Origin of the sequence: Bailinhaonella thermotolerans, assembly GCF_003594875.1 — a bacterium.
Lineage (GTDB): Bacteria > Actinomycetota > Actinomycetes > Streptosporangiales > Streptosporangiaceae > Bailinhaonella > Bailinhaonella thermotolerans.
Genome location: NZ_QZEY01000011.1, coordinates 1 through 54,249, shown reverse-complemented (window position 1 = coordinate 54,249; position 54,249 = coordinate 1). Strand labels below are relative to the sequence as shown.

Annotated in this window: 56 protein-coding genes and 1 pseudogene (1 of these 57 only partly in view); 24 read left to right on the top strand and 33 right to left on the bottom strand. The window is 75.3% G+C overall.

Going from position 1 to position 54,249, the window contains the following annotated elements; genetic code table 11:
* The 6 genes from D5H75_RS43455 to D5H75_RS25130 all read right to left on the bottom strand — a co-directional run.
* On the bottom strand, positions 1-448 hold the beginning of the coding sequence (locus D5H75_RS43455) for an alpha/beta hydrolase family protein (RefSeq protein WP_242454498.1). Its footprint begins 1,787 nt before the window's first position; the window shows 448 of its 2,235 coding nt (coding positions 1-448); the start codon lies at positions 446-448; its stop codon lies off the left edge, out of view.
* Positions 445-1,362: an ABC transporter ATP-binding protein gene (locus tag D5H75_RS25150; protein WP_119929004.1), complete on the bottom strand. Its 918-nt coding sequence runs from the start codon at positions 1,360-1,362 to the stop codon at positions 445-447. Before D5H75_RS25150 ends, D5H75_RS43455 begins: the two co-directional genes overlap by 4 nt.
* Positions 1,359-1,751 carry a GntR family transcriptional regulator gene (locus D5H75_RS25145; RefSeq protein ID WP_202638489.1) on the bottom strand — a complete coding sequence of 131 codons (393 nt, stop codon included), beginning with the start codon at positions 1,749-1,751 and terminating at the stop codon, positions 1,359-1,361. Before D5H75_RS25145 ends, D5H75_RS25150 begins: the two co-directional genes overlap by 4 nt.
* A 519-nt stretch (positions 1,752-2,270) precedes the next feature.
* On the bottom strand, positions 2,271-3,197 hold the full coding sequence (locus D5H75_RS25140) for a helix-turn-helix domain-containing protein (RefSeq protein ID WP_119929002.1): 927 nt from the start codon (positions 3,195-3,197) through the stop codon (positions 2,271-2,273).
* A gap of 153 nt (positions 3,198-3,350) precedes the next feature.
* Positions 3,351-4,187 (bottom strand): NmrA/HSCARG family protein, encoded by an 837-nt coding sequence (locus D5H75_RS25135; RefSeq protein ID WP_119929001.1) that lies wholly within the window; start codon positions 4,185-4,187, stop codon positions 3,351-3,353.
* A gap of 104 nt (positions 4,188-4,291) precedes the next feature.
* On the bottom strand, positions 4,292-5,266 hold the full coding sequence (locus tag D5H75_RS25130) for a helix-turn-helix transcriptional regulator (protein ID WP_119929000.1): 975 nt from the start codon (positions 5,264-5,266) through the stop codon (positions 4,292-4,294).
* A 62-nt stretch (positions 5,267-5,328) separates the two neighbouring features.
* Here D5H75_RS25130 and D5H75_RS25125 point away from each other — a divergent pair, with 62 nt between their 5' ends.
* Complete coding sequence (locus tag D5H75_RS25125; RefSeq protein ID WP_119929157.1) at positions 5,329-6,618, top strand: epoxide hydrolase family protein; 1,290 nt, start codon at positions 5,329-5,331, stop codon at positions 6,616-6,618.
* Positions 6,619-7,635: pseudogene (locus D5H75_RS43450) on the top strand (winged helix DNA-binding domain-containing protein); the annotation flags it as partial.
* Positions 7,636-7,788: 153 nt separating this feature from the next.
* Here D5H75_RS43450 and D5H75_RS43445 read toward each other — a convergent pair.
* The 4 genes from D5H75_RS43445 to thrS all read right to left on the bottom strand — a co-directional run bounded on the left by D5H75_RS43445 (position 7,789) and on the right by thrS (position 11,113).
* Positions 7,789-8,496 carry a hypothetical protein gene (locus tag D5H75_RS43445; RefSeq protein ID WP_242454518.1) on the bottom strand — a complete coding sequence of 236 codons (708 nt, stop codon included), beginning with the start codon at positions 8,494-8,496 and terminating at the stop codon, positions 7,789-7,791.
* A complete protein-coding gene (locus D5H75_RS25115; protein WP_119928999.1) occupies positions 8,493-9,362 on the bottom strand; it encodes an ATP-binding cassette domain-containing protein in 870 nt (289 codons plus the stop codon). The genes D5H75_RS43445 and D5H75_RS25115 overlap by 4 nt, the downstream gene beginning before the upstream one ends.
* A 2-nt stretch (positions 9,363-9,364) precedes the next feature.
* Positions 9,365-9,721 (bottom strand): GntR family transcriptional regulator, encoded by a 357-nt coding sequence (locus tag D5H75_RS25110; protein ID WP_119928998.1) that lies wholly within the window; start codon positions 9,719-9,721, stop codon positions 9,365-9,367.
* Positions 9,722-9,874: 153 nt separating this feature from the next.
* On the bottom strand, positions 9,875-11,113 hold the full coding sequence (gene thrS, locus D5H75_RS25105) for a threonine--tRNA ligase (protein WP_242454497.1): 1,239 nt from the start codon (positions 11,111-11,113) through the stop codon (positions 9,875-9,877).
* Between the two features lie 288 nt (positions 11,114-11,401).
* Here thrS and D5H75_RS25100 point away from each other — a divergent pair, with 288 nt between their 5' ends.
* Positions 11,402-12,982 (top strand): BCCT family transporter, encoded by a 1,581-nt coding sequence (locus D5H75_RS25100; protein ID WP_119928997.1) that lies wholly within the window; start codon positions 11,402-11,404, stop codon positions 12,980-12,982.
* 69 nt (positions 12,983-13,051) lie between these two features.
* On the opposite strand, the gene D5H75_RS25095 is transcribed toward D5H75_RS25100, so the two are convergent.
* Together D5H75_RS25095 and D5H75_RS25090 are read right to left on the bottom strand one after the other, a co-directional pair.
* The gene (locus tag D5H75_RS25095; protein ID WP_340137773.1) at positions 13,052-14,074 is read right to left on the bottom strand and encodes a TetR/AcrR family transcriptional regulator C-terminal domain-containing protein; all 1,023 of its coding nucleotides are present in this window, start codon (positions 14,072-14,074) and stop codon (positions 13,052-13,054) included.
* A 48-nt stretch (positions 14,075-14,122) separates the two neighbouring features.
* The gene (locus D5H75_RS25090) at positions 14,123-14,458 is read right to left on the bottom strand and encodes an ArsR/SmtB family transcription factor (RefSeq protein WP_119928996.1); all 336 of its coding nucleotides are present in this window, start codon (positions 14,456-14,458) and stop codon (positions 14,123-14,125) included.
* Between the two features lie 85 nt (positions 14,459-14,543).
* On the opposite strand from D5H75_RS25090, the gene D5H75_RS25085 reads away from it, so the two are divergent.
* On the top strand, positions 14,544-16,022 hold the full coding sequence (locus D5H75_RS25085) for an MFS transporter (RefSeq protein WP_202638487.1): 1,479 nt from the start codon (positions 14,544-14,546) through the stop codon (positions 16,020-16,022).
* 139 nt (positions 16,023-16,161) lie between these two features.
* Positions 16,162-16,941: a putative protein N(5)-glutamine methyltransferase gene (locus tag D5H75_RS25080; RefSeq protein WP_119928995.1), complete on the top strand. Its 780-nt coding sequence runs from the start codon at positions 16,162-16,164 to the stop codon at positions 16,939-16,941.
* Here the strand turns inward: D5H75_RS25080 and D5H75_RS25075 are convergent.
* On the bottom strand, positions 16,922-17,929 hold the full coding sequence (locus D5H75_RS25075) for an ArsR/SmtB family transcription factor (RefSeq protein WP_119928994.1): 1,008 nt from the start codon (positions 17,927-17,929) through the stop codon (positions 16,922-16,924). The genes D5H75_RS25080 and D5H75_RS25075 overlap by 20 nt on opposite strands.
* A 58-nt stretch (positions 17,930-17,987) precedes the next feature.
* Between D5H75_RS25075 and D5H75_RS25070 the strand changes: the two genes are divergently transcribed.
* The 4 genes from D5H75_RS25070 to D5H75_RS25055 all read left to right on the top strand — a co-directional run bounded on the left by D5H75_RS25070 (position 17,988) and on the right by D5H75_RS25055 (position 22,392).
* Positions 17,988-19,208 carry an MFS transporter gene (locus tag D5H75_RS25070; RefSeq protein ID WP_119928993.1) on the top strand — a complete coding sequence of 407 codons (1,221 nt, stop codon included), beginning with the start codon at positions 17,988-17,990 and terminating at the stop codon, positions 19,206-19,208.
* Between the two features lie 120 nt (positions 19,209-19,328).
* The gene (locus tag D5H75_RS25065; RefSeq protein WP_119928992.1) at positions 19,329-19,874 is read left to right on the top strand and encodes a TetR/AcrR family transcriptional regulator; all 546 of its coding nucleotides are present in this window, start codon (positions 19,329-19,331) and stop codon (positions 19,872-19,874) included.
* A gap of 87 nt (positions 19,875-19,961) precedes the next feature.
* Positions 19,962-21,377, top strand: a complete 1,416-nt coding sequence (locus tag D5H75_RS25060; RefSeq protein WP_119928991.1) for an MFS transporter — start codon at positions 19,962-19,964, stop codon at positions 21,375-21,377.
* A gap of 112 nt (positions 21,378-21,489) precedes the next feature.
* On the top strand, positions 21,490-22,392 hold the full coding sequence (locus D5H75_RS25055; RefSeq protein ID WP_242454496.1) for an alpha/beta fold hydrolase: 903 nt from the start codon (positions 21,490-21,492) through the stop codon (positions 22,390-22,392).
* Between the two features lie 54 nt (positions 22,393-22,446).
* On the opposite strand, the gene D5H75_RS25050 is transcribed toward D5H75_RS25055, so the two are convergent.
* The 3 genes from D5H75_RS25050 to D5H75_RS25040 form a co-directional block, all read right to left on the bottom strand.
* A complete protein-coding gene (locus tag D5H75_RS25050; RefSeq protein WP_119928989.1) occupies positions 22,447-23,241 on the bottom strand; it encodes an alpha/beta fold hydrolase in 795 nt (264 codons plus the stop codon).
* Positions 23,242-23,401: 160 nt separating this feature from the next.
* The gene (locus D5H75_RS25045) at positions 23,402-24,271 is read right to left on the bottom strand and encodes an NAD-dependent epimerase/dehydratase family protein (protein WP_119928988.1); all 870 of its coding nucleotides are present in this window, start codon (positions 24,269-24,271) and stop codon (positions 23,402-23,404) included.
* A 229-nt stretch (positions 24,272-24,500) separates the two neighbouring features.
* Complete coding sequence (locus D5H75_RS25040) at positions 24,501-25,184, bottom strand: TioE family transcriptional regulator (RefSeq protein WP_119928987.1); 684 nt, start codon at positions 25,182-25,184, stop codon at positions 24,501-24,503.
* Positions 25,185-25,273: 89 nt separating this feature from the next.
* On the opposite strand from D5H75_RS25040, the gene D5H75_RS25035 reads away from it, so the two are divergent.
* Positions 25,274-26,455, top strand: coding sequence for an erythromycin esterase family protein (locus tag D5H75_RS25035; protein WP_119928986.1), 1,182 nt, complete (start codon positions 25,274-25,276; stop codon positions 26,453-26,455).
* On the opposite strand, the gene D5H75_RS25030 is transcribed toward D5H75_RS25035, so the two are convergent.
* The 6 genes from D5H75_RS25030 to D5H75_RS25005 all read right to left on the bottom strand — a co-directional run bounded on the left by D5H75_RS25030 (position 26,448) and on the right by D5H75_RS25005 (position 30,258).
* Entirely contained in the window at positions 26,448-26,675 is a 228-nt protein-coding gene (locus D5H75_RS25030) for an SAM-dependent methyltransferase (RefSeq protein ID WP_119928985.1), read from the bottom strand. The two genes, D5H75_RS25035 and D5H75_RS25030, sit on opposite strands and share 8 nt — an antisense overlap.
* An 88-nt stretch (positions 26,676-26,763) precedes the next feature.
* The gene (locus tag D5H75_RS25025; RefSeq protein ID WP_119928984.1) at positions 26,764-27,816 is read right to left on the bottom strand and encodes a radical SAM protein; all 1,053 of its coding nucleotides are present in this window, start codon (positions 27,814-27,816) and stop codon (positions 26,764-26,766) included.
* Positions 27,817-27,966: 150 nt separating this feature from the next.
* Positions 27,967-28,152, bottom strand: a complete 186-nt coding sequence (gene rpmF / locus D5H75_RS25020) for a 50S ribosomal protein L32 (protein ID WP_119928983.1) — start codon at positions 28,150-28,152, stop codon at positions 27,967-27,969.
* Positions 28,153-28,639: 487 nt separating this feature from the next.
* Entirely contained in the window at positions 28,640-29,323 is a 684-nt protein-coding gene (locus tag D5H75_RS25015; RefSeq protein WP_119928982.1) for a helix-turn-helix domain-containing protein, read from the bottom strand.
* A gap of 162 nt (positions 29,324-29,485) precedes the next feature.
* Positions 29,486-29,776 carry a hypothetical protein gene (locus D5H75_RS25010; protein ID WP_119928981.1) on the bottom strand — a complete coding sequence of 97 codons (291 nt, stop codon included), beginning with the start codon at positions 29,774-29,776 and terminating at the stop codon, positions 29,486-29,488.
* Between the two features lie 29 nt (positions 29,777-29,805).
* The gene (locus tag D5H75_RS25005; RefSeq protein WP_119928980.1) at positions 29,806-30,258 is read right to left on the bottom strand and encodes a carboxymuconolactone decarboxylase family protein; all 453 of its coding nucleotides are present in this window, start codon (positions 30,256-30,258) and stop codon (positions 29,806-29,808) included.
* Between the two features lie 97 nt (positions 30,259-30,355).
* Here D5H75_RS25005 and D5H75_RS25000 point away from each other — a divergent pair, with 97 nt between their 5' ends.
* A complete protein-coding gene (locus tag D5H75_RS25000; protein ID WP_119928979.1) occupies positions 30,356-33,163 on the top strand; it encodes an AfsR/SARP family transcriptional regulator in 2,808 nt (935 codons plus the stop codon).
* An 86-nt stretch (positions 33,164-33,249) separates the two neighbouring features.
* Here the strand turns inward: D5H75_RS25000 and D5H75_RS24995 are convergent, their stop codons facing one another.
* On the bottom strand, positions 33,250-33,879 hold the full coding sequence (locus D5H75_RS24995) for a response regulator (protein WP_119928978.1): 630 nt from the start codon (positions 33,877-33,879) through the stop codon (positions 33,250-33,252).
* Positions 33,819-34,937, bottom strand: coding sequence for a sensor histidine kinase (locus tag D5H75_RS24990; protein WP_119928977.1), 1,119 nt, complete (start codon positions 34,935-34,937; stop codon positions 33,819-33,821). The genes D5H75_RS24995 and D5H75_RS24990 overlap by 61 nt, the downstream gene beginning before the upstream one ends.
* Before the next feature lie 120 nt (positions 34,938-35,057).
* Here D5H75_RS24990 and D5H75_RS24985 point away from each other — a divergent pair, with 120 nt between their 5' ends.
* Positions 35,058-36,113, top strand: coding sequence for a hypothetical protein (locus D5H75_RS24985; RefSeq protein ID WP_147425272.1), 1,056 nt, complete (start codon positions 35,058-35,060; stop codon positions 36,111-36,113).
* Between the two features lie 47 nt (positions 36,114-36,160).
* On the opposite strand, the gene D5H75_RS24980 is transcribed toward D5H75_RS24985, so the two are convergent.
* The 3 genes from D5H75_RS24980 to D5H75_RS24970 form a co-directional block, all read right to left on the bottom strand.
* A complete protein-coding gene (locus D5H75_RS24980; protein WP_202638486.1) occupies positions 36,161-36,529 on the bottom strand; it encodes a DUF1801 domain-containing protein in 369 nt (122 codons plus the stop codon).
* Between the two features lie 106 nt (positions 36,530-36,635).
* Positions 36,636-37,940: an ankyrin repeat domain-containing protein gene (locus D5H75_RS43440; protein WP_242454495.1), complete on the bottom strand. Its 1,305-nt coding sequence runs from the start codon at positions 37,938-37,940 to the stop codon at positions 36,636-36,638.
* Between the two features lie 147 nt (positions 37,941-38,087).
* Complete coding sequence (locus tag D5H75_RS24970) at positions 38,088-39,038, bottom strand: helix-turn-helix transcriptional regulator (RefSeq protein ID WP_119928974.1); 951 nt, start codon at positions 39,036-39,038, stop codon at positions 38,088-38,090.
* Positions 39,039-39,158: 120 nt separating this feature from the next.
* On the opposite strand from D5H75_RS24970, the gene D5H75_RS24965 reads away from it, so the two are divergent.
* From D5H75_RS24965 to D5H75_RS24950, 4 genes are all read left to right on the top strand, one after another.
* Positions 39,159-39,581, top strand: a complete 423-nt coding sequence (locus D5H75_RS24965) for a VOC family protein (protein WP_119928973.1) — start codon at positions 39,159-39,161, stop codon at positions 39,579-39,581.
* A gap of 156 nt (positions 39,582-39,737) precedes the next feature.
* The gene (locus tag D5H75_RS24960) at positions 39,738-40,343 is read left to right on the top strand and encodes a DinB family protein (protein ID WP_119928972.1); all 606 of its coding nucleotides are present in this window, start codon (positions 39,738-39,740) and stop codon (positions 40,341-40,343) included.
* A gap of 85 nt (positions 40,344-40,428) precedes the next feature.
* Entirely contained in the window at positions 40,429-41,334 is a 906-nt protein-coding gene (locus D5H75_RS24955) for a hypothetical protein (protein WP_119928971.1), read from the top strand.
* A 213-nt stretch (positions 41,335-41,547) separates the two neighbouring features.
* On the top strand, positions 41,548-42,870 hold the full coding sequence (locus D5H75_RS24950; protein WP_202638485.1) for an MFS transporter: 1,323 nt from the start codon (positions 41,548-41,550) through the stop codon (positions 42,868-42,870).
* Between the two features lie 274 nt (positions 42,871-43,144).
* Here D5H75_RS24950 and D5H75_RS24945 read toward each other — a convergent pair whose 3' ends face one another.
* Entirely contained in the window at positions 43,145-43,462 is a 318-nt protein-coding gene (locus D5H75_RS24945) for an ArsR/SmtB family transcription factor (RefSeq protein ID WP_119928970.1), read from the bottom strand.
* Between the two features lie 108 nt (positions 43,463-43,570).
* Between D5H75_RS24945 and D5H75_RS24940 the strand changes: the two genes are divergently transcribed.
* The gene (locus D5H75_RS24940) at positions 43,571-44,569 is read left to right on the top strand and encodes a zinc-dependent alcohol dehydrogenase family protein (RefSeq protein WP_119928969.1); all 999 of its coding nucleotides are present in this window, start codon (positions 43,571-43,573) and stop codon (positions 44,567-44,569) included.
* A gap of 161 nt (positions 44,570-44,730) precedes the next feature.
* On the opposite strand, the gene D5H75_RS41905 is transcribed toward D5H75_RS24940, so the two are convergent.
* Together D5H75_RS41905 and D5H75_RS24930 are read right to left on the bottom strand one after the other, a co-directional pair.
* Entirely contained in the window at positions 44,731-45,534 is an 804-nt protein-coding gene (locus tag D5H75_RS41905) for a class I SAM-dependent methyltransferase (RefSeq protein ID WP_202638484.1), read from the bottom strand.
* Between the two features lie 14 nt (positions 45,535-45,548).
* Entirely contained in the window at positions 45,549-46,571 is a 1,023-nt protein-coding gene (locus D5H75_RS24930; protein WP_422674054.1) for an NAD(P)/FAD-dependent oxidoreductase, read from the bottom strand.
* 76 nt (positions 46,572-46,647) lie between these two features.
* On the opposite strand from D5H75_RS24930, the gene D5H75_RS24925 reads away from it, so the two are divergent.
* Positions 46,648-47,241, top strand: coding sequence for a helix-turn-helix domain-containing protein (locus D5H75_RS24925; protein WP_119928968.1), 594 nt, complete (start codon positions 46,648-46,650; stop codon positions 47,239-47,241).
* A gap of 86 nt (positions 47,242-47,327) precedes the next feature.
* Here D5H75_RS24925 and D5H75_RS24920 read toward each other — a convergent pair whose 3' ends face one another.
* Positions 47,328-47,900, bottom strand: coding sequence for a TetR/AcrR family transcriptional regulator (locus D5H75_RS24920; RefSeq protein WP_119928967.1), 573 nt, complete (start codon positions 47,898-47,900; stop codon positions 47,328-47,330).
* Positions 47,901-47,994: 94 nt separating this feature from the next.
* On the opposite strand from D5H75_RS24920, the gene D5H75_RS24915 reads away from it, so the two are divergent.
* Together D5H75_RS24915 and D5H75_RS24910 are read left to right on the top strand one after the other, a co-directional pair.
* A complete protein-coding gene (locus D5H75_RS24915; protein WP_147425271.1) occupies positions 47,995-48,420 on the top strand; it encodes a DUF6463 family protein in 426 nt (141 codons plus the stop codon).
* 99 nt (positions 48,421-48,519) lie between these two features.
* Entirely contained in the window at positions 48,520-49,179 is a 660-nt protein-coding gene (locus tag D5H75_RS24910; RefSeq protein WP_119928965.1) for a response regulator, read from the top strand.
* Between the two features lie 88 nt (positions 49,180-49,267).
* Here D5H75_RS24910 and D5H75_RS24905 read toward each other — a convergent pair whose 3' ends face one another.
* The gene (locus D5H75_RS24905) at positions 49,268-50,059 is read right to left on the bottom strand and encodes an arginase family protein (protein ID WP_202638482.1); all 792 of its coding nucleotides are present in this window, start codon (positions 50,057-50,059) and stop codon (positions 49,268-49,270) included.
* A gap of 240 nt (positions 50,060-50,299) precedes the next feature.
* Between D5H75_RS24905 and D5H75_RS24900 the strand changes: the two genes are divergently transcribed.
* The 3 genes from D5H75_RS24900 to D5H75_RS24890 all read left to right on the top strand — a co-directional run bounded on the left by D5H75_RS24900 (position 50,300) and on the right by D5H75_RS24890 (position 52,385).
* Complete coding sequence (locus D5H75_RS24900; protein WP_119928963.1) at positions 50,300-50,935, top strand: DUF1579 family protein; 636 nt, start codon at positions 50,300-50,302, stop codon at positions 50,933-50,935.
* 178 nt (positions 50,936-51,113) lie between these two features.
* Positions 51,114-51,923 (top strand): NAD-dependent epimerase/dehydratase family protein, encoded by an 810-nt coding sequence (locus D5H75_RS24895; RefSeq protein ID WP_119928962.1) that lies wholly within the window; start codon positions 51,114-51,116, stop codon positions 51,921-51,923.
* 111 nt (positions 51,924-52,034) lie between these two features.
* Entirely contained in the window at positions 52,035-52,385 is a 351-nt protein-coding gene (locus tag D5H75_RS24890) for a DUF1330 domain-containing protein (protein WP_119928961.1), read from the top strand.
* A 10-nt stretch (positions 52,386-52,395) separates the two neighbouring features.
* Here the strand turns inward: D5H75_RS24890 and D5H75_RS24885 are convergent, their stop codons facing one another.
* On the bottom strand, positions 52,396-53,043 hold the full coding sequence (locus D5H75_RS24885) for a CatB-related O-acetyltransferase (RefSeq protein ID WP_119928960.1): 648 nt from the start codon (positions 53,041-53,043) through the stop codon (positions 52,396-52,398).
* 69 nt (positions 53,044-53,112) lie between these two features.
* Here D5H75_RS24885 and D5H75_RS24880 point away from each other — a divergent pair, with 69 nt between their 5' ends.
* The gene (locus tag D5H75_RS24880; RefSeq protein WP_119928959.1) at positions 53,113-53,850 is read left to right on the top strand and encodes a TetR/AcrR family transcriptional regulator; all 738 of its coding nucleotides are present in this window, start codon (positions 53,113-53,115) and stop codon (positions 53,848-53,850) included.
* Positions 53,851-54,249 lie beyond the last annotated feature (399 nt).

The window sequence follows — 54,249 nt, the reverse complement described above, 5'->3', positions numbered from 1 at the left end:
CGCGGGCGTCCACGAACTCGACGCCGGGCGTGGTGGTGCCGATCATGAGCGTGTTCGGCCGGCTGGTGAGGTCGACGGGGACCGCCCACCAGGTGATCAGGAGGCTGAGCAGCCCGGCGGCCGCCACCGCCGCCAGCCCGGCGACCGCGAGCTTGACGATCAGCCAGCGGGGCCGGGTGACGCCCTGGTTCCAGACCAGGCGGTGGGTCCCGGCCTCCAGTTCCCGGCTGACGAGCGGCGCGCCCCAGAAGACGCCGATCACGGCGGGCAGGACGTACATCGCGGCGATTCCGGCGTAGTACAGAGTTTTGTCGGCTGCCTCGATGGCCGGCGCCCCGGCGCCGGCCGCGGGCCGCCCGACGGTCAGCAGGGCGGCGGCGAGCGCGATGAGCACGGCGTACACCACCGCGGCCTGGGCGCGGAACTGCCGCCAGGTGAGCCAGATCATCGAACGACCTCCAGTCCGGTACGGCGGGCGGCGCCGGTGGCCGCGCCGCCGGGCGAGCCGTCATCAGGGGAACTCATGTAGGCGAGGACGAGGTCCTCCAGCCCGAGCGCGCCGACGGACCAGGCCGGGTCGAGGACGGGCGACTCCGTGCGCACGATGAGGGTGCTCTGCCTGTCGGTGTGGGCGGCGGAGACGACGTGCTGGTCGCCGGGGAGCGTGCTCACGTCGCGGCGGGGCCCGGTCAGCCGGTGGTGCGTGGCGAGCAGGTCCTCGACGTCCCCGGCGATCCGGACCCGCGCGCCGACGAGCACGACGAGGTGGTCGCAGACGCGCTCCAGGTCGGCGACCAGGTGGGAGGAGAGGACGACGGTGAGCCCGTGCTCGGCGACCGTCTCCATCAGGTCCCGCATGAACTCGCGCCGCGCGAGCGGGTCGAGCGCGGCGACCGGCTCGTCGAGCAGCAGCAGCTCCGGGCGCTTGGCCAGGCCCAGGGTCAGCGCGAGCTGGGCCCGCTGGCCCCCGGACAGCCTCCCGGCGCGCTGGCGGGGGTCGAGGCCGAGCCGTTCGACCCGCCGGCGCGCGAGGTCGTCGTCCCAGGCGCGGTTGAGCCGGGCCCCGAGCCGCAGGTGGTCCTCGATGCTCAAACCCGCGTAGACCGGGGTGTCCTGCGCGACGAAGCCGACCTTGGCCAGTTGCTCCGGCCCGCTGCCCGGCACCCCGCCGCACACCTCGATCGTCCCCGAGGTCGGCTCCAGCATCCCGGCGGCCAGGTTCAGCAGCGTGCTCTTGCCCGCGCCGTTGGGGCCGACCAGGGCGCTGACGCTGCCACGCGGGATCTCCAGGGTGCAGTCCTCCAGCGCCGTGCGCCGCTTGTACGTCTTGCCCAGGCCCTGGGCGCGTAAGGCCGCGGTCACGCTATGTCCTCCTGTGCGGCGGTCCGAAAGGTGGTCATGAACAGCGCCTCGATGCTCTCGTCGTCCAGCCCGGCCTTGCGGGCCTTGGCCAGCCAGCGCCGCAGCTCGGTCCGGAGCGCGGCGTGCGCGGCGAACGAGGCGTCGGTCAGCGTCCGGGTGACGAACGTGCCGACCCCCGGCCGCGCCGCGATCAGCCCGTCGTGTTCGAGCTCCCGATACGCCTTGAGCACCGTGTTCGGGTTGATCGCCAACTGGGCCACCACCTCCTTGACCGTCGGCAGCCGATCCCCCTCGCGGAGCAACCCCAGCCGGAGCGCGTGCCGTACCTGCTGCACGAGCTGCAGGTACGGCGACACCCCCGACCTCGCGTCCAGATGGAACTCGATCACCATTCCTCCATTTATCTAGTGTCATAAGACTATAGAGGAGTAGTGATCTAGATCAAGACGGCGGGTACGGCGTGCCGCCGGCGCACGGCGTGCCAGAGGCGGACACGACGCCGGGACGGGCAGGAGAGGGCGGGAGAGGAGGGGGTGAGACGGGCGCGCCGGGCGCGCCGCGGATTTCCGGTGGCGCGGGGGTCTCAGGCCCGGCGCGCGGCGAGCACGGCGGCGGCCGGGGCCCGGATCGCGGCGGGCATCGCGGGGACCGGGAGCCGCGCCTGACCGGGCAGCGGGGCCACGGTCGCGGGCGGCATGCGGAAGCCGCCCCTCGCCGTCAGGGTGATCCCCCGGCGGCGGGCGCGGCCCAGGACGGCCCGCTCGTCGTGGTCGGCGGGCGGCCCGGCGATGGCGCCCGCCCCGGGGGCGGCGCCCCGGACGGCGGACCCGGGCGGACGACCTGGGCGGACGACCTGGGGCGGGGCACGCGCCGGCCCGCCGTACGGCCGCGCGGGCCGTGCGGCGGGGTCAGCGGGAGTGGGGGGCCCGGGCGGGGTGGCCGGGGAGGGGGCCCGCGCCCCAGCTCGCGAGGAGGCGGAGATTCTCCGCGTCGGGCGTGGACGGCACGGCGTGATAGATGGTCAGGGACTGCTCCGCGTCGTCCGGGAGGCGGAAGGTCTCGAAGACGAGGGCGAGCTCGCCCACCAGCGGGTGGCGGAACCGCTGCTCGCCGTGGTTCCACTCGGCGACGTCGTGCCTGGCCCACAGCACGCGGAACTCCGGGCTCCGGACCGACAGCTCGCCGACCAGCGCGGCCAGCTCGGGGTCGTCCGGATAGCAGCCCGCGTAGAGCCGGAGCGCGCCGACGACGCCGGCGGCCCTGGCCTCCCAGTCCGCGAAGAGCCGGCGGGAGCCGTCGTGCAGGAACGTCAGGCGGGCCCAGTTGCGCTCCCGGGCGGGCAGCCGGTCCCAGTCGCCGAACAGGGCCGCGGCCAGCGGGTTCCAGGCGAGGATGTCGGTGCGCGGCCCCGTCACGTACGCCGGGACGCCGTCCATCGAGGCCAGCATCGTGCGCAGGGCCGGGCGGGCCCGCTCGCCGTACGGCGGCGCGGCCGTCTTGCGGCGCTGGCACTTGAACAGGTGCGTGAGGTGGACGCGCTCCGCCTCCGTCAGGCGCAGCGCGCGGGCGAGGGCGTCGACCACCTCGGCCGACACGTTCGCGCCCTTCCCCTGTTCGAGCCGGGTGAGGTAGGCGACGGAGACCCCGGCGAGCTGGGCCAGTTCCTCGCGCCGCAGCCCGGGCACGCGGCGGTACCGGCCGAAGTCCGGCAGCCCCACGTCCTGCGGGCGCAGCCGGGCCCGCCGGGTGCGCAGGAACTCCCCGATCTCGGCGCGCGGGTCGAATGGCCGCTCGCCGAGGCCGGCCGCCGCGTCCACCGCTGACAAATCGCCCATATCGCTCACGTTTCCCGATCGTACGCGTGAACGTAAGCCCCATGCTGACCCTGGTGGTACCAGGCACCGCGCCGGCCCGCCGTCCGGGACCGCGCGATCGGGGTGGCGGTGAGGTGCCGCCGAGCGCGGCGCGCCGGGCCCGGGAGGCGGCGGTCAGGCCAGGGCGGGACGCAGCCGCCGGGTCAGGAACCGCTCGAAGGTCAGCAGCTCCGGGTGGCGCCGGCGCAAAGCCGGGATGTCGGCCTGGTAGCCCTCCTCGGCGAACCACTCGAACATGCGCTCCTCGATCGGCAGCGTCTCCAGCCTGGTCGGGGTCCCGGTGACGCGCTCGTAGATCCGGGCGACCTCGGGGAAGGTGAGCTCGTCCCCGGCGATCTCGATCTGCCGGCCGATGAAGTGGTCGGGATGCTCGAAGGCGTCGGCGGCGAGGAGGCCGATGTCGTCGCTGGCGATGAACTGCATCGGCCGGTCCGGCCTGACCGGCAGGGACAGCAGCCGCTCGCCTTCAGCGTCGGCGTAGTGCAGCAGGTTGTCCATGAAGAACACCGGCCGCAGGATGGTGGCGGGCACGCCGAGGGCCAGGATGTGCCGCTCGATCTCGGCCTTGCTCTCGAAGTGGTCGATGCCGGTGTGCCGGTCGGCCCCTCCCACGGAGCTGTAGACCAGGTGGGCGACGCCGCTGTCGCGGGCGATGTCGGCCACGGTCTTGCCCTGGCGCACCTCGGCGGCCAGGGTCTCGGGCTCGTAGGCCAGCGCCTGGACGCTGAACACGCCGTGCGCGCCGAGCATCGCCTCGCGCAGCGAGCCGGGGTCGTCGAGATCGCCCCGGACCAGCTCGGCGCCCTGGTCGCGCAGCGCCCGCGCGGCGGGCCCGGCGGGATCGCGCACCAGCGCGCGCACAGCCCGGCCCCGGTCCAGCAGCGCGCGGGCGGTGGCCCCGCCCTGCCTTCCGGTGGCGCCGATGACGAGGACGACACGTGAGTCAGACATGGTGAAAGGACACCTCTCATCCGGAGCGATTTACTCCGCCAAGCTATACCGGAGCGAAACGCTCCGCAAGTCAGGTGCCCGGAACCACCTGCGGCGACCCGGGCTCAGGCCGTACGGCCCGCGCCGTCGCCCACGGCGCGCAGACAGCGGGCGGCCTGGGCCCGGATGGCCTCGGCCAGCTCGGGCGGGCCGCTCACGAGGGTGAAGTCCGCGTTCACGGAGGTGATCATCCAGACCAGGTCGGCCGGGGAGTCGGCGCCGACGTGGAGGAGGCAGCTCGACTCGCCCTCGGCCTCGACCGCGCCCATGCCCGGCCAGATCCGGTCGGCGATCGCCCCGGCGGACTCGTGCAGGCGGACCACCGCGCGCCAGGGCCAGGTGTGGGACGAGAGCTGGTGGGACAGGTAGGTGGCCGCGTCGCCGTACGGCGGTTCGCGGGGGGTGAAGCGGGCGCCGTTGGGGGTGAGCGGGCGCAGGCGGTCCACGCGGAAGCTGCGCCAGTCCCGGCGGGCGGTGTCCCAGGCGACGAGGTACCAGTGGCGGCTGAAGCTGACCAGGCTGTGCGGCTCGGTCTCGCGCCGCGACTCGCCGCCGCGCGGGCTGGTGTAGTCGAAGCGCAGGCGCTCGTGGCGGCGGCACGCCTCGGCGATCGTCATCAGTGTGTCGGGGCTGACCCGCGTGGTGGGGGCGCCGACGCGCACGGTCGCGGTGTTCAGGGCGTTCACCCGGTGGCGGAGGCGGGAGGGCAGGACCTGTTCGAGCTTGGTGAGCGCGCGCAGCGAGGTCTCCTCGATGCCGGCGACCGACCCGCCCGCGGCCGTCCGCAGCCCGACCGCGACCGCCACGGCCTCGTCGTCGTCGAGCAGCAGCGGCGGCAGCGACGCGCCCGCGCCCAGGCGGTACCCGGCGGTCCCCTGGGTGGCGTGCACCGGGTACCCCAGCTCGCGCAGCCGGTCCACGTCGCGGCGGACCGTGCGGGTGGTGATCCCCAGCCGCTCGGCGAGCTCGGCGCCGGACCACTCGCGGTGGGTCTGGAGGAGGGACAGGAGTTTCAGCAGCCGCGCGGAGGTTTCCAGCATGCCTCCAGATTGCCCGAAGCTTAGGACCGAACCCGTCCTAAGGGCTTCCTAACGTGGGGGTCATGACGAAGACGCAGGAGATCCGCCCGTTCCGCATCGACATCCCCCAGGCCCTGATCGACGACCTGAAGGCGCGGCTGGCCGGCGCCCGCTGGCCGGACGAGCTGCCGGGCGTCGGCTGGAGCCGCGGCGTCCCGGTGGGCTACCTCAAGGAGCTGGCGGAGTACTGGCGCACGGAGTACGACTGGCGCGCGCACGAGGCCGAGATCAACGAGCACCCGCAGTTCGTCACCACGATCGATGGGCAGAACGTGCACTTCCTGCACGTCCGGTCGCCCGAGCCGGGCGCGTTCCCGCTGCTGATGCTGCACGGCTGGCCGGGCAACGTCACCGACTTCCTGGACGTGATCGGCCCGCTCGCAGACCCCCGCGCGCACGGCGGCGACCCGGAGAACGCCTTCCACCTGGTGATCCCGTCGCTGCCGGGGTTCGGCTTCTCCACGCCGCTGGCCGGCCCCGGCATGGGCGCGGCGCGCATGGCCGGGGTGTTCACCGAGCTGATGGCCCGCCTCGGCTATGAGCGGTACGGCGTGCAGGGGTACGACACCGGCTCGTGGGTGGCCCCGGAGATCGGCAAGCTGGCCCCCGAGCGCGTCGCGGGCGTCCACGTGAACGCGATGCTCACCTTCCCCGCCGGGCAGGACGGCGAGCTGGACGGCCTCAGCGAGGCGGACCAGCGCCGCTGGGACGCCATGCGGGACTTCAACGACGGCTACCTGCAGTGCAACTCCAAGCGCCCGCAGACGGTGGCGTACGGGCTGCACGACTCGCCGGTCGGCCAGCTCGCCTGGATCGTGGAGAAGTTCAAGGAGCTCACGATGCCGGAGGAGGGGCTGCCGGAGGACGCCGTGGACCGGGACCGCATGCTCACCGACGTGTCGATCTACTGGTTCACCGGTACGGCGGGCTCGGCCGCCCAGGTCTACTACGAGGAGATGACCGCGAACGACTGGAGCCAGGCGGGGGACTGGGACCAGGCCGGGGACCGGGGGAGCGCCGCCGCGGACGGGTCCGCGGGCCGGGGCGGGGACCCGTCCGGCGCCGCGGGGGAGGGCGCGGGCGAGGGGTCCGGCTGGGACTCCGGCGGCGAGGACTGGGCGGCGGCCGCGCGCGGGACGGTCCCGACCGCGGTGCTCGTCTCGGCCCACGACAAGACCGTCCGGCGCTGGGCCGAGCGGGACCACAACGTCACCCGCTGGACCGAGCTGGGCGAGGGCGGGCACTTCCTGTCCATGGAGCGGCCGGACCTGCTGGTCGCCGACGTGCGCGAGTTCTTCGGGAAGGTGCGCTAGATGGGCGCCCGGGGATCGGCGCGGCGGTCCGGGACGCTCGGTCCCCGGGCGCTCAACCGGGCCGCGCTGCACCGGCAGCTCCTCCTGGAGCGGGCGGAGCTGCCGGTGGGCGAGGCCGTCGGCCGGCTGTTCGGGCTGAACGCCCAGGACCCGAACCCGCCCTATCTGTCCCTGTGGTCCAGGATCGAGGGGTTCGAGATCAAGCGGCTGACCGCCGCGATCGAGGACGGCACGCTCGTCCGGTCCGTCTCGCTGCGTGCCACCCAGCACCTGCTCACGGCGGGGGACTTCGGGCTGGTGCGCCCGCTGCTCGCGGGCATGCTCCGCCGGGTCCAGCGCAACGTGTTCGGCCGCCGCACCGAGGGCGTGGACCTGGACGCGCTGGCCGCCGAGACGCGGGACCTGCTCGCCGGCGGCCGCGTGATCACCCGGCCGGAGCTGGGGCGGCTGCTCGCCGCCCGGCGGCCGGGCGCGGACGCGCAGGCCCTGGGCTGGTCCGCGCAGTATCTGGAGCCGCTGATCCACCCGGCGCCCAGCGGCACCTGGAACGTGCGGGGCGCGACGCCGTACGCCCTGGCCGACGGGACCGGGGCGCGCCGGGAGGCCACCGCGCGGGACGCGGCCGAGCTGGTCCGGCGGTACCTCGCGGCCTTCGGCCCGGCGAGCGCGTCCGACGTGCGGGCCTGGTCCGGGGTGCCGGGGCTGCGCGAGGTGATCGACGGGATGCGGGGCGAGCTGCGGGTGTTCGCCGACGAGTCCGGGCGGGAGCTGTTCGACCTGCCGGACGCGCCCCGCCCCGCGCCCGACACGCCGGCGCCGGTCCGGTTCCTCCCCGAGTTCGACGCGGCGCTGCTGGCGTACTCCGACCGCACCCGGATCATGACCGACGAGGTCCGCCGCCGGGTCTGCGTGGGCGACGCCATCGCCGCGACCGTCCTGGTGGACGGAACGGTCGCCGCCACCTGGACCCGCTCGGCCGAGAAGGGCGTGGTCACGATCGCCGTCCGCCCGTTCCGCCCCCTCTCCGCCGGGGACCGCGCGGCCGTCGGGGACGAGGCCGCCCGGCTCCTCGCCTTCACCGACCCCGCCGCCGCCCACGACGTCCGCCTCCTGCCCCCCCGACTGAGCCCGCCGCCCCGGCCGTACGGCCCGGGCGGAGTCGCGGGCCGGTCAGGCCAGGCGGTTGCGGAGGGGCATGTCCCGGATCAGGGTCCAGGTCAGGCCGGTCGCGACGAGGAAGGTGAGCAGGGCGACGCCGAGCGCCAGCGCCGGGTAGACCGCCAGGTCGACGCGCAGGCGCGAGGCGAGCATCGGAAGGTTGGCCGGGGCGCCGACCGAGCCCTCGGCCAGCAGGATCATGGCCGCGGCCGGAGGGATCATGAGGATCCCGCCCGCGCCCCACCGGTAGAAGGCGGCCCCCAGCAGGCAGCCCACCGAGGTCCACGCCAGGATCTCCACGAGGTACTCGGCGAAGACCAGGTGGACCTGCGTGGGCGAGGAGTACAGGTGCGCCCGGTCGAGCGCCTGCGGCCACCCGGCGGCGGCGTACACCAGGGCCTCCAGCAGGAAGCCCAGCGTGACCAGGGCTGCGGCGTACGGCGCGTACGCCAGCACGGTGAGGGCCAGGTGACCGGTGAAGCGGCGCCGGGTCTGGCCGTGCGCGATGTAGAGCGGGAGGTACTCCCGGACCATGAAGACCCCGACGAACAGCGTGAACCACCGCGGGACCTGGGAGGCCTGCTCCCACACGCTCTGCCGGGGCGGGCCCGCGGCGAGGACGACCGCCAGGACGATCACGGCGATCACCCCGGCGAGCACGAGCCAGGCCATGGCCGCGAACCAGGCCTGGGCGGCGAACAGGCGGCTGGGGAATCTCATCGGGAGGTCCCTCCGGTGAGGTGCACGAACAGGTCCTGCAGGGAGATGGGGCCGAGCTCCAGCCCCGCCTCGGCGGCCTTGCGGCGGCGGGCCTCGTCCAGCTCGCCGTAGACCGCGGCCGACCGGGTGGGGCCCAGCTCCTTGGTCCCGAGCACGTTCATGCCCGCGGTGAACGCCTCGACCTGGGCGGCCGGGCCGGTCACGGAGGTGCCGCGCGACAGGAGCGTGTCGCGGTCCTCGTGAACGACCAGCCGGCCCCGGTCGATGATCAGCACGTCCTCGAAGAGGGCGCCGATCTCCTCGATGAGGTGGGTGGACAGGATGATCGTGCGGGGGTGCTCGGCGTAGTCGGCCAGGAGGGCGTCGTAGAAGGCGTACCGCGAGGGGGCGTCCATGCCCAGGTACGCCTCGTCGAACATGGTCAGCGGCGCCCGCCCGGCCAGTCCCACCACCACGCCCAGGGCCGAGCGCTGGCCCTTGGACATGGTCTTGACGTTCATCTTCGGCTTCAGCCCGAACAGGTCCAGCAGCTCGCGGGCGAAGGCGCCGTCCCAGCGCGGCCGCAGCCACTCGGCGAAGTAGAACACGTCGCCGACGGTGCCGATGTCGATGGTCTCGCCCGCGTCCCTGATGAGGCTGATCTCGCGGGTCAGCGCGCCGTTCTCGAACACCGGCCGCCCGTCCACGCGGACCCGCCCGGAGGTCTCGCGGCGGAATCCGGCCAGCACCGACAGCAGGCTCGTCTTCCCCGAGCCGTTGCGGCCCAGCAGCCCGTAGATCTTGTTCTCGGCCAGGCTGAAGGTCATGCGGTCCAGCGCGGTCGCCTCGCCGTACCGTAACACCAGGTCCTCGACGTCGGTGCGCATCGTCAGTCCTCCAGCTCCTGAATGCGCGCGATGATCTCCGTCAGGGGGATCCCGATCGCCCGCGCCTCCGTCACCATCGGTTCGACCACGTCGGCGAAGAAGGTCTCCCTGCGCGCCTTGCGCAGCCGGTCCCGCGCGTCCGGGCTGACGAACATGCCGATCCCTCGCTTCTTGTAGAGCACGCCCTCGTCCACGAGCTGCTGGAACGCCTTCGCCGCCGTGGCGGGGTTGATCCGGTAGAAGGCGGCGTACTGGTTGGTGGACATCACCTGCTCGTCGCCCTTCAGCGCCTCGCTGAGCACGTCGGCCTTGATGCGCTCGGCGATTTGGCGGTAGATGGGGCTCCGGTCGTCGAACATGCCACCCACTTCTATGGTTCCTTACTCCACTAACTAACCCTAGAAGGGTACCGCCCCGCCCGTCAACGCCCCGTCCGGCACGCCGCCGCCCCCCGCTCCTGCCGTACGGCGTGAGCGGGGGGCGGCGTGGCCGGGCCGGCTGCCGGGGCGCCGTCAGGCCCAGAGCTCGTGGGAGCGGGAGGCGGCCACGGCCGCCACGCGGTCCACCAGCTCGGGGACGGGGAGCGCGCCGGGGCGGCGCCCGTCGCGCAGGCGCGGGGCCGCCAGCGAGTCCACGGCCTCCCGCGGCCCGATGACCGCCTGGTACGGCACGAGCCGGGCCTCGCGGATCCGCGCCCCGAGGGTCCCGCGCGAGGGGTCGGCGAGGTCGGCGCGCAGGCCCCGCTCGGCGCACCGCCGTACCAGCTCCAGGGCGGCGGGCACCTCCTGGTCGGTGACGGGCAGGGCCACGAGCTGGAGCGGGGCCAGCCAGGCCGGGAACGCGCCCGCGTGCGCCTCGATGAGGTGGGCGACGGCGCGCTCGACGCTGCCGATGATCGCGCGGTGGACCATGACCGGGCGGTGCCGCGCGCCGTCGGGGCCGATGTAGGACAGGTCGAAGCGCTCGGGCTGGTGGAAGTCCACCTGGACGGTGGACAGGGTGGACTCCCGCCCGGCCGGGTCGGCGACCTGTACGTCGATCTTGGGGCCGTAGAACGCGGCCTCGCCCTCGGCCGGTTCGTACTCCAGTCCCGAGGCGTCCAGCACCTCGGTCAGCATGGCCTCGGCGCGGCGCCACATCCCCGGGTCCGCGACGTACTTGCCGCCGCCGCCGGGCAGCGACAGCCGGAACCGGGCCGCCTCGATGCCCAGGTCGGCGTACGCGCGCCGGATCAGGCCGAGCGCGGCGGCGGCCTCCTCGCCCACCTGGTCCAGGGTGCAGAACACGTGCGCGTCGTTGAGCTGGATCGCGCGCACCCGGGTGAGCCCGCCGAGCACCCCCGACAGCTCCGCGCGGTACATCGGCCCCAGCTCGGCCATCCGGTACGGCAGCTCGCGGTAGCCGCGGGCGCGCGACCGGAACATGACCGCGTGGTGCGGGCACAGGCTGGGCCGCAGCACCACCTGCTCCCCGCCGAGGTCCATCGGCGGGAACATGTCGTCGCGGTAGTGCGCCCAGTGCCCGGAGATCTCGTACATCTCGCGTTTGCCGAGGACGGGGGAGTAGACGTGCCGGTATCCGGCCTTCCGCTCCACGTCGCGGACGTACTCCTCCAGGCTGTGCCGTACGGCGGCGCCGTCGGGCAGCCAGTACGGCAGGCCGGCGCCGATCAGCGGGTCGGTGCCGAACAGTTCCAGCTCGCGGCCGAGCCTGCGGTGGTCGGTCAGATGGTCGGTCATCTGGTCGGTCATGGTGGCCTCCGGGCGGGGCGGACGCCGCCGGGAGACGCCGAAGCCCCGGGGCGTCTGCCCCGGGGCTTCGGTCTGGTCAATGGTCAGCGCGCCGGGACGGTCTCCGGCGTCGTCGTCACGAAAGCGCGCTGCATACCGCCAGGCTACCAGCCGGGCCGGGCCGCTGATCGGAGAACGGCGAAGGCCCGACGCCGCGACGCGCGCCGACGGCGTCCCGCGCGGCGTGATTAGCGGGATTCACTCTGGGGATCATTTGTCTCACTCTCAGTAGCGATTCCTGGAGGTGTGGTGCGCCGGCTGAGACTCGATCTCCCTCTGCTGGCGGTCGCCGTGGGCTCGCTGCTGGCGGTGGTGCTGTGCGCGGCGGTCTTCACCGGGCCGGTCGCCCGGGGCGGGGACGCCGCGCTCGGCTGGGTCGTGGGCAACTTCGGCTGGCTGTTCGTGGTGGCCGCCGACCTCTTCCTGGTCCTGGCCGTCGTGCTGGCGCTCAGCCGGTTCGGGCGGATCCGCCTGGGCCGCGACGACGACGTCCCCGAGTTCGGCAACCTCGCCTGGACGGCGATGATGTTCAGCTCCGGGATGGGCATCGGCCTGATGTTCTACGGCGTGGCCGAGCCCATGACCCACCTGCTCAGCCCGCCGCCCGGGCTCGGCGTCAAGGCGGGCTCGCCGCAGGCCGCGCAGACCGCGATGGAGTTCTCCCTGTTCCACTGGACCCTGCATCCCTGGGCCATCTACGCGGTCACCGGGATGGCCCTGGCCTACTCCACGTTCCGCAAGGGGCGGGGCAACCGGTTCAGCGAGGCGTTCACCCCGCTGTTCGGCGGCCGGCCCAGGCCGGTCGTGGGGCGGGCGCTGGACCTGCTGGCCATCCTGGCGACGGCCTTCGGCACGGCGACGAGCCTGGGCCTCGGGGCGCTCCAGGTGGAGTACGGCCTGAACGAGCTGTTCGGGCTCAGCGGGCGGCGCCTCGAAGTGATCGTCATCATCGCGCTGACGGCCGCGTTCGTCGTGTCGGCGGCCAGCGGGGTGAACCGCGGCGTGCGCGTCCTCAGCACCCTCAACGTCTACCTGGTGGCGGCGCTGACGGTGTTCGTCTTCGTCTTCGGGCCGACCGTGGCGATCCTCGGCATGATCCCGGCCTCGCTCGGCGGGTACCTCGACGACCTGCTGCTGATGTCCTCGCGGACGGGCACGCTCGTGGACAAGGACTGGCTGAGCGCGTGGACGTTCTTCTACTGGGCGTGGTGGATGTCCTGGGCGCCGTTCGTGGGCGCGTTCATCGCCCGGATCTCCCGGGGGCGCACGATCCGGGAGTTCGTGATCGGCGTGCTGCTCATCCCGTCCGGGGCCAGCCTGCTCTGGTTCTCGGTCAGCGGCGGAAGCGCCGTGTGGATGCAGCTCTCGGGCGCGGCCGACTTCACCGCCAAGATCGCCGAGGGCGCCGAGGCGGCGATGTTCGCGCTCGTCGGGCAGTTCCCCCTCGGCACGCTCGCCGTCGCCGTCACCGCGGTCCTGGTGGCGCTCTACTTCATCACCAGCGCGGACTCGGCCGCCCTGGTGCTCGGCTCGCTGTCGGCGCGGGGCTCCCTCCACCCCCCGCGGCCGCTGGTCACCCTGTGGGGCGTGCTGGTGGGCGTGGTGGCGCTGGTGCTGCTGCTGGCCGGCGGGCTGGAGGCGCTGCAGCAGGCCACCATCCTGATCGCGCTGCCGTTCATGGTCGTCATGCTGCTGCTCTGCGTGGCCCTGGTGAAGGAGCTGCGCCAGGACCCGGGCGCGGGAGAGGCCCGCCACCCCCGCCACCGCGGGCTGCCCGACGCCCTCCGCCGGGTCAGCGGGGAGGACGAGGGCGAGCGGGCGAAGGGCTGACCGGGGCCCGGACGGCCGAAGGGCCGGGGCCGCGGCGCGGGCCGGCGGCCGTCCGCGCGGGCGCGCCGGTCAGCCGCCGCCGCGCCGTACGGCCGCCTCGATCCCGTCCAGGACCAGGGCCAGGCCCGCCTGGAAGGCGCGGGCCGCCTGGTGCTCCAGGTACGGCGTGCCGTCCTCGGCGGGGGGAGGGGCCTGCGCGCCCGACTCCAGCCACACGACGCCGGGGAAGCGCTCGGGGAAGGCGGGCTCCAGCTCCTGGAGCAGCCCGGTGCGTGCGTTCCACCAGTCCTCGTCGGACACGCCGGTCGCGCGCCCGGCCTGCCGGGCCTCGGCCGTGGTCCGCGCCGCGCCGGCCACGACGTTGAACAGCGTCGCCACGATCGGCCGCAGGCCGGCCGGGCCGAGGCCGGTGCCGCGCAGGACGGCCACCAGCGTCTCCAGCATGCGGTACTCGTTGGGGCCGAGGACCGGCCGCGCCTGCGAGAGCTGGAGCACCCAGGGATGCCGCAGGTAGAACTCGCGCAGGTCGCGGGCCCAGGCGGTCAGCGCCGCCCGCCAGCCCGCCGCCAGGTCGTACTCCCCGGGCAGCTCGCCCAGCACCCGGTCGTACATCAGGTCCAGCAGCTCGTTCTTGCCGGGGACGTAGGTGTAGAGGGCCATCCCGGTACGGCCGAGGCGCTGGCCCACCGCCCGCATGGACAGCGCCGCGAGGCCCTCCTCGTCAGCGACGGCGACGCCCGCCTCGACGATCGCCTCCACGGACAGGCCCGGCTTGGGCCCCGGGGCGGTCCGCGCCGGTCCGGCCCCGCGCCACAGCAGCTCCATCGAGCGCGCGGTGTCTCCCTGCCCGGCGAACACGGCCATGTCCGACCTCCTGGAGCCCAACGATTTACAGCCTAAAGATATCGGGCGCCGCGCCGGGCCCGCCCGGGTGCCGTACGCCCGGCGCGGCGGCTGGTTGACGCCGAGGGCGGGGGACACCGGCAGCCCGGCCCCGATGGCGGTGGGGTTGACGAAGAGGGGCGGCTCGTCGAGCAGGCCCCCGGCGATCAGGTTCGCGGCCGGCGTCGCGCCGCCGGCCACCCGCTGCACTCGCGCGGCGCGCCAGGGGGCCGGTCCGGGACGCGGCGGAGAGCGGGCTCAGGACGCGGCGGAGACAGGCGGCTCGGCGGCGGCGAGGCTCAGGATGGGGTCGAGGAGACCGGGGAAGCGGCGGCCCAGGTCGTCGGCGCGGGGGCGGATCCGGCGGTTCCTGCCGTCCACGGCCATGCTGATCAGCCCGGCCTCGCGCATGATGCGCCAGTGGTTCGACAGCGTCGACATCGGCACGTCCAGGCCGTCGGCGAGCTCCGAACACGTGGACCCGGGGCTGGCCCAGGCGCGCCGCACCAGCTCAAGGCGCACGGGGTCGCCGAGCGCGTGGAGCACCGGCGCGAGCGTCAGTGACTCGCGGGCGGGTTCGGGAAGCGGTCGCATCCCCTGACGATACCACATTGTTCGACACTTCGGGATTCTCGAACTATGGTGTGCCGGAGCATCCGCCTCACGAGAGGGATCAGTGTTGACCGCACACGCAGATGTGACGAGGACCGGATCGCCGGCCGTCCCGGACCCCCGGACGAACCGCGCGGCGCTGCTCACGGTGGTCTGTCTGGGCCAGTTCATGGTGCTGCTCGACAGCACGATCGTCGGCGCGGCGCTGCCCGACATGCAGCGGCGGCTGCACACCGGGCTGAACGGGCTGCAGTGGATCGTGGACGCCTACGTGCTGCTGGTGGCCATGCTGCTGCTGTCCGGCGGCGTCTTCGCCGACCGCTTCGGCCGCAAGAGGGTGTTCCTGTCCGGGGTCGTGGTGTTCACCCTCGCGTCCGTGGTGTGTTCGTTCGCGCCCTCGCTCGGCTGGCTGGTCGCCGGGCGGGTGCTGCAGGGCGTCGGGGCCGCGGCGCTGAGCCCCGCCTCGCTGGCCCTGCTCTCCGCCGCCTACCCCGTGCCGCAGGAGCGCGTCAGGGCGATCGGGCTGTGGGCCGGGTTCAGCGGGATCGGCCTGGCCGCCGGTCCGCTGGCCGGCGGCGTCCTGGTCGAGGTCTTCGGCTGGCCGGCCATCTTCCTCGTCAACGTGCCCATCGGCGCGATCCTGCTGCTGGCCGGGCTGCGCGTCCTGGCCGAGTCCCGCAACCCGGGCGCGCCCGCGATCGACGTCCCGGGCACGGTCCTGTCCGTCCTGAGCGTGGGCGCGCTGACCTACGCCCTGATCGAGGGCGGCTCCCGCGGCTGGACCTCGCCGGTGATCCTGGGCGGCTTCGCCGCCGCCGCGGCGCTCCTCGCCGCCTTCGTCGTCGTCGAGGCGCGGGTCGCGGCGCCGATGCTGCCGCTGCGGCTGTTCCGGCGGCGGCTGTTCACGGTGTCCAACGTCGCGATGGTCGTGGTGGGGTTCGCGCTGATGGGCTCGTCCTTCTTCTTCTCCCAGTTCTTCGTGTACGTCCAGGGCGCCTCGATCCTGGAGGCGGGCCTGCGGACCCTGCCCGCCACCCTCGCCATGGTGGTCGTCAGCCCGTACGCCGGCCGGCTCGCCGCCAGGCACGGCTTCCGCGTCGTGGTCACCGCCGGGCTGGCGCTGGCCGGGCTGGGCCTGGTCGCGCTGGGCTTCGTCCACGCCGGCACCGGTTACGCGAACGTGTGGTGGCGGCTGGCCGTCGCCGGCGTCGGCTTCGCCCTGACCATGTCCCCGCTGACCGGCGCGGCCATCCAGGCCGTCAGCCCGCGGGAAGGGGGCCTCGCCTCGGGCGTCAGCAGCACGACGCGGCAGATCGGCGCGGTGCTCGGCGTCGCGGTGCTCGGAGCCGTGGTGCACACCCGGGAGGCCGCTGGCGCGTCCTTCGCGGCCGGGCTCAACGCCGCCTTCCTCACGGCCGGCGCCGTCACCCTGGTCAGCGCCGTGTTCACCGGCCTGCTGATGACCAGGTCCGGGCCCGCGGCCGAATCCACGCCCCCGGGCCGGCCCGGCGGCCCCGGTTCGCGCGGGGCGGAGGCGGTCGGCTAGGGTTGCCGGGCCGTACCACGCGCGACCGAGGAGGTGAGACCCATTCCGCCATGTCAGGCCGGGTGCTCACTCCCCGCGCCGCCGCGTCAGCGAGGCTGAGCCGGGGGAGCGCCCGTCGGTCGATCCGAAAGGCTTCCCCATGTCATCAGTCACCGAGCTGACCGAGCCCGCCGTCACCGCCCGGCTCCGCGCCGCCGGCTGCGTCTTCGCCGAGGACGAGGCGCGGCTGATCCTCTCCACCGCCCGCACCGCCGCCGAGCTGGAGACCATGGTCGTACGGCGGGCCGCCGGCGAGCCCCTCGAACACGTCCTCGGATGGGCGGAGTTCCGCGGGCTGCGCGTCGCCGTGGAACCCGGGGTGTTCGTGCCGCGCCGCCGTACGGAGTTCCTGGTGGAGCGGGCGGTGGCCGTCGCGCCGCCGGACGCCGTGGTCCTGGACCTGTGCTGCGGAACCGGCGCGCTGGGGCTCGCGCTGGCCGCCGCGCTGGGGCCGGTCGAGCTGCACGCCGCCGACATCGAGCCCGCCGCCGTCCGGTGCGCCCGGCGCAACCTGCCCGCCGGGCGGGTGTACGAGGGCGACCTGTTCGAGCCGCTGCCGGCCGCGCTGCGCGGGCGGGTGGACGTGCTGCTCGCCAACGTGCCGTACGTGCCCAGCGCCCACGTCGCGCTGCTGCCGGCCGAGGCCCGCGACCACGAGCCGCTGGTCGCGCTGGACGGCGGGGCCGACGGGCTCGACGTGCTGCGCCGCGTGCTCGGCGGCGCGCCCTCGTGGCTGGCCCCCGGCGGGAGCCTGCTGTTCGAGACCGGCGAGCGGCAGGTCGCCGCCGCGCTGGAGGCGGTGGCCCGCGCCGGGCTGACGGCGCGGGTGGACACCTGCGAGGACCTGGGCGCCACGGTCGTCACGGCGCGGAGGGCCTGACCGGCCGCTCCGCCCCGGGTTCCGGGGACGCCGCCGCGACCAGCGCGTCGCCCGCCGCGGTCCGGTAGTACAGGACCGACCGGCCGGCGCGGCGGCGTCCCGCCAGGCCCGCCTCCAGGAGGATCCTCACGTGCCGGCCGACGGAGCCGAGCCCCAGGCCGGTCAGGGCGACCAGGTGCGTCGTGCTCTTGGGCGTGGCCAGCAGCAGGAGCACGGCGGCGCGCCCGGCGCCGAGCAGGCGGGCCAGGGCCCGCGGGACCGGCGCCGGGCCGGGGTCCGCCAGCGCGCCCGAGCAGGGGTACACGATCGCGTACCGCGTCCCGGGCTCCCAGGCGGCCCAGCCCTGCCGCGGCGTCACGGGGACGAACAGGAGCTGGGCGCGGCCGATCTCGCGGGGCGGGTAGTCGTGGGTGTTGATCTGGAGGCGGTCGCCGCCCAGCCAGCGCATGCCCGGCCGCATGTCGTCGATGGCGGCCGCCCACCCGCCCTGCCCGAGCTGCCGCGTCCTGGCCACGATGTCCGCCTCCAGGACGCGGCGGCGGCGCTCCCACGTCGGCGCGACCGTGCGCGTCCACACCCACTCCAGCAGCCCGGCCGCGCGGCGGGGCAGGTCGGGCCGGTCCAGATCCGGGGGGACCGGCCCGCGCAGGGCCACCGCCAGATCGGCCAGCGCGGTCTCGGGAGGGGTGTCCCGGATCAGCGCGACCTCCTCTTCGAAGGTCCGCGCGACGTCTCCGGACGGGGCCGGGGTGAGGAAGTCGGGGATCCAGTTCCTTCCCCGCGCGACGTCCGAGAGCCGGGCCGCGACCGGGTCGGCGGCGAGCCGCGCGCGGTAGGCGGGCAGGTGCGTGTCGAGCCAGTGCCGCTCGCCCGGGTGGGAGGCCGCCGCCTCGCGCAGCGTGAACAGGCAGGCGGTGGCCTCGGCCAGCGGCGATATCACGAACCTGCCGCCCGCCAGGGTGTCCGCGCTGACCTGCCACCAGCCCACGTTTCGCCTCCCGGCGAAACAATAACGCCCGCCCCCGGCCGCCTCGCAGACTTCGCGCATGCGGACGTACAAGGATCTCTTCCGAGCCCGGGAGTACACCCCGCTCTTCGCGGCGGTCTGCGCGCAGGGCGCCGGCACCACCGTCAGCGGGCTGGCCCTCGGCGTCCTGGTGTACTCCTCCACCCGGTCGCCGCTGCTGGCGTCGCTGAGCATGTTCGGCTCGGCCTTCGCCCAGCTCTTCGGGGCGGTGTTCCTGATGTCGGCGGCCGACCGGCTGCCCCCGCGCGCCACGATGACCGGCCTGGGACTGCTGTTCGCCGCCTGCACCGTCGTGCTCGCCGTGCCCGGGTTGCCCCTGTGGGCGGTCTTCGTGATCATCCTCGGCGTCGGGGTGGCCTCCTCCGTCGGCGGGGGAGTGCGCTTCGGGCTGCTCACCGAGATCCTGCCCGCGGAGGGGTACCTGCTCGGCCGTTCCGTCCTCAGCATGGCGAGCGGGATCCAGCAGGTCGCCGGGTTCGCCCTGGGCGGCGTGCTCGTGGCCGCGGCGTCGCCGCGCGGCGCCCTGCTCGTCGCCGCCGCCCTGTACCTCGCCGCGGGCCTCATCTCCCGGTACGGCCTGAGCCCGCGCCCGCCGCGCGCCTCCGGGCGGCCGTCGGTGCGGGAGACCTGGCGGACCAACGCGGAGCTGTGGTCCTCGCGTGCGCGCCGCCGGATCTACCTGCTCCTGTGGGTGCCGAACGGGCTGATCGTCGGCTGCGAATCGCTCTTCGTGCCCTACGCGCCCGCCCACGCCGGGCTGCTGTTCGCCCTGGCCGCGCTGGGCATGCTCGCCGGGGACACCGTGGTCGGCCGGTTCGTGCCGCCCGCCCTGCGCCCCCGGCTGGGGCCCGCGCTGCGGCTGCTGCTGGCGGTGCCGTACCTGGCCTTCGCGCCGGCGCCGCCGCTGCCGGTCGCGGCGGTCCTGGTCACCGTGGCCTCGGTGGGCTACTCGGCGAGCCTGCTGCTCCAGGATCGCCTGGTCGCGCTCACCCCGCAGGAGATGAGCGGCCAGGCCCTCGGCCTGCAGTGGTCGGGCATCTTGACCATGCAGGGCGTCGGCGCCGCGATCGCCGGGGCCGTCGCCCAGTTCACGTCCCCGGCCACGGCGATGACGGTCATGGCCGCCGCCTCCGTCGCCGTCACCCTCGCGCTGGCCCCCGACCTGCGCCGCGACCCCGACGACTGCTCGGCCGCCCAAGCCGGTACGGCCCGGCCGGCGCGGACCGGCACCGGCACCTGAGGGCGGAGCCGCGCGGGAGTCCGCCGGGGGAGGGGCGCCCGCAGGCGGCACGCGCCCTGGCCGGGCGTCGAACCCGGGTGCCGGTTTGACCCGGAAAAGTGTGAGTGGTTTATTACTCACATGAAGACGGGCACTCGGCAGTTGTCCACCGCGGAGGAGCGGCGGCACACCGTGCTGCGGACGGCGATCGCGGCGTTCGCGGCGCGCGGCTACTACGGCACGACCACGACGGAGGTGGCCAAGGCCGCCGGGATCTCCCAGGCGTACCTCTACCGGCTCTTCCCGGACAAGGAGGCGCTCTTCGTCGCCGTGGTGGACCACTGTTCCGAGCGCATCCGCGAGTGCCACGCCGAGGGCGCGGCCCGGGCCGCGAGCGGCGACCCGGCCGAGGTGCTGCGGGCGATGGCCGAGGCGTACCAGCACCTGATCGCGGACCGCGACCTGCTCATGGTGCTGCTGCACGCCGCCTGCGCGGGCAGCGAGCCGGCGATCCGGGAGGCCGTCCGGGCCTGCTACGCCCGCCAGGTGGAGTACGTCCGCGCCGCCTCGGGCGCCTCCGACGAGCAGATCCGGCGCTTCTTCGGCGACGGGCTGCTGGCCAACGTGCTCGTCGGCATCGACGCGGGCGCGGTGGACGCCCCCTGGTCGCGCACCCTGCTCGGCTGAGTCCCCGTCACCGGGCCGCTCCGGCGGCCCTTTCTCGTCCCTGCTGAGTGAGTGGTCAACCACTCACACTTCCGAACGGAGTCCCGCATGCCCCGATCGAGGCGGCCGCACGCCGGCCCCGTCCTCGCGCTGCTGGCGTTCGCCCAGTTCATCAGCGCCATCGACTACAACATCGTCTACGTCGCCCTGCCCGCGATCGGCCGCGAGCTCGGCTTCACCCCGCAGACCCTGCAGTGGGTGGTCAGCGCCTACGCGGTGGCCTTCGGCGGGTTCCTGCTGCTGGGCGGGCGCGCGGCCGACATCCTGGGCCGCCGCCGGGTGTTCGCCCTGGCGCTGGCCCTGTACGGCGTCGCCTCGCTGGCCGGGGGACTGGCCGCGTCACCCGGCCCGATGGTCGCGGCCCGGGCCGTCCAGGGGCTCGGCGGCGCGCTGCTGCTCCCGGCCACGCTCTCACTGATCAACACGATGTTCGCCGAAGGCCCCGCGCGGAGCCGCGCCCTCGCCGTCTGGGGCGGCGCCGGCGGCGCGGGCCTGGCACTCGGGTCCCTCCTGGGCGGCGTCCTGACCAGCGCGTTCGGGTGGGCTTCGGTGTTCTTCGTGAACGTGCCGCTGGCGCTGGCCGCCGTGGTGGCCGCGTTCGCCCTGCTCCCGGCCGACGCGCGGGCCGCCCGGGGCCGCTTCGACCTGCCCGGCGCGCTCACCGCCACGCTGGGGTCCACGTCGCTGGTCTTCGCCCTGGTCCAGGGGCCCGAGGCGGGCTGGGCCAGCGGGCTCATCGCCGGGGCGTTCCTCGCCGGGATCGCGTTCCTCGGCCTGTTCGTGCTGGTCGAGGCCCGGTCCGCCGAGCCGCTGATGCCGCTGGCGCTGTTCGCCAACCGCAGCCTGACCGCCGCGATGGCGATCACGTTCATCTTCATGGGCACGTTCGGCGCGCAGTACTACATCCTCACCGTCCACCTCCAGGAGCTGAAGGGGTACGGCGCGCTCGCCACGGGGCTGGCGTTCCTCCCCGGCGGCCTGATCGGGCTCGTGGGCACCAAGGTCAGCGAGCGCCTGCTGATCCGCTGGGGGACGCGCGCCACGCTGCTGACCGGGATGACGCTCGGCGCCGCGGGCATGGCCGTGTTCGCCCTGGGAGTGTCCCCGCAGGCCGGCTACGCCTCGCTCCTGCCCGGTCTCCTCATGATCGGCCTCGGGCAGGGGATCGGCTGGACCGCCATGTTCGTCGCGGCCTCGACCGGCGTCGCCCCCGAGCGGCAGGGCATCGCCTCGGCGATGGCCTCCACCACACAGCAGATCGGCAGCGCCGTGGGCCTGGCCGTGCTCGTGGCCGTCATCAACGGCGGCGCGGCCGGCGCCCCGTCCGCCGGAGGGCTGCGCCTGGCCGGGCTGATCGCGGCCGCCCTCACCCTGGCCGGCGCCGCCGTGGCCCTCACCCTGCGCGGACCCCGCCCCGCGCCCGCCGTGCCCGGGGACCTGGCGGCGGCGGGCGCCCGCGACTGAGGGAGGGGGAGCGGAATGTTTATGGCGTAAGGTATTGTTGTCCCTAGATAGTTTACGCCGTAATGAATTAGGCCGCCCGGAGGCGAGCCAGAGGGGAGACACCGTGCCCGAGGTGAAGACACACGACGGGAGCGTCCTGGAGGCCGAGGTCCTGGGATCGGGGCCGGCGCTGCTGCTGCCGGTGAGCCCCAAGCCCGCCGAGGGCCCCCAGGCCGAGGAGATGCGCAAGTGGGGGATGGACCCCGCCCTCGGCCGTACGCTCATGGACGGGCTCAGCGACGCCTTCCGGGTCGTCGCGTTCGACTACGAGGGCCATGTCATGGCCCACCCCAAGCCCGGCACCCTCACCCCGGCGAACGTCGCCGCCGACTTCCTGGCCGTGGCCGACGCCGTGGGCGCGGAGCGGTTCGCCTACTACGGGTACTCCTGGCTGGCCCTGAGCGGCCTCCAGCTCGCCATCCGCACCGACCGCCTCTCGGCCCTGGCCATGGGCGGGTTCCCCCCGCTCGGCGGGCCGTACGCGGAGATGCTGCGGGTGACCGAGGCCACCCACGAGCTCTCGCTCGCCGGTGCCGCGGGCCAGGGCGGGGAACAGGGGCAGGCCCAGGGTGAGGCCCAGAACGAGGCTCAGGGCGAGGCCCGGGGTGAGAATTCGGGAGAGAAGGGCGGGGACGAGTTCGACTGGTCCGCCGTCGAGGTGACGATGTCGCCGGACCAGACACGGCAGTTCCTCACGCTGTACCGGGCCCTGGACGGGTTCGACGACGCCTCGGTCCAGGCGGGCCTCACCTGCCCCCGGCTCTGCTTCGCCGGGTCCGCCGACGAGATCCCGTACGGCGAGCGGTGGGGCGGCGTGCACGTCAGCATCGGCGGGCCGGTCATGCGCCGCCGGGCCGAGCTGGAGTCCCTGGGCTGGACGGTCCGGGTCCTCGACGGCATGGACCACACCCAGGCCATGCAGCCGCCGAACGTGCTCCCGGTCCTCCGCCCGTGGCTGGAGTCCGTCCTGCTCTGACGAGGGGCACGGCGTGAGCCCGCGCGCGGGCTCACGCCGTGCGGCCGCACCGGGTCAGGGCAGGGCCGGGGCGTCCAGGAACGGGGTGACGACGGCGGGGAGCAGCGGCGAGGCGGCCACGTCGTAGTGGGTGGCGCCGGGGATGATCGCCAGCCGCGAGGCGGGGCGGTCGGCGCCGTCCACGCCCGGGTCCCGCAGCCCGCCCCCGAGCAGCCGGTGGAACTCCAGCACGTGCTCGGGGCGGATCGAGTCGGCGTCCGCGAAGACCAGCAGCGTGGGCGGCCGCAGCTCGGCCACCTCCGCCGTCCAGTCGTAGTCCTTCCCCAGCAGCTCCGCCGTCTTGGCGATCAGCGCCGGCCAGTCGTCCGGGCGCGGCGCGAGCCGGGCGTAGCTCTCGTAGACGGGGGACTGCTTGAACGGCTCCGCCAGGTGCGGCCCGAAGCCGTCCATCGCCGCCAGCACCTCGGGGAAGTTGCCGTCGCGGCGGAAGGTCACCGAGACCAGGACCAGCCGCCGGACGACGTCCGGGTGCTGGATCGCGGTGCGCAGGGCCACCTCTCCGCCCAGGGAGTACCCCAGCAGGTCGATCCGCTCCGCGCCGAGGCGCCCGGCGAGCGCCGCGACGTCCTCGGCCATGGTCTCCGGGCGGAACGGCCGGTCGGCGTCCGCCGTCCGGCCGTGGCCCTGCAGGTCGACCGTGACCACCCGCCGCTTCTCCGCGAGGGCGGGCAGGATCGGCGCGAACATCTCGCCCGACCCCAGCCCGCCGTGCAGCAGCACCAGCGGGATCTCGCCGTCGCCGCTCTCCTCGAAGTAGAGCGACAGCCCGTTCACGTCCGCGTAGCCCATCACGCCGTCCTTTCCGCTCGGCGCGAGACCGCACTCGCGCTTCTCGCGTGTCTCACATGTCTCGCGTGCTTCACGGATGAGGACGCCGCCCGGGCCGCCGGCTCATCGCCGCAGGCCCGGAACGGGTGATCGTCACGCGCGCCGCGTGACGAAAAGGATGTCACACGCCCTGGGCGGCGAACCCCGTCCGCCAGGTGGGCCGCTCGGGCCGCCAGCCGCGCGACCGGGCGAGCGCGTTGAGGGCGCCGCGCTCCCAGGGCCGCCGCCCGGCGGTCCGCGCGGGGGCCGGGGCCCCGAGCGCCTCCGCGAGCACCGGGAGGTACTCGCACGCCGGGGCCGGCTCGTCGTCCACCACGTTCACCGGGCCCGCGGGCCAGTCCAGCGCCGCGACCGCCGCCCGCGCCGCGTCGGCGACGTGCACGAACGAGGCGACCCCGTCGTCGGCGACCACGTTCCCCAGGAACGGCGGGCCCGGCCTGCCGGACAGGGCGGCGGCGACCGGGCCGCCGGGGGCGTACCAGGTGCCGGGGCCGTACAGGAGGCCGTACCGCAGGATCACCGCGTGCTCCAGCTCCGCCGCCGTCTCCTCCAGCGCCTTCACCGCCGCGACGGTCCGCGCCCGGGGCTCGTCCGCCGTGTCGTCGAGCGGCACGGACTCGTCCGCGGGGCCCTCCCCCGGGGCGTACGCCCAGGAGATCGACTGCGCCACGATCCGCCGCACCCCGGCCGCCGTGGCGGCGTCCACGAGGTTGCGCGTCCCCTCGCGCCTGACCCGGCCGTTGGCGGCCCCGTCGGCCGCGGACAGGTCCGTCACCTGGTACATCACGACGTCCGGCGCGGCCTGCGCCACCACCCGCCGCAGCCCCTCGGCGTCGAGCACGTCGGCCCGCACGGCCTCGGCGCCCCGCGCCCGCAGCCAGTCGGCCCCGGCCGGGGACCGTGACGCCCCGACGACCTCGTGCCCCTCGACCAGCAGCGGAACGAGCTGCCGGCCCACGGCCCCGGTGGCGCCCGCCACGAACACCCGCATCGCGATCCCCTCCCCTCCGGGCACGGCCCCGAGCCCGCCCGGACAAGAGATCTTCGGCCCCGCCCGCGCCGGAGGGCAAATCGCGTCGCCGCTCCCGGAATCCCGGGGAGCGGGCGGGCGCCGGCCGTACCGGATGACGGAGAACGGCCTGACGCCCTGATGGCCTGGCGTCCCCGACACCGGCGCGGCGGAGGGCGGCCTTGAGGGCGGTGTTCTCCGGCGGGGAGGTTCAGGCGTCGCGGTCGCCGAGGTAGGCGTCCAGCGCGGCGGCGCCCCTGAGCATGGCGCGGCCCCGGTCGGACAGGCGGGCGCCCCAGTCGCGCAGGGTCGACTCCAGCGGGGCGACGCCCCCGGCGGAGCGGACCTGGGCGAGCAACGGGGCGATCTGCTCCAGCAGGTAACCGCCCCGCCTGAGCTGGTGGGCCAGCCGGGCGTCCCGCACGTCGGCCGCGCTGTAGACCCGGTAACCCGTCCGCGGATCGCGGCGCGGCCGTACCAGCCCGGCGCTCTCCCATTTGCGCAGGGTGGCGGGGCGGATGCCGAGCCGCCTGGCCAGCGGGCCGATGAACGTGTCGCCGCGCTCCTGCGGCACGGGGGCCAGGTCGCGGAGGGCCGCCTCGACGGCCTGGAGGGTGCGGCGGTCGTCGAGGAGCAGGCCGTGGCTCTCGTCGATGAGCCGCAGCGCGTCCTCGACCGCCCCGCGGTTGACCGCCCGCATGATCGCCGTGGCGGTCTGGTGGCCGTGCCCCGGCACGAGGGCGAGGAACGCGCGCAGGGCCCGGGCGTGCCGCGGCGTGTAGGTGCGGTAGCCGTGAACGGTGCGCTCGGCGGCGGGCAGGATGCCCGCGTCCTCGTAGTTCCTGATCGCCTGCGTGGACAGGTCGTGCTCGCGCGCCAGGTCCACCGGCCTCATGAGTGCATCACCGATTGAGGGTTCCTCGGGTAAGACAGGGGAATTCGCGCGGAAAGTCTACACCGAAGGTTCAACGATACCGTTTAAGCATGGACATCACGGACATGGCCTGGCCGCTCGACGGCACGGGCATCTCGGCGTTCCTCCGGTCGCTTCCCGCCCGGCCCCTGCTCCTCGGCCTGGGCGAGGCCCGGCACTTCGTCGGGGAACTGGGCGAGGCGCGCAACGAGGTCTTCCGGCATCTGGTGGAGCACGAGGGCTACCGGTCGTTCGCCATCGAGAGCGACTGCCTCATGGGCCTCCTCGTGGACGAGTACGTCACGACGGGCGCGGGCACGCTCGACGACGTCATGGAGCGCGGCTTCAGCCACGGCTTCGGCAAGCTCCCGGCCAACCGCGAACTCGTGCGCTGGATGCGGGCCTACAACGAGGAGCATGAGGAGAAGATCCGGTTCTTCGGGTTCGACGGCCCCCTGGAGTACTGGGCGGCGAGCCCGCGCCAGGCGCTCACCGGCCTGCGCGACCTCCTCGCCGGCCCGCTCGCGGACGCCGTGGTGACCAGGGAGACCCTCGACTCGCTGCTCGGCGCGGACGACCGCTGGTCGAACGAGGCCACCGCGATGGACCCGTCCCAGTCGATCGGCAGGTCGGAGGAGGCCCTGCGGCTGCGGCTGATCGCCGACGACCTGGTGGCGCTGCTCGAAACGCGGGCGCCGCGGCTGAGCGCGGAGGACCTGGAGCTCGCGGAGCTGTACGGACGCACCGCCGTGGGCCTGCTCCGCTACCACCACTGGATGGCCGACGCCTCCCCGGCGCGGTGGAGCCGCCTGTCGGCCCTGCGCGACGCGATGATGGCCGCCAACCTGCGCGCCATCGCCGAGCGCGGTCCCGCCCTGGTCTACGCCTCCAACCTCCACCTCCAGCGTGACAAGACCCGGATGTCGTTCGGCGACCACACGCTGGAGTGGTGGAGCGCGGGCGCGATCGTCGCCGCCCACCTGGGCGACCGCTACGCCTTCGTGGCCTCGGCCCTGGGCCGGACCGGCGACGACGTCCCGTCCCCCGACACCATCGAGGGCGCCCTCTCCGCCCTCCCGTGGGACCGCTCCCTGATCGAGGCCCGCCGCCTCCCCGAGGCCCTCCCCGCCCCCACCCCCCGCGCCTCCGCCGACTTCGCCTACTTCCCCCTGAACCCCGCCCACCTCCCCGCCACCGACGGCGTCCTCTTCCTCAGGCAGGCCGTCGACCTGGGCTCCCTCCCCCTCACCTAACCCCGCCACCACCCCACCGCCCGGCGCCGCGAGGGCGGCGCTTGCCGATGGCCGGCGCCGGGCGGGCCGGCGTGGCCGATGACGAGGTGCTTCCGGGAGGGTCAGGGCCGCGGTAGCGGGCGACGCCGCCGTACGGATCATCGGCGTCGGGGACGAGGTGCAGCACGGCGAACAGCGGGATCGCCACGGGGCGGGAGAAGCCGAGCGCGTCCACGGCCATCGGAACCCCTGCGGGCGGGGGTCGTCCGCCCCATCCCAGCCGCGCGAACCCCCGGGGAGGATCCCGACTCGGGACCCCGGGTCTCGCGCTACCGCCGGGCGGCCGAGTAGCCCGCGTGCAACTGACCGCAGGCGGCCTCGGCGTCGGCGCCGAACTGCTGGCGGCGCGCGGCGCGCACGCCCGCGTCGCGCAGGGCCGCCAGGAAGGCGCCGGCCCGGCGCGGGGGAGGGGGACGGTAGTCCGGGTTCACGCCCGCGGCGTGGTTGTAGGGGATGACGCTGACGTGGAACAGTCCCGGCCTGCGGCGGGCCCGCACCAGGCCGGCCAGGTCGCGCGCGTGCGCGACGCTGTCGTTGACCCGGTCGATCAGCAGGTAGGCCAGGTACACCTTGCGGCGGTTGACCTCGGCGTGCTCGTCCAGCACGGCGAGGCACTCCTCCAGGGGGAAACGGTGCTCCAGCGGGATCAGCGCGGCCCGCTCGGCGGGGTCGGGAGAGTGGACGGACAGGGTGATGACGACGCCGGGCCGTTCCCGCGCGAGGCGGCGCAGCCCGGGAAGGAAGCCGACGGTGGACACGGTGATCCGGCGCGGGCTGATGCCGAACATCAGGGGATCGGTCAACTGGCCGAGCGCCGTGAACGTGTGCGGGTTGGCCAGCGCCTCGCCCATCCCCATGAAGGACACGCTGCTGACCTGGGTCTCGCGCCGGAAGTGGAGGACCTGGTCGCAGATCTCGTCGGCGGTGAGGTTGCGGACCAGCCCGATCGCCCCGGTGGCGCAGAAGCCACAGCCGAGCCCGCATCCGGCCTGGCTGGAGACGCACAACGACGTCCATCCGGCGCGGTATCTGGAGAAGACCGTCTCGAAGCGCACCCCCCGCTCGGCCTCGAACAGGACCTTGCGCACCTGGCCCCGCCGTTCGGAGGCGACGGCGCGGATGCCGGGCCAGGAGGGCCCGAAGCGCGCGGCCAGGGCCGAGCGCAGGCCGAGGGGCAGCGCGGTCATCCGGCCGAACTCGGTGACGCCGCGGCCGAAGAGCTCGTGGAGTAGCTGCTGGAAGCGGTAGGGCGGCGCCCCCTGCCGTTCGAGGAACGACCGGACGCGGTGGGCGCGGGTGTCGGCGGGCCCGGGTGTGAGCATGTCGATCTCGACTCCGATGGGGAGGGAAGCGGGAGGAGGCGATGCCGGAGAGGAGTCCGGCATCCCCGGGGCCGGGTCACCGCGCGCGGAAGACGCCCCTGGTGGGGGGCCGTTCCAGGTGGCGGCGGTGATCCGGCGGGACGCCCCGGCTCAGGAGGGCCGGATGACCTGGCGTCCTCGGTACGTGCCGCAGGCCGGGCAGGCGGTGTGCGGCGGGGTGGGCGCGCCGCATCCGGGATTGCGGCAGGCCGTCAGGGTCGGGGCTTTCGCTTTCCACCGGGAGCGGCGGGCGCGGACGTTCGCGCGGGATTTCTTGCGAAAACCGGAAGAGGCCATTGTTCACCTTCGATCCGCTGGCTCGACGAACCTTGCGATGCCGTTTCAGGCATGACTCGGCCGCGGGCCGGCCCAGGAAAAAGGCCGGTCCGTGAATTCGGCGGCGGATCTATAAGTCGGAGACGGGCATGGTGCGACGCTCCCCGGGAGAAGAATCCTCAAGGACGGCTGTTCAGGGCGGGGCCGGCGGGCGGAAGGAACCGCAGGGCCGGTGCGGGGACCCGGCTCGCGGGCCGGGTGGGAACGCGCGGAATCCTCCGGACACGGGAGCAGTGCTCAGACCGTGCCGGAGCGTCGCTAAACGGCGTACTGAGCCGCGGGCCGCCTGTGCGCCAACATGCGGGCATCGTAACAACCGTCACCGCCGTGCGCCCACTCAATATTCGCCGCCGCGGTTATCGCTCCGTTCCGGCGCCGGATCGTGGCGTCCGCCGGACGTTTTTCCGGCGCCGGGAACGCGGCGTCGCCGAATGCGACGGCGCGGCGGTCAGAGGTGGTGGAGGCGGTGACCGATGACGCGGGCCGGGGTCAGCCGGAACCGGACGCCGGAACCGGGGCCTGGGCCGGAACCGAGGCCGGAACCGGAATCGGGACCTGGGCCGGAACCGGAGCCGGCGGCGGGGTCCGGGCCGGTGCCGGGGTCCGGCGCGCGGTCGCCGGGCTCCTGGCGGGCGGGGCCCTGGATCAGGACCGTCCAGCCGGCGTGGGTGGAGTCGTCGATGTGGTCCACCTGCAGGGCGAGGCTCGGAACGGCGCGGAGGGCGTCGTCCACGCCGGGCACCGCGCGGAAGACGACGGCGCCGGGGAGGACCCGGTAGGCGACGGGGAGGACCGTGGGCCCGTGCGGTCCCGCGAACGCGACGCGCGCCACGCCGCCGGGGGAGATGAGCCCCAGGCACTCCTCGCGGCCGAGCTCCTCCGGGTCACGGTGCACGGCGGGGCCGGGCGGGACCTCCGTGCGCTCGCCGAGGAGGTCGCCCACGGTGGTCCTGAGCGCGTCGGCCAGCCGGCGCAGGGTGGGCTCAGCGGGCCGGGCGGCGCGTTCTTCCAGGTAGGCGAGGTAGGCCGGGGCGATGCCCGCGCGCTCGGCGAGCTCCCCGCGGGTCAGCCCCAGGCGCGCGCGGCGGTGGGCGACGCGTCGCCCCAGGTCCCCGGATGATCCCATGCTCATGGCCGGCGCCTCCTCCCCTTCGAGCGTAGGCGGGAACCGGGAACCGCGCGCCGGCGTACGGCACGGCCACGCGATCACGTGCGCGACGCGCCGTACGGCCCGGGCGAGGCGTGGCCGCCCGGGGGCCGTACGGAATCCGCGGCGGGGCGGGGAGGCGGCGGCTCAGTGCTCGTCGACGACCTCGCCGTTCAGGGCGGTGTGGTCCGCGGTGAGGGCCATGGTCAGCGGGGCCTCCGGGAATGTGGGGATCGAGGCGAGCGCGGCGCCCATCTGCTCGGCGCTCTCCCAATGCCAGATGTCGGTGTAGGTGCCGTCCTCCAGCCGGATCAGCACGGCGTGGGTCAGGCCGGGGTGGCCCTCCCGGACGGTCGCGATCAGCGACCCGCGGCGGGCCAGGAACTCCTCCAGGTCGGCGTCGGCGACGGAGTAACGGTGCGAGCGTACGGCGGACATCGGTGTGTCTCCTCGTCGTGGGGGTTCGGTCACCAGGAGCCGGCGATCTGCCGGATCGGGGCGTTCAGGCGGTTGAAGAGGTTGGTGGTGGCGATCATCAGCAGGATCGAGGCGAGCTGCTTCTCGTCGAAGTGGTCGGCGGCGTCGTCCCAGACCTCGTCGGGCACGGCGTCCGCGCGGTCGGCCAGCCGGGTCGCGGCCTCGGTCAGCGCCAGCGCGGCCCGCTCGGCGTCGGTGTAGTACGGGGCCTCCCGCCAGGCGGCGACCAGGCCGACCCGGTCGTCGCTCGCGCCGAGCTTGCGCAGGTTCTTCAGGCCGGCGTCCACGCAGAAGGAGCAGCCGTTGATCTGGCTCACCCGCAGGTGGATCAGCTCCATGAGCTCCTGGGGGAGGCCCTGCGACTGCGCGGCCCGCATCAGCTCCATGATCGGCTTCATGGCCTCGGGGATGATCGTCGCGGGGTTCTTCATCCGGGGTTCCATCGTTCACTCCTTCGTCGCGGTTGGCGTGAGATCAGAGTGAATGTCGGGATTGATAGATTCGCGATGCGCGGACGATGTGGCGGCGATGGGGAGACCGATGCTTCGCTTCACCCTTCTCGGCCCCGTCCAGGTGATCGTGGACGGTGCGCCGCTGACCGGCATCGCCCCACGTCATCGGGCGGTGCTGGGGTACCTCCTGCTCAACGCGGAGCGGGTGATCGGCATCGAGCGGCTGATCGACGCGATGTGGGGCTACGACCGGCCCGACACCGCGCGGTCCCAGATCCACGCCTCGATCACCGCGATCCGCAAGGTGCTGCGCGGCGCGGGGGCCGCCGGGCTGCTGGAGACGCGCGCCGGCGGCTACGTCGCCCATCCCGGGCCCGGGCAGGTGGACGCGCTGGAGTTCACCGAGCTGGTGGCCGCGGGAGACCTGCGCGAGGCCCTGGCGCTGTGGCGCGGGGAGGCGCTGGAGGACGTGCACGCGCACTACGCCGGCGGCGTCCGCGAGCTGTGGAACGACCGCCGCCTGTCGGCGTACGAGCGGCTGGCCGAAGGCGAGCTGGCCGCCGGGCGGCACGCCGACCTCCTCGACGAGCTGGCGGCGCAGGTGGCCGCGAACCCGCTCCGCGAGAGGCTCAACGGGCACCTGGTCCTGGCCCTGCACCGCGCGGGCCGGCAGGCCGACGCTCTGGCCGCGGCGCGCGCCTACCGTACGGCTCTCGCCGAGGAGCAGGGCCTCGACCCCGGGCACGCCTTCACCGAGCTGGAACGGGCGGTCCTGACGGACGACCCCGCCCTCCGCCTGGCGGACGGCCCGGCCCCGCGCCCGGCCGCGCGGCCCGCGCCCGCGCCGCCGCGCCGCTCCACCTACCTGCCCTACGACATCCCCGACTTCTCCGGCCGGGACGCCGAGCTGGACCGGCTCGCCGGGCACGGGCACGGGGCGGCGGTCGTCACGATCGACGGCATGGCCGGGGTCGGCAAGACCGCCCTCGCCGTCCACGTGGCCCACCGGCTGGCCGACCGCTACCCGGACGGCCGCCTCTTCATCGATCTGCGGGCCCACACCGCCGGCCGGGAGCCGGTCGACGCCTCCGCCGCGCTGGAGGCCCTCCTGCGCCAGCTCGGGGTGCCCGCCGACCGGATCCCGGTCTCTCCGGCCGAGCGGGGCGCCCTGTGGCGCGCCGAGCTGGCCGGACGGCGTGTGCTCGCCGTACTGGACAACGCCGCCGGCGCCGAGCACGTGCGGCCCCTGCTGCCGGGGCGCTCGGAGACCCTCGTCCTGATCACCAGCCGGCGGCGGCTCGTGGACCTGGACGGCGCCCACGCGCTGTCGGTCGACGTGCTGGACGAGGACGACGCCGCCGCGCTGTTCGAGCGGATCGTGGGCGAGCGCGCCCGCCGGGAGCCCGGCGCCGTGCGCGAGGTGCTGCGCCTGTGCGGCCGCCTCCCGCTCGCCATCCGGCTCGCGGCCGCCCGCCTCCAGCACCGCCCCCGCTGGACCGTGGCGTACCTCGCGGGCCGCCTGCGCGACCACCGCAGGCTCCTGGACGGGGTGTCGGCGGCCTTCGCCCTCTCCTACGAGCAGCTCGACGAGGCCGAGCAGCGCCTGTTCCGCCTGCTCGGGCTCGCCCCGGGCCGCGACATCGACGCGTACGGCGCGGCGGCCCTGGCGGGGATCCCGGCGGACGAGGCCGAGGAACTCCTCGAGGCCCTGCTCGACGCGCACATGCTCCTGCAGCTCGAACCCGGCAGGTACACCTTCCACGACCTGCTGCGCGAGCACGCCCGCTCGCTCGGCGAGGACGACGACGCCCTCCTGCGGCTGCTCACCTACTACCTGCACCGCTCGCGCGCGGCGGTGGACCTGCTCTTCCCCGACACCCTGCGGGAACGGGAGGGCATCCCCCGGCCGGAGGCCCCGATCCCGCCGTTCCGCGACGCCGCGGAGGCGTCCGCCTGGCTCGACGCCGAACGCTCCAACATCATCGCGACCGCCGTCCACGGCCCCGAGATCTGCCTGGGCATGCTCGGGCTGGCGCTGCGGCCGTACCTCGACCGGCAGGCGCACCACGACGACGCGCTCACCCTGCACACCCTGGTGCTCCGGCGCAGCCGCAAGCTCGGCCCCCTCCACCGCGAGTTCGAGGAGCAGGCGCTCACCAACCTGGCGTGGACCCACTGGCGGCTCGGGGAGTACGAACGGGCCGAGGAGCACGCCGCCGCGGCCCTCGGCATGTGCGAGGCGCCCGGCGAGCGCGCCCGGGCACTGCTCACGCTGGGCAGCGTGGCCCTGCGCCGCCGCCAGGACGCGCGGGCGGAGGAGCACCTCCGGCGGGCGCTGGACCTGGCCAGGATCGGCGCCGACACCTGGGGCGAGGCGCAGGTGCTCGGGGCGCTCGCCCTCGCCCTCGACCGGGCGGGCCGCTCGGGGGAGGCCCGCCGGCACCTCGACCTGGCGCTCGCGCTCCACCGCAAGGTCGGCAACCCGGCGGGGGAGGCCATGACCCTGGACCACCTCGGCGTCGTGCTGCGCCACCAGGGCGACCTCGCCCAGGCGCGCGCCCGCCACGAGCGGGCCGCGGCCCTCTGCCGCGCGCTCGGCGACACCGCCGCCGAGGCCGCCGCGCTCAACGGCCTGGCCGAGGCCGCGGGCGACCCGGCGCGGGCGGCCGAGGAGCACGCCGCCGCGCTCGCGCTCGCGGACCGGACGGGGAACCGGCCGGAGCAGGCGCGGGCCCACCACGGCCTGGCCCGCGCCCACCTCGCCCTCGGGCGCCCGGAGCGGGCCGCCGAGCACGCGCGGCCGGCCCTCGCCCTCTACGAGGAGCTGGGCGTCCCCGAGGCCGGGGAGGCGCGCGCCTTCCTGGAGCACACCAGGGCGCCCGGCCGTACGGCCTGAGCCCCGCGGCCCCGGACCCGCCGCGTCACGACCACGTCACGACGCGCGGCGCCGGCGCGGGCTCCGGCGCGGCGTCGCGGGCCGGGTCAGGGTTCGGCCCTGCCGGTGGCCCAGGCCCAGGCGGCGATCGCCACGCGGTTCCTGGCGCCGGTCTTGCGCTGGATCGCGGCGACGTGGTTCTTGACCGTGCCCGGGGACAGGAAGAGCTCGGCCGCGATCTCGGCGTTGGTCCTGCCCTGCGCGACCAGGGCCACGACCTGGTCCTCCCGCTCGGTGAGGACCACGTCGGAGACCTCGCGCCGGCGGCCGCGCTCGCGCAGCAGCCGGACGGTGAGCTGCGGGCTGATGAGCACGTCGCCGTTCATCGCGGCCCGGACGGCCTCGACGAGCAGCGCGGGACCGGAGCGCTTGAGGATGAACCCGGCCGCGCCGTGGCCGAGCGCGGCGTGGACGTATTCGTCCAGGCCGAAGGTGGTCACGACCACGACGCGGATGCCGGTGCCGGCCAGGGCGCGCGTCACCTCGATCCCGTCGGCCCCCGGCATCCTGATGTCGGCCAGCACCACGTCGGGCCTGATCGCCCCGGCGGTCTCGATCGCCGTGCGCCCGTCGGCGGCCTCGGCCACCACGGTCATGTCGGGCTGGGCGTCGAGGATCAGGCGGAAGGCGCCGCGGATGCCTTCCTGGTCGTCGGCGATGAGGATGCGGGTGACCACTCCGGCGATTGTGCCAGCGGCAGCCGCGCGGTCAACGACCACCCCTGCGGCACGGCCCGCGCGGACAGCTCGCCGCCGTGGTCCCGGACGAGCGCGGCCAGGGCGGGCAGGCCGCTGCCGCCCCGCGCGCGGCCCCGCCCGCCGCCCCGCGCGCGGGCCACGCCGTCGTTGGTCATCGCGATCTCCAGGACCCCGGACGAGGCGGTGACGTCCAGCGCCACCCGCCCGGCCTGCGGGGCGTGCCGCCGTACGTTGGTCAGGCCCTCGATCACGATCCGGTACGCCAGGGCCGCGGTCTCCGGGGCGGCCGTCACGTCCGGGTCCATGCGCAGCTCGACCCGCGCGGGGCCGGCGGCGGAGAACCGCTCGGCCGCGTCCCGGATGCCGGCCAGGTCGCCGCCAGGGGCGAGGGGGCGGTCGTGGTGCAGCATGTCCAGCGTCCGGTCCAGCATCGACAGGGCCCGGCGGCCCGCGGCCTCGACGCGCTCCAGCGCCTGCCGCGGGTCGCCCGCGACCTGGCCCGCCTGGGCGTGCGCCACCATCTCGCTGATGTCGTGCGCCAGGTAGTCGTGCAGGTCCCCGGCGAGCCGCAGCCGCATCGCGAGGCGCGTCTCGGCCACCGCGCGCTCCCGCCGTACGTCGAGGACCCGCAGGTAGCCGCCGACGGAGGCGGCCAGCATCGCGCCCAGCCCCCAGAACGCGCACGCGCCGAGCTGTTCGAGCGGCGAGGCGGGCGTGAACACGCGCAGCAGCCAGCAGGCCGCGGCCAGGCCCGCGAGCGGAGCGGCGACCGCGGCCCGCCGGGCCGGCGCGTAGCGGACGGCCAGGCCGGCCAGCGCCATCAGCGCGCCACTCTCGATCATCCCCGGCAGGGCGGTGGCGGGCACCGCCCGCACCAGGCCGGTCAGGTGGACCAACGTGACGGCCGCCGACACGCCCGCCGCCAGCGCCGCCCAGGTGGACAGGCGCCGCCGGAACCGGGGCCGGGCCGCCGCGCTCCCGGCCGCCGCGACGGCCACCACGGCCGAGGTCAGGTCGACAAGCCACATCACGGTCACAGGAGCGACGATACGGGCTCGCGGCTCCGGGCCGGAGATGCCGAACGGCACCCGGGCGGCCCGCGAAAGGTGCCGGACGGCATCTGGCCCGCCCTCCCCACGCGGCGGGAGGCTCCCGGCATGAGCACCTTCACCTCTGATCGTCTCCGATACGCGGCGGTCCTGTGGGCGCTGGCCTACGGCGCGCTCGGGGCCGCCTGGGCGCTGGGCGCGCCCGGCTACCCGTGGGGGGCGTCCGACCCCGACCCGGACGGCGCCCTGTCGATCCTGGGCGCGACCACTCCGGGCTTCGGCTGGGCGATCGCCGCCTGCTGCGCGCTGACCGCGCTCACGGCGCTGGCGCTGCCCCGCGGCGGCGGGCGCCGAGCGCCGCTGTTCCTGGCCTGGCCGATCGCCGCGCTCCTGATCCTGGTGATCCCCGACTCCCGGCTGATGATGGGCGTCGCCTACACGCCGCTGCTGCTGGTCGCCCCGGTCTTCGGCTGGAGCCTCGGGGGCGCGGGCTTCGCCGACGCCTGGCCGTGGCCGGTGCTCAACCAGCTCGTGTGCGTGCTGGGCGGCCTGCTGCTGGCCGCCACGGCGCTGGCCTCCGCGCGGGACGGGGAGCGCATGCGGTGGTTCACCCCCCGGCGGGGGCGCGCCGCGGTGTACGTGGCGGTCGCCGTGCCGCTGTTCTACTGCGCCACCCGGTGGGCGTGGGCGCTGGGCATCCCGCTGGGCGTGAGCGCGGAGTTCCTGGACGCGGGCGAGGACGGCCTGTGGCTGGCGGGCGCGTACCTGGCCACGTTCGGGGCCTTCGGCGGCCTGCTCACCCTCGGCCTGATCCACCGGTGGGGCGAGGTCTTCCCGCGCTGGATCCCGGGGCTGCGCGGCAGGAGGGTGCCGCCGCTCCTCGCGGTCATCCCCGCCGGGTTCGTCTCGATCATCATCACCGTGGCCGGGCTGACCTACCTGCGCTGGACCATCGCCGGCCGGTTCGCCCTGAACGAATGGGGAGCCTGGCTGCCGGAGTGCTTCTGGCCGATCTGGGGCGCCGCGCTGGCCACCGCCACCGTCTCCTACCACCGCCGCCGACGGCACGACGAGAGGGCGGGACGCGCCCCGCGGGCGGCCGGCCTCCCCGGGGCCGCGGAACCCGCCCTCTCCCCGGCGGCGGACCAGAAAGCGGAGGCGTGAGGGTCAGCGGCGGCGGGGCGGGCCGGAGCCCGCGCCCGCCCCGGCCGCTACCCGCGCCGCAGCTCGACGGCGGCGTCGATCAGCGCGGTGAGCCGGTCCTCGGGGACCTGGCCGGGGCGGTCCAGGACGACGGAACGCCCCCGCCGGCCCGAGGGGGTGAGGATCCGCGCGGGATCGGGCAGGCGCTCGCCGTACTCGAAGAACAGCGAGACGGCGCGCTCACGGGGGAAGACGCCGCAGACGTAGCCCGCCCCGGGATGGTGGTAGCCAAACCCGTGCCAGCCCGGCCAGACCTTCTCCTGGGCGTCGGGCATCGCCGCGCGCACCACCCCCCGCACCCACAGCGCCGTCTCGACGACCCCGGCCTCGTGCCCCCGCAGGAGCTCCTCCACCTCGGCCCCACTCGCCTCCGGCATGGGCTCTCCTCCACGTGTTCGCGCCTCGGCGGCGCCGCTGAGCCCGCCTCCCGAGCGGGCCGCGCCCTCCATGATGCCGCCCGCCCCCGCCGGTCCGCCGTGGGGATCAGGGGGGTGGGGCGGTGGTGAGGGCGGTGTCGAGGGCGGGGTGGCCGGTGGGCGGGGTGAAGGAGGTGGGGGCTCCGGCCCGGGCGAGGGCGGCGACGGTGGCGGGGTAGTCGCCGTCGTCGGCGCGGTTGTGGGTCGCGCCCCACACCGCGCAGTCCAGGGGCGTGGGGCCGTCGTCGGCGAAGGCGTGGTCGCTCAGGTCGGCGCCGCGGTCGATGAGGAGGCGGACCACCTCGGCGCGGCCGTGCATCGCGGCCTGCTCCAGCGGGGTGAAGCCGCTCCAGCCGCGCGTGTCCACGGGCAGGCCGGCGTCGAGGAGGGCGCGCACGACGTCGGTACGACCGAGCAGCGCGAACTGGCCGAGGATCCACCCGTAGCCGGTGTCCTCGGGGATGCCCAGGGCGGGCGGCGGCGCGGCGGGCAGCCGTACGGACTCTCCCCGGGCGACGGCCAGTACCGCCTCGTCCACCGGGTCCAGGGCGGCGGTGGCGCCGTGGGCGGCCAGCAGGTCGTAGGCGGCCAGGTGCCCGCAGCGGGCGGCCAGCGCGAGCGGCCTGCGGCCGGTGTCCCACCGGTCCCAGGGGCGGTTCACGTCCGCGCCCGCCGCGAGCAGCATCGACAGGACGCGCACGCCCCGGCCCCTGGCGATGGCGTGGTGCAGGGCGCAGACCTCGTCCACGTCCACGCCGCGCTCCAGGAACCAGGCCAGCCCGCCCGCGTCCTCGAAGTCCAGCTTGTGGAGCACCATGCGCTCGAACCCCGGCCGGTGCAGCAGGTCCAGGAAGCCCGTGTCGGCCTGCTCGCACGCGTGGTAGAACGCGTCCGCGTCCGGCGTCGCCCCGTGCTCGACCAGCGCGCGGGCCAGCGCGAGGTCCCGCCGTTCGACCGCGTCGTACAACGCGCTGCGGACGTACTCCCCGTCCCCTTCCACGGTGTGGGCCCCCGGGTCGGCCCCCGCGCCCAGCAGCAGCTCCGCGCACCGCCGTACGGCCGGCGCGGGCGCGTCCGCGCGGCGCAGCAGGACCAGCAGCGGCGCGAGCCCGCCGATCGGGGCCGTGACCACCTCGGGATCGGCGGCGAGCAGGCCCGCCAGGGCGCCGGGGTCGGCCAGGACGAGGGCGCGCTCGGGCCCTTCGAGCCCGGCGGCGCGCACGTGGTGGACGAGGCGGGGCCAGCTCGCGAAGCCGTGCTCGCGGGCCAGCTCGAACTGCGCCCGGCTCAGCGGGATCCCGGCGGCGCGGGCGCGCGACTTGGCCCTCTTGCGCAGGAACGCGAGGGACGGGCGCGCGGGAAGATCAGGCATGGCGAACCTCCGTCGGCCCGGGTCCGCGAGCGCGGGCGAAGGTCCGTCGGCGGACGACGCTCATGCTGCCGGTGGGATGATCCCTTCCCCGCGGACCGGGCGCGCCCGGCGGCGCGCATCCGATCCTAGCCGCCGGGACCGCGCGGCTCATTCGACCGCCCGCTGGAAGCGGTCCGTGAGCGCCCGCAGGAAGTCGGCGAACTCGGGCGGGTCCAGGACGGTGAAGTCCACGTCCAGGGTCCCCAGGAAACCGGCCAGGTTCTGGTACGAGCTGCCACCGGACTCCAGCAGGGACGTGTTCTCGTCCACCGCCGTGAGGACGCCCGCCGTGGACGGGATGCGCGCGGCGATCGTCTCGGCGGGCGCGTGCAGCCGCACCCGCACCCGGTGGCTCCAGGCGCGGGAGCCGACGCCGCGCAGGACGTGGGTGGCGGCGTCCTCGGGCGGCTCGCGCGGGGTGAAGCGGGGGCCGTTCGGCGTCCTCGGCCGGATGCGGTCGGCACGGAACGTGCGCCAGTCCCGCCGGTCGACGTCCCAGGCCAGCAGGTACCACCGCCGCCCGGTGTAGACCAGGCGGTACGGCTCGGCCCGGCGCGTGCTGTCGTCGCCGTCGTGGCCCAGGTAGTCGAAGCGCAGTTGCTCGTGGTCGCGCGCGGCGGCGGCGATCGTGGTCAGGATCTCGGCGTCCACGGTCGGCCCGCCCCCGGCCGCGGAGATCGTCGCCGAGCGCAGCGCGTCCACCCGGCGGCGCAGCCGGGACGGGAGGGTGCGTTCCAGCTTGGCGAGCGCGCGCACGGAGGTCTCGGCGATGCCGCTGACGGTCCCGCCGGCGGCCGCGGCCAGGCCCAGCGCGACCGCGACCGCCTCGTCGTCGTCCAGCAGGAGCGGCGGCACCTCCTTGCCGGGGACGAGCCGGTAGCCGCCGGTGACGCCGGTGCTGGAGTCCACCTGGTAGCCCAGGATGCGCAGCCGTTCGACGTCGTTGCGCACGGTGCGGGTCGTCACCCCGAGCCGGCCGGCCAGTTCGGCCCCGCTCCAGTCCCGCCGCGTCTGGAGCAGCGACAGCAGCCGCAGGAGCCGTACGGAGGTTTCCAACATCTTCCGATTCTGGCAGATATTGCGGAAACGGAGGTTCCGCAATGGTCTGTAGCGTGATCAGTGGAAAGGGCGGAAGGACCACGGGGAGCCCGGACCGCCCGCGGCGACGAAGGAGGACTCATGCTCCGCGGATTCACCACGATCAACTACTGGGCCGACGACCTGAAGGCCGCCAGCCGGTGGTACGCCGAGGTCCTCGGCGTCGAGCCGTACTTCGAGCGCAGCGGCCCCAACGGCGAGCCCGGATACGTCGAGTTCCGCGTCGGGGATTACCAGCACGAGCTCGGCCTGCTCGACCGCCGCTGGGCGCCGCCGGGCGCCGCGGCCGAGCCGGGCGGGGTGGTCATGTACTGGCACGTGGACGACATCGAGGCGGCCTTCGCGCGGCTGCTGTCGCTCGGCGCGAAGGAGTACCAGCCGATCACCAACTGGGGCGATGGCGGGTACATCACCGCGTCGGTGCTCGACCCGTTCGGCAACGTCCTCGGCATCATGTACAACGAGCACTACCTGGAGATGCTGGAGACCACGGGCAAGGCGTGAGCGGGCACCGAGGCCCCGGGTGCCGTCCCGGGGCCTTTGCGCGCGCGGGGCGGGCCCCTGCAGCCCCGCCCCGGGCAGGACCTCGTCACCGGGGCCTTTGCGCGCGGGGCGGGCCCGCCGTGCGGTCGTGCCGGTCCCGCGTGGGAGACTGCCGCGATGAACGAGCCCGCCGACGCCAAGGCCAAGTCCGACCTGCTCCGCTACCTCCAGGCCGCCCGCGAGGCCCTGGTGTGGAAGCTCGACGGCCTGTCGGAATACGACGCCCGCCGTCCGCTGACGCCGACCGGCACCAACCTCCTCGGCCTGGTCAAGCACGCCGTAGGAGTCGAGACCGGCTACTTCGGGGACACGTTCGGCCGCCCGTTCTTCGACGTGCCGCCGCCGTGGCTGGCCGCGGGCGCCGAGGACAACGCGGACATGTGGGCCACCCCTGACGAGTCCCGCGAGGAGATCGTCGATCTGTTCCGCCGCGCGTGGGCGCACTCGGACGAGACGATCGCGGCGCTGCCCCTGGACGCGGCGGGCGCGGTGCCGTGGTGGCCGGAGGAGCGCCGCGCGGTGACGCTGCACCAGGTCCTGGTCCACGTGATCTCCGACCTCCAGCGCCACGCCGGCCACGCCGACATCGTCCGCGAGCTCATCGACGGCGCGGCCGGCCTGCGGCCCGGGGCCGCGAGCCTGGCCGCAGGCGACCGCGCCTGGTGGGAGGCCTACCACCGCCGCGTGGAGGACGCCGCCCGCGAGGCCGGCGGGCGCGCCTGACTCCAAGATCCCGATCCGCGGTCCGGCCGGTATGGTGGGGCGCTTCGCGTTCTCGATCCCCCTTCGTCCCGCCCAGGAAGTGCACGTGCGCCGCTACCGTCACGGCCGGATCGCCGGACCCCTCACGATCCTCTACGCGGCCCTGGCGGCCGCCGCCTTCGCCGCCGGGAACGACGACCTCCTCGCGGCGGTCGCGGATCCGGGCGGCCTGCGCGGGTCCCTGACGGCCGACCCTCCGGTCCTGTTCATGACCGTCCTCGTGCAGACCTGGGCGATCTGGCACATCCTGCGCGGTCCGGTCGCCGGCGTCACGCCGCCCGCCGATCGGCCGGTCCGCCTTCTCCGCTGGGCGTTGTACGGCCTGGCCGCCGACCACGTGGCGCGCCTGCTGCTCCCGGTCCCCTGGGTGATCTCCGGCGCCCTGCGCCTCGCCGTGGTCGTGCTCTTCTTCCGCGTCCTCGCCGCCCCCCGCGCGGCGCGCCTGATCGGCCTGGTGACCGGCCTGCTCGCCGTGCTCCTCACGAGCGCCGTGAGCCTGGTCGAGGAGCTCGCCGCGGAGGGGATGCTCCTGGCCGGGGTGTACGCGCTGCCGTGGATGTTCGTGACGCTGTGGTCCCAGTCCCGCGACGGCCGCCGGACCGTCCTGACCACCCGGACCGGCCTCGCCTGGGGCATGTCCATCGCCCTCGTGATCGCCTGGGCGGCGATCGCCGAGCCGGGGTCGTCATCCGACGCCGACCTCGCCCTGGTCACGGGGCCCGGTGTGTACCCCGAGCCGCCGTCGCCCTCGCTCGCCCCCATCGCGCTCGCCCTCGACGTCCTGTTCGCCGCCTGGGCCGCCCTGTCCGCCCACGACCTCGCCGGCCTCCGCGCGGTCGCCCCGGCGCCCCGCCGTACCCCTGCCGCGGAAGCCGGAGACGCCGCGGACGCCGGAGACGCCGGGGAAGAGGAGCCGGGTGCCGCCCGCGTGCCTCCGCCGCCCGCCCCCTGAGCCGCGGCAGCCGGGACGCGGGCCGGGATCGGGCGCGGCCGGAGAGGGCGGGGGCGGAGAGGGCGGGGGCGGTCAGCCGCCGCGTGCTACCGTGATCGGCATGTTCCTCCTGTTCGCGTAGAAGGCCGCCCCGCCCGCGCCGCCCGCGTGTGGCACTCGCCGGCCTGAGACCCGTGCGCGCCCCGCCGCGCTCCCGACCCGAGGAACATGATCGTGTCTTCGTCCTCCCGGGCTCCGTCGTACGCCGCCGTGCTGCGGACGCCCCATGCCCTGTTCGGCTTCTGCGCCGCCCTGGTGGGGCGGCTGTCCTACGGGACCGTCTTCCTGTCGCTGGCGCTGGCCGTCAAGGAGAGCACCGGCTCGTTCTCAATGCTCGGCACCGTGACGGCGCTGTTCGGGTTCGCCAGCGTGCTCGGCAGCCCGGTCCGCGCCGCGCTGGTGGACCGGTACGGCCCGCGGCGGGCCCTCCCGCCCATGGCGTTCGGCTACGCGGTCGCGCTGGGCGGGCTGGCGCTGGCGACCTCCCGGCCCGGGGCCCCGGGTCTCCTGCTGGCGGTGCTGGCGGCGGTGGCCGGGCTCGGCACGCCGCCGCTCGGGCCGACGATGCGGGCGCTCTGGAGCGACCTCCTGCCCGATCGCGCCCTGCTCCAGCGGGCCTACAGCCTGGACACGGTCGCCGAGGAACTCCTCTACGTCACCGGGCCGCTGCTGGTGGGGCTGCTGATCCAGGTCGCGCCGCCCTGGACCGGGGTCGCGGCGAGCGCGCTGCTGATCCTTTCGGGCTCCCTCGCGCTGGCCTGGTCCCCGGCGCTCCGCGCACGCCCGGCCGGAACCACCGAAACCGCCGGCACCGGTGAAACCGCCGGCACCATCGGCTCCACCGGGGCCGATGGGGCCGATGGTGCCGCCGCAGCTCGGCCGTACCGGGCGCTTTCCAGGCGGCCGCGCAGGCCGTACGGCGCGGCGCTGGGGCGGGCGATCGGCGTGGCCGCGGGGCTGGGCATGGCGCTCGGGGCGGTGGAACTGCTCGTGATCGCGGTCGCCGACGAGCACGGGCGGCCGGGGACGGTGCCGTGGACCATGGCGGCGCTGTCGGCGGGGAGCGCGATCGGCGGGCTGGCCTACGGGGCCGTGCGGTGGCGGGTCTCGACCATGGCCCGGCTGGGGGCGCTCGGCGCGGCGCTCGGGCTGACCCTGGCCGCGATGGGCCTGTTCCCGCACCCCTACCCGCTGATCGCGATGGCGGCGCTCGGCGGGGTGTGCGTGGCCCCGGCGCTGACGACCGCCTACCTGATCGCCGACGAGACCGCCGCCCGTGAGGCGCGCACCCGGGCGATCACCTGGATCGGCACGGCGTTCAACGCGGGGTCGTCGGCGTCGGCGGGCGCGGTGGGCCTGCTGGTCGAGCGGGTCCCGCTGCCCGTGTGCTTCCTCGCCGCGGCGCTCCCGGTGCTCCTGTCCGCCGCGGTCGCCCTCGGCCGCCGGTCCGCCGGGCGAGACCCCGGGCCCGCGCGCCCGGCCGAGGTCTCCGCCTAGGCTCGCCCGCCGTACGGCGGCGCGGGGGTCAGGCGGGGGCGGGACGGCAGGCGGCGGGGAGCGGGCGGTGACGCCCCCGGGGGCGGCCTGGGCCGGGCGGCGTCCCCGGTCAGGCCGAACAGCGGGGGCGGGCGGTCGCGGTGGGATCTGCCAGGCGCACGACGCCGTCATCCGCGCGCGGCTCCAGGCCGGGCGGCGAGGGACGCGCGCACGCCGCCTCGTGGGGGACGTCCGCGCCGGACGGCGGGCGGCCGGCAGGCGGGCGCCCCCTGGATCAGGGCACGGTGGCGTGCCGGGGGATCACGATGTCGAGCAGGCCGGGGAACGCCTCCTCGACCTCGGCGCGGCGCAGGCCGCTCATGCGGGCCGTGCCCACGTAGTACTGGCGGATCAGGCCGGCCTCGCGCAGCACCTTGAAGTGGTGGGTCGCGGTGGACTTGCTCACCGGGATGTCCACGAGGCCGCAGCGGAGATCCTCCCCGGCGGCGTCGAGCTGGGCGAGGATGCTCCGCCGTACCGGATCGACCAGGGCCTCCAGGACCTTCTGGAGGTCGAAGTCGCCGGGCTCGGGCGCGGTGCGGGCGTCGCTCATGGGTCCATCGTACGACAGCGATCGTAGTTCGACGAGATTCGTAGTTTGACAGCGATCGTACTTATGGGCTTAGGTGATCCACGCCAGACGGATCGGGAGGAGCCCCACATGACGAAGGTCGTACGTTTCCACGAGCTCGGCGGACCCGAGGTGATGCGGGTGGAGGACCTGGAGCCGGGCGAGCCGGGCCCCGGCGAGGTGCGGATCCGGGTCGAGGCCATCGGGCTCAACCGGGCCGAGGCCCTGTTCCGGCGGGGCGTCTACATCGAGCCGGTCAGGCGGTTCCCGGCGCGGCTCGGCGCCGAGGCCGCCGGGGTGGTCGAGGCCGTGGGGCCGGGCGTGACCGGGTTCGCGCCCGGGCAGGCGGTCAGCACCGTGCCCGGTTTCTCCCAGAACGACTACGGCGTCTACGCCGAACGCGCGATCGTCCCCGCGTGGGCGCTGCTGCGCCGGCCCGACGGCATGGACGCGGTGGCGGGCGCGGCCGTGTGGATGCCGTACCTCACGGCGTACGGCGCGCTGGTCGAGGTGGGCGGCATGCGCCCCGGCGACGCGGTGGCGCTCAACGCCGCCTCCAGCGGTGTCGGGCTGGCCGCGATCCAGACGGCGAACCGCGTCGGCGCGCGGCCGATCGCCATCACGCGCGGGAACGGCAAGCGGGAGCGGCTGCTCGCGGAGGGCGCGGCCGAGGTGATCGTCGCCGGCGAGGAGGACGTGCCGACCCGGCTGATGGAGCTGACCGGCGGCCGGGGCGTGGAGTACGTCTTCGACGCCGTCGCCGGGCCCGGGGTGACCGACCTGGCGCGGGCCGTCGCGCCCGGCGGCACGCACTTCCTGTACGGCGCGCTCAGCGGCCTGCCGACGCCGTACCCGGGGTTCGACCTGGGCATGCCCGCCCTCAACATGCGGACGTACACCGTGCTGGAGACCATGCGCGACCCCGAGCGTCTGCGCCGGGGGACCGAGTTCGTCGCCTCGGGCCTGCGCGACGGCGCGTTCCGGCCGGTGGTGGACCGCGTGTTCCCGCTGGAGGAGATCGTCGAGGCGCACCGGCACATGGAGACCGGCGACCAGTTCGGCAAGATCGTCGTCACCACGTCCGCGTGACCGCGCCCGCCGTACGCCAGGGGCCGATCTCCCTCGTCGTACGGCGGGCGGGGGCCTGGCCCGGCGGCCCGGGGAGCGGGCGCGGGCCGGGAACGCCCGGGGTCAGGGGCGCTCCGGGCGGAGGCGCTCCGGACCGGGGGCGCCCGGGAAGACGTTCCGGATCAGGGGCGCCTGCGGGCGCGTACGACGGAGTCGTGCAGGACCGTGCCGTGCCCGCGCGGGTTCGTCACGGTCCTCGTCCGGAACTCGGCGGCGACGACCTCCCAGCCGGCCGGGTCGAGGGCGGCCGCGATCTCCTCCGGCGTGAGGTGGACCAGCGGCCCGGAGCCGTGCCCGTGCCCGCCGTGATCACCGTGTCCGCCGTGCGGCCCGGCGCCCGGGGCGTGCCCGTGCCCTCCGTGCGCCCCGCCGCCGTGACCGTGCTCCCCGTGCGCGGCGTCGCCGCCGTCCCCGTGCCCGGCCTGCCCGTCCCCGTGCGTGGTGTGGACGGCGTGCCCGTCCCCGTGCGCGGTGTGGCCCGCGTCGCCGGCGGGGGGCGGGTGGTGGTCCACGATGAGCAGGGTGCCGCCCGGCGCGACCGCCGCCGCCAGCCGCCGGAACAGCGGCCCGGGCCCGGCGGCCGGATGCACGTAGTGGGAGTAGACCAGGGCGAACCCCTCCTCGGCGGGCGTCCAGCCGGTCAGGTCGGCCCGCACCCAGTCGATCCGGTCCGCGACCCCGGACTCCCGGGCGTGCTCACGCGCGTGCTCCAGCGCGGTGTCCGAGATGTCCACCCCGGTCACCCGCCACCCCCGCGAGGCGAGCCAGACGGCGTCGGTTCCGGTGCCGCACCCGGCCTCCAGCGCCGCGCCGGGCGGCAGCCCCCCGGCCGCCTCCGCCAGGTACGGGTTCGGCTCCAGCCGGCGGGACACCGTGTGCTCGCGGTACCGCCCCTCCCAGTACGCCTCGTCGAATTCCTCGGGCATGACAGCTCCTTGCCTCACAGTCCGTGCCGGCGGTCGCCCCCGGCCCCTCGCCCCACCAGTGCCTCCGACTCGGCGGAGAACCCGTCTCGCCGCGCGGCGACCGCCCGGGCCGTCTCCTCGGCGATCAGGTCGGCGTTGATGTGCGCCCCGGCCAGGGCTCCCGCCGCCGCCGACGCACCCACCTGGGCCGACAGGTCGGTGACGTTCCCCGCGGCCCAGACGCCCGGCACCGCCGTACGGCCGGCGGCGTCCGCCGGGATGTGCTCGCCCGCGCCGCTCGGATGCTCGGCCGGCGACAGCCCGATCCCGGCCAGGAATCCGGCGCGCGGCCGCATCCGCGCCCCGGCCGCGACCGCCTGCCGGGGGATCACCCGGCCGTCGCTCAGCCGTACCCCGGTCAGCCGGTCGCCGGCGACCTCCAGGGCCGTCACCTCGCCCTCGATCACCGGGATGCCGCGGGCGGCCAGCCGTTCGGCGTCCTCGGCGGGCAGCCCGGCGGCGGTGTGGGCGAAGAACACCACGTCGTCGCTCAACTGGCGGAACAGCAGCGCCTGGTGCACCGCCATCGGCCCGAGGGCCAGCACGCCGATCGCCTGGTCGCGGATCTCCCAGCCGTGGCAGTACGGGCAGTGCACGACGTCCCGGCCCCACCGCTCCCGCAGGCCCGGGATGTCCGGCAGCTCGTCCACCAGGCCCGTGGCCACCAGCAGCCGGCGAGCCCTGACGGTACGGCCGCCGGCCAGGCTCACCGCGAACCCCTCGTCCTCGCGCGTCACGTCGGCGATCTCGCCGGTGACGACGTGCCCGCCGTACCCGCGCACCTCCGCCCGGCCGCGCTCCAGCAGCTCGGCGGGGCTCACGCCCTCCCGGCCGAGCAGCCCGTGCACGCCCTCGGCCGGGGCGTTGCGCGGCGCGCCCGCGTCGATCACGAGCACGGACCGGCGCGAGCGCGCCAGCATCAGCGCCCCGCTCAGCCCCGCCGCACCGCCTCCGGCCACTACCACGTCATAGCCGTCTTTCACCTGGTCAATCACGATGACCACCTCCGCGCACACTATGGGACACCGCGCGCCGGATTGGCAAAGTCTCTTGCCGATCTGGCAAACTGAAGGCATGGACGACGACCTCGACCAGGCACTCGACGCGGTCGGGCCCCGGCTCCGCGCGCTGCGGCAGCAGCGGGAGATCACCCTGACCGACCTGTCCGCCACCACGGGCATCTCGATCAGCACGCTCTCGCGGCTGGAGTCCGGCGCCCGCCGACCGACCCTGGAGCTGCTGCTGCCCCTGGCCCGCGCGCACGGCGTCACGCTCGACGAGCTCGTCGACGCCCCGCCGACCGGTGACCCGCGCATCCACCTGCGCCCGATCACCCACCACGGCATGACGATGCTGCCCCTGACCAGGCGGGCGGGCGGCATCCAGGCGTACAAGATCGTGCTCGCCCCGGGCGACATGCCCGGCGAGCCCGAGCCCCAGACCCACGAGGGCTACGACTGGGTCTACGTCCTCAACGGCCGTCTCCGCCTCGTCCTCGGCGAGCACGACCTGGTGCTCACGCCCGGCGAGGCCGCCGAGTTCGACACCCGCGTCCCCCACTGGTTCGGCCCCGCCGACGACGAGCCGGTCGAGTTCCTCAGCCTCTTCGGCAAGCAGGGCGAGCGCCTCCACCTCCGCGCCCGCCCCAAGAAGAGACCCACCGACTGATCACCCGCCCCCGCCCGTCCCGCGCCGCCCGGCCGCGGGCGATGACCGCGCGGCGGCGTGAGGGGGCGGGTCCCCGCCTCGGTACGTCAGGACGTAGGGCTCGCGGCGGCCTGGACCAGGGCGCGGAGCGTGGTTTCCACCGCTGCCAGGTCCACCGCTTCGGGGGATACGCGCCACTGGGCGTGAACGCCGATCACGGCTCCCACGAGGAGGACGGTGAGGGCTTCGCGGGTGGTTCCGGGCGGGACGGAGTCGGCGGGGATCCGGGCCTGGACCGCCTCCCGGAGGGCCGCGTGGAGGCGGGCGTAGTGGGCGCGGATGGGGGAGCCGACCTCGACGGCCTCGGCGAGCAGGGTGATGAACAGCCTCGTGGCGGGGCGGCGGATGAAGCCGGCGAGCTGGTCCAGGGGGTCGGGGGAGGGGGCGGCCTCCGGGCCGAAGCCGGCCAGGACGGCCTGGAGCTGGTCGTCCACGACGGCTTCGAGCAGGCCCGGCTTGTTGCCGAAGTGCCACGGGATGGAGCCGCGGCTGATCCCGGCGCGTTCGGCGATGTCGATGAAGCTCGTCTGCCGGTACCCCTTCTCGGCGAAGAGCTCGGCCGCGGCCGTCACCAGCCGCCGGCGGCTCTCCTGGGTCTGCTCCATGCGTCGCGTGGCCATGCCGCCCATCCAATCAGGTATGCCGTTCAGCATAGCGAATGCCGACCGGTATAGCCTATGTTGGTCAACACAGGAATCGGCCGGAGGGACCCCCATGAGCACGACGACAGCGACCCGATCGGGAGTAAGGCCCGCGGCCCTCACCAGGTGGGGCGGCTGGAGCTGCGTGGTGATCGCCGTCGGCCACTCCGTCCTGGGCGCGATCAAGGGCGCGGAGCACTGGGCGGGCTGGGCCGCCGGGGAGCTCCAGGGCGGGCTGGGGGCGGCCAAGCCGGTGTACTCCGAGCTGTCCTTCTGGGCGGTGCCCGGCGGCTTCGCCGTGCCGCTGCTCCTCCTCGGGCTGCTGGCGGTGGGACGCGCGCGCGAGGGGCGGCCGCTCCCCGGCTACGTCGGATGGGCGCTGCTGGCCTGGGCCGCCTTCGGCGCCTACGTGACCTTCCCGTTGTTCGGGTTCTTCCTGGTGTTCGTCCCCGCCGCGCTCTTCCTCCTCGCCGCCCGCGAGGCACGGCTCGCCTCCTGACGCCCGCGGGGCGAACCGGATGTTCCCGGCGTGGTCGGTAGGCTGGCCGCCGGGCCTCCGTACGACGGGGTGGGGGCGGGCGGGGAACGAGGTGAGCCGGTGATCCGGGTGGTGCTGGCCGACGACGAGGCCATGATCCGGGCGGGGGTCCGGTCGATCCTGACCACCGATCCCGAGATCGACGTCGTGGCCGAGGCGGCCGACGGGCGCGAGGCCGTCGAACTCGTGCGGGCGCACCGGCCCGACCTGGCGCTGCTCGACGTGCGCATGCCGCGCCTGGACGGCCTGGCGGCGCTGGCGGAGCTGCGCGCCGCCGCGCCCGAGGTCGCGGTGATCATGCTCACCACCTTCGACGAGGACGAGTACGTCTCTCGGGCGCTCGGCGAGGGCGCGGCGGGCTTCCTCCTCAAGGCGTCCGACCCGCGCGAGCTGCTCATCGGGGTCCGGGCGGTGGCCGGGGGAGCGGCCTACCTGTCCCCCCGCATCGCCCAGAAGGTGATCGCGCGGCTCAACTCCGGCCGGCTCACCAGGGCCGACGCCGCGCGGGCCCGGGTGGAGTCGCTGACGCCGCGCGAGCGCGACGTCCTCGGCCTGGTCGGCCGCGGCATGTCCAACCAGGAGATCGCCCGCGCGCTCTTCCTGACGGAGGGCACCGTCAAGGCCCACGTCAGCTCGATCCTGCTCCGGCTCGGCCTCGCCAACCGGGTCCAGGCCGCGATCCTGGCCTACGAGGCCGGCCTGGCGCACGAGCGCGCCTGACCGGCCCCCGCCGCACGAGCGCGCCTGATCCGGCCGCCGCACGAGCGCGTGACCCGGATCTCACCGCGCGAGCGCGCCGGCCCGGGCGTCAGCGGGCCAGCGCGGCGGCCAGGCCGCGGATGACCTCGGCCTCGCGCGGATCGGGCTCGTCGCCCGCCGGCGCGTGCTCGGTGATGGCCGCCCCCACGATCTCGTCCACCCCGCAGACCAACTCGGCCAGGAGCTCCGGCCGTACGCCGTCCGGCTCGGGGTAGCAGGTCGAGCCGAAGGCCGCCGGGTCCAGCACGTCGAGGTCGATGTGCACGTACACCGGCCCGCGCAGGCCGTCGAACGCCCGCTCCAGATCGGCGACGCCGTGCCTGCGCAGGCCGGTCTCGGCGAGGTAGCGGTGCTCGGTCGCGTGGCCCGCCCGCTCCCCGGCGATGATCACCTGCCGGGGTGCCAGCGGCCGCTCCGGCGTGAGCCCGGGCGGCCCGTCCCCGAGCAGGGCGCGCACCACCATGCCGTGGAACGCGCCGGACGGCAGGGTCCGCGGGCTGTGGACGTCGGGATGGGCGTCGATCCAGAGCACCGTCAGCGCGTCGCCGTACCGGGCGCGGGCGGCCTCGATCGGCGCGATGTCGACCGCGCAGTCCCCGCCGACCGTGATCACCAGGTCGCCGATCCCCGCCAGCGCCTCCCGCGTCAGCCGCTGGTTCTCCACGAGCGCGTCGTACGCGCGGATCCCGGCCGTCCTGCCCCCGCCGGTCTCCAGCACGGGCACGGTCACCACCGCGCTCGCGGGCACGAGCGCCGCCGCGGTGCGCGCCCCCGCCACCAGTCGCGGCGCCCCGTCCGACGCGGACCCCTGCCACTGCGGGACACAGAGCACTGTCGTCACGCCGCGACCCTACAGGGATCAAGGCCCCGATCCCGGAGGATCCATGCGGAATGCACATCCGTCCCATGACCGGGGAACTATCGGCACTTGCCGGGCCGCTGTCACGATCGTCGTGATCACGATCCGCCGGACGGCGTCCACCGCCTCCCGGGGTCACGGCCGTTCCCAAGTCCCCGGCGCGGGCGCGTGCCCCGCCGGCGCGGCGGCGGTTCCCCCGGCGCCTCACCAAGGGAGACCACCATGCCGAAGAGACCGTCCCTGCTGGCGGCCTCGGCCGCGGCCGTACTGGCCCTGACCGGCGCGCCGGGCGCCTCCGCCACGGTCGCGGCCGCCGCCCCGCCCGCCCGGGCCGCGTCCCAGAACGTCCTGGAGCCGGGGCCCTTCCATCGGCGGCTCGACCCGCTGGTGGGCACATGGAAGGCCGTCAAGTACAACTACCTCCTCGGCCGCGACGGAGAGCCGGTCGTCTCCCGCGACCTCACCGTCAGGACGCGCTGGATCGCCGAGACCGGCGGGCGCTTCCTGCGGGAGGAGAGCGAGGGCACGCTCGGCGGGAACCGGTACTACCGCCTGGGCGTCCTCGGCTTCTCCGGCATCGACCGGCGCTATGAGTGGACGACCTTCGACAGCGTCACCCCCACCTCCATGACCTACCGGGGCCCGGCCCTCGCCGAGGGCGCCGACGTGCTGACGCTGCCCGGCTCCTTCACCGACCCCGGCGTGCTCGGCCCCGAACACGCCGGCAGGACGATCCCGATGCGCACGGTGATCACGATCAGGCCGGGCGGCCGCCACACCTTCGACCTGTACTTCACCCCGCCCGGCCAGGCCGAGCGCCTGGTGGACCGCGTCGTCTACCTGCGCCGGACCGCCTGACCGCCTCCACCCGCGCGGGAGCGCCCAGCCCGCGCCGGGCTCCGGCCGTACGGCCGGAGCCGCGATCACCTACGACCCGCCGCGGGCGATCACCCGCCCCCGGCTTCCATCCGGCCGCCCGCCCGTCGGCGGGCGCCATCGACCGCGCCGCCGAGCCCGGCGGCGGGGAGGAGACAGCGTGAACATCCTGGTCATCGGGGCCACCGGCTACATCGGCGGGGCCGTGGCGGCCGCCGCCGCGCGGGCCGGGCACGACGTGGCCGCCCTGCGTCACCCCGGCGGGCACGGCCTGCCGGACAACCGGCGCCAGGTGGAGGGGGACCTCCGCGACCCCGCCTCGCTGACGGCCGCCGCCGAGGGCTTCGACCGCGTGGTCCACGCCGGGCCGCCACTGGGCGAGGAGATCGATCTGGCGGGCGTGGACGCCCTGGTCGCGGCCGGGGTGCCGCTGGTGTACACGACCGGCGCCGCCGTGCTGGGCCCGGGATGGTCGGACGAGGACAGCGACCCCGATCCGCACCCGCTGATCTCCTGGCGGGGCGAGGCCGAGCGGCGGGTGCTCGCCGCGGGCGGGCACGTGGTCAGGCCCGGCCTGGCGTACGGCGACGGCGGCGGGCTCGTCGCCGGCCTGCTCGCCCGCGAGGCCGCGGAGCGGGGGGTCGGCGTCTACATCGGCGAGCCTGGCGTGCGCCTGCCGGTCGTGCACGTCGAGGACCTGGCCGCGCTGTACGTCGCCGTGCTCGGCGCGAGCGGGCCGGGCCGGATCTGGCACGGCATGAGCGAGAACGTCCGGCTGGACGAGGTCGCGGCGGTGCTCGGCGGCGGCGAGGCCGTCTCCTGGCCGCTGGAGGAGGCGCGGGCCGAGGTGGGCCCGGCCGCCGACCTGTTCACGCTGGACCAGGTGGTCGACTCGGCCAAGACCAGGGACCTGCTCGGCTGGCGCCCGGCCCGCACCTCGCTGCTGGACTGGCTGCGCGAGCACCGCTGAGCCGTACGGCCATGCCCGCCCGCCGCTGAGCCGTACGGCCCGGCCGGCGCGGGCGGAGCCGTACGACCCGCCGCGGGCCGGCCCCGGAGAGAGACCGCCACGGAGGAAACGATGACCGCCTACCTGCTCGCGCGCCTTCACCTGCCCACGGAGACGCACCCGGACCTGCTGGAGTACCAGCGGCGGATCGAGGCGGCCCTGGCCCCCTTCTCCGGCCGCTTCCTCGTGCGCGCGGGCGCGATCGAGTCGCTGGAGGGCGACTGGCGGGGCGACGTCGTCCTGATCGAGTTCCCCTCCCTGGATCACGCCCGCGGCTTCTACGGATCGCCCGCCTACCGGCAGATCATCCCCCTCCGGGTGAGGCACGTGACCGGCGACCTGATCCTGGTCCGGGGCGTCGCCCCCGCCCCCGGCGCAACCGCCGTACCCGCCGTACCCGCCGGGCCCCAGGGGACCGGGTAGCCGGGCCCCGTCAGGAGGCGGGGGCGGCGGCCTCCAGGTCGGCCACCGTGCCGGACATGATCGTGCGGATGTGGGCGGTGATGTGGTCGGCGGGCCAGTCCCACCAGGCCACGGCCAGCAGCCGGGCGATCTCCGCCGCGCTGTGGCGGGTGCGGATGAGGCGCGCCGGGTTGCCGCCGACGATCCCGTAGTCGGGCACGTCGGAGGTGACCACCGCGCCCGCGCCGATGATCGCGCCGTGGCCGATGCGCACGCCCGGCATCACCGTCGCGCCGTTCCCGAGCCAGACGTCGTTGCCGACGACGGTGTCCCCCCGGCCGGGCAGGTTCGCCAGGAGGTCGAAGTGGTCGGCCCAGGAGCCGCCCATGGTGGGGAAGGGGAACGTCGAGGGGCCGTCCATGCGGTGGTTGGCGCCGTTCATGATGAACCGCACGCCCGTGGCCAGCGCGCAGAACTTGCCGATGACCAGCTTCTCCGGCCCGTAGTGGTAGAGGACGTTGCGCGTCTCGAACGCCGTCGGGTCGTCCGGGTCGTCGTAGTACGAGTACTCCCCGACCTCGATCAGCGGCGACGTGACCAGCGGCCGGAGCAGCACCACCCGCGGCTGCCCGGGCATCGGGTGCAGCACGGTCGGGTCGGCGGGAACAGGGGACGTCATGGGGCGATTCCTCTCGGTGCTGTCGAACGGCCGCCGTTATCGCGACATTTGTTGCATTAAGATGCTGGCATGACATCGTCACCAGGGCAAACCGGAGGCGGGGACACGGCGTCCCCGACTCCGTCACCGCGCGAGGCTTCGCCTCCGGGCGAGACCTCACCTCCCCACGAGGCCGGGGAGGCGGCGCCGATCCGCCGCCGGCCCGGTGGCCGCACCGGGCGCGTCCGCGCCCAGGTGCTCGACGCGGTCCGGGCCGAGCTCGGGGAGCGCGGCTACGACGGGCTCACGCTGGACGGCGTCGCGGCCCGCGCGGGCGTCCACCGCGCCACGGTGTACCGGCGCTGGCGGGACGTCGGCGGCCTGCTCGCCGACCTGTTCGAAGCCACGCGCGACGACGACTGGCTGCCCCGGGACACCGGCTCCCTGCGGGGCGACCTCGCGGCGCTGAACCGCGAGAACCAGGACGCCCTGACCGCGCGGCCGTCGATCGCCGAGGCCCTGATCGCGGCCGCGTACCGCTCGGAGGAGGCCGCGCGCGGCGTGCGGCGGCTCTGGGAGGACCGCTACGCCCGCTGCGAGGTCATCGTCGAGAGGGCGGTCCGCCGCGGCGAACTCCCGCCGCGCACCGACGCGCGCCGGCTGCTCGTCGCCGCGACCGCGCCGATCTACCACTGGCTGACGCTGCTCCGCCTGCCGCCCGACCCGGACCTCCCCGACCGCGTGGCCCGCGACGTCGTCCTGGCCGCCTCCGCCGGCGCCTTCACCGAGCCGCCGCCCGGCGACGCCCGGCCATCCAGCGAGGCCTGACCGCCCGGCCCCGCCCGCCAGGCCGGCGCCGTACGGCGGGCCCGCCGCGGCCGGAGGAGACCGGCCGGCGCGAGGGGTCGTCGCGGGCGGGCGCGCGCGGCCGTACGGTGTGGACCCGGGCGGGTGAACGGGCCGCTCCGGGGTCGTCCGGACGGCCTTCGCGCGGCGCGACTTGACGTTTCCCCCGCGCGCGTGCGATCCTGCTTGCGGGATAGAGGTTGACGCTCAATATACGTGTGGACATTTGTCGGCGTTTTCATTTATGCTGCCCTCTCACGCGCGCCCTCGACGTTCCGCCCTTCGTGTCGGCTGTGACATCGTCCGGCGTGCGCCCGATCAGTCCGCCGCGAGCCCTCGGAAGGACATCTGTTGGCAGCCTCGCGCAACGCCTCCGCCGTA

Excerpts from the sequence above, each read along its gene's own strand:
- D5H75_RS25140 (WP_119929002.1), bottom strand. The coding sequence starts at position 3,197 with ATGGGCGATTTGTCAGCGGTGGACGCGGCGGCCGGCCTCGGCGAGCGG.
- D5H75_RS25135 (WP_119929001.1), bottom strand. The coding sequence starts at position 4,187 with ATGTCTGACTCACGTGTCGTCCTCGTCATCGGCGCCACCGGAAGGCAG.
- D5H75_RS25130 (WP_119929000.1), bottom strand. The coding sequence starts at position 5,266 with ATGCTGGAAACCTCCGCGCGGCTGCTGAAACTCCTGTCCCTCCTCCAG.
- D5H75_RS25125 (WP_119929157.1), top strand. The coding sequence starts at position 5,329 with ATGACGAAGACGCAGGAGATCCGCCCGTTCCGCATCGACATCCCCCAG.
- D5H75_RS43445 (WP_242454518.1), bottom strand. The coding sequence starts at position 8,496 with ATGAGATTCCCCAGCCGCCTGTTCGCCGCCCAGGCCTGGTTCGCGGCC.
- D5H75_RS25115 (WP_119928999.1), bottom strand. The coding sequence starts at position 9,362 with ATGCGCACCGACGTCGAGGACCTGGTGTTACGGTACGGCGAGGCGACC.
- D5H75_RS25110 (WP_119928998.1), bottom strand. The coding sequence starts at position 9,721 with ATGTTCGACGACCGGAGCCCCATCTACCGCCAAATCGCCGAGCGCATC.
- thrS (WP_242454497.1), bottom strand. The coding sequence starts at position 11,113 with ATGACCGACCAGATGACCGACCATCTGACCGACCACCGCAGGCTCGGC.
- D5H75_RS25090 (WP_119928996.1), bottom strand. The coding sequence starts at position 14,458 with ATGCGACCGCTTCCCGAACCCGCCCGCGAGTCACTGACGCTCGCGCCG.
- D5H75_RS25080 (WP_119928995.1), top strand. The coding sequence starts at position 16,162 with ATGTCATCAGTCACCGAGCTGACCGAGCCCGCCGTCACCGCCCGGCTC.
- D5H75_RS25070 (WP_119928993.1), top strand. The coding sequence starts at position 17,988 with ATGCGGACGTACAAGGATCTCTTCCGAGCCCGGGAGTACACCCCGCTC.
- D5H75_RS25065 (WP_119928992.1), top strand. The coding sequence starts at position 19,329 with ATGAAGACGGGCACTCGGCAGTTGTCCACCGCGGAGGAGCGGCGGCAC.
- D5H75_RS25060 (WP_119928991.1), top strand. The coding sequence starts at position 19,962 with ATGCCCCGATCGAGGCGGCCGCACGCCGGCCCCGTCCTCGCGCTGCTG.
- D5H75_RS25050 (WP_119928989.1), bottom strand. The coding sequence starts at position 23,241 with ATGGGCTACGCGGACGTGAACGGGCTGTCGCTCTACTTCGAGGAGAGC.
- D5H75_RS25045 (WP_119928988.1), bottom strand. The coding sequence starts at position 24,271 with ATGCGGGTGTTCGTGGCGGGCGCCACCGGGGCCGTGGGCCGGCAGCTC.
- D5H75_RS25040 (WP_119928987.1), bottom strand. The coding sequence starts at position 25,184 with ATGAGGCCGGTGGACCTGGCGCGCGAGCACGACCTGTCCACGCAGGCG.
- D5H75_RS25035 (WP_119928986.1), top strand. The coding sequence starts at position 25,274 with ATGGACATCACGGACATGGCCTGGCCGCTCGACGGCACGGGCATCTCG.
- D5H75_RS25030 (WP_119928985.1), bottom strand. The coding sequence starts at position 26,675 with ATGGCCGTGGACGCGCTCGGCTTCTCCCGCCCCGTGGCGATCCCGCTG.
- D5H75_RS25025 (WP_119928984.1), bottom strand. The coding sequence starts at position 27,816 with ATGCTCACACCCGGGCCCGCCGACACCCGCGCCCACCGCGTCCGGTCG.
- rpmF (WP_119928983.1), bottom strand. The coding sequence starts at position 28,152 with ATGGCCTCTTCCGGTTTTCGCAAGAAATCCCGCGCGAACGTCCGCGCC.
- D5H75_RS25015 (WP_119928982.1), bottom strand. The coding sequence starts at position 29,323 with ATGAGCATGGGATCATCCGGGGACCTGGGGCGACGCGTCGCCCACCGC.
- D5H75_RS25010 (WP_119928981.1), bottom strand. The coding sequence starts at position 29,776 with ATGTCCGCCGTACGCTCGCACCGTTACTCCGTCGCCGACGCCGACCTG.
- D5H75_RS25005 (WP_119928980.1), bottom strand. The coding sequence starts at position 30,258 with ATGGAACCCCGGATGAAGAACCCCGCGACGATCATCCCCGAGGCCATG.
- D5H75_RS25000 (WP_119928979.1), top strand. The coding sequence starts at position 30,356 with ATGCTTCGCTTCACCCTTCTCGGCCCCGTCCAGGTGATCGTGGACGGT.
- D5H75_RS24985 (WP_147425272.1), top strand. The coding sequence starts at position 35,058 with ATGAGCACCTTCACCTCTGATCGTCTCCGATACGCGGCGGTCCTGTGG.
- D5H75_RS24980 (WP_202638486.1), bottom strand. The coding sequence starts at position 36,529 with ATGCCGGAGGCGAGTGGGGCCGAGGTGGAGGAGCTCCTGCGGGGGCAC.
- D5H75_RS43440 (WP_242454495.1), bottom strand. The coding sequence starts at position 37,940 with ATGCCTGATCTTCCCGCGCGCCCGTCCCTCGCGTTCCTGCGCAAGAGG.
- D5H75_RS24970 (WP_119928974.1), bottom strand. The coding sequence starts at position 39,038 with ATGTTGGAAACCTCCGTACGGCTCCTGCGGCTGCTGTCGCTGCTCCAG.
- D5H75_RS24965 (WP_119928973.1), top strand. The coding sequence starts at position 39,159 with ATGCTCCGCGGATTCACCACGATCAACTACTGGGCCGACGACCTGAAG.
- D5H75_RS24960 (WP_119928972.1), top strand. The coding sequence starts at position 39,738 with ATGAACGAGCCCGCCGACGCCAAGGCCAAGTCCGACCTGCTCCGCTAC.
- D5H75_RS24945 (WP_119928970.1), bottom strand. The coding sequence starts at position 43,462 with ATGAGCGACGCCCGCACCGCGCCCGAGCCCGGCGACTTCGACCTCCAG.
- D5H75_RS24940 (WP_119928969.1), top strand. The coding sequence starts at position 43,571 with ATGACGAAGGTCGTACGTTTCCACGAGCTCGGCGGACCCGAGGTGATG.
- D5H75_RS41905 (WP_202638484.1), bottom strand. The coding sequence starts at position 45,534 with ATGCCCGAGGAATTCGACGAGGCGTACTGGGAGGGGCGGTACCGCGAG.
- D5H75_RS24925 (WP_119928968.1), top strand. The coding sequence starts at position 46,648 with ATGGACGACGACCTCGACCAGGCACTCGACGCGGTCGGGCCCCGGCTC.
- D5H75_RS24920 (WP_119928967.1), bottom strand. The coding sequence starts at position 47,900 with ATGGCCACGCGACGCATGGAGCAGACCCAGGAGAGCCGCCGGCGGCTG.
- D5H75_RS24915 (WP_147425271.1), top strand. The coding sequence starts at position 47,995 with ATGAGCACGACGACAGCGACCCGATCGGGAGTAAGGCCCGCGGCCCTC.
- D5H75_RS24900 (WP_119928963.1), top strand. The coding sequence starts at position 50,300 with ATGCCGAAGAGACCGTCCCTGCTGGCGGCCTCGGCCGCGGCCGTACTG.
- D5H75_RS24890 (WP_119928961.1), top strand. The coding sequence starts at position 52,035 with ATGACCGCCTACCTGCTCGCGCGCCTTCACCTGCCCACGGAGACGCAC.
- D5H75_RS24885 (WP_119928960.1), bottom strand. The coding sequence starts at position 53,043 with ATGACGTCCCCTGTTCCCGCCGACCCGACCGTGCTGCACCCGATGCCC.
- D5H75_RS24880 (WP_119928959.1), top strand. The coding sequence starts at position 53,113 with ATGACATCGTCACCAGGGCAAACCGGAGGCGGGGACACGGCGTCCCCG.